At 69.2% G+C, this 57,671-nt stretch carries 45 protein-coding genes (2 of these 45 running past the window's edge); 27 read left to right on the forward strand and 18 right to left on the reverse strand.

From position 1 onward, the window contains the following. The 5 genes in view from CHC09_RS22230 to CHC09_RS22245 are tightly spaced (at most 16 nt apart) and all read left to right on the forward strand, a layout consistent with a single transcriptional unit that may run on beyond the window. Window positions 1-2,307 carry the 3' portion of a GTPase-associated protein 1-related protein gene (locus CHC09_RS22230; protein WP_089295102.1) on the forward strand. It extends 57 nt beyond the left edge of the window, so only the last 2,307 of its 2,364 coding nucleotides appear in the window; its start codon lies beyond the left edge, outside the window; it ends in the stop codon at window positions 2,305-2,307. Between the two features lie 16 nt (window positions 2,308-2,323). Next, window positions 2,324-3,835 (forward strand): TRAFAC clade GTPase domain-containing protein, encoded by a 1,512-nt coding sequence (locus tag CHC09_RS22235; protein ID WP_089295103.1) that lies wholly within the window; start codon window positions 2,324-2,326, stop codon window positions 3,833-3,835. Between the two features lies 1 nt (window position 3,836). After that, on the forward strand, window positions 3,837-3,989 hold the full coding sequence (locus CHC09_RS46430; RefSeq protein WP_179277220.1) for a hypothetical protein: 153 nt from the start codon (window positions 3,837-3,839) through the stop codon (window positions 3,987-3,989). Beyond that, window positions 3,986-6,646 (forward strand): CHAT domain-containing protein, encoded by a 2,661-nt coding sequence (locus CHC09_RS22240; RefSeq protein ID WP_089295104.1) that lies wholly within the window; start codon window positions 3,986-3,988, stop codon window positions 6,644-6,646. Before CHC09_RS46430 ends, CHC09_RS22240 begins: the two co-directional genes overlap by 4 nt. A gap of 9 nt (window positions 6,647-6,655) precedes the next feature. Continuing rightward, window positions 6,656-8,500, forward strand: a complete 1,845-nt coding sequence (locus CHC09_RS22245; protein ID WP_089295105.1) for a hypothetical protein — start codon at window positions 6,656-6,658, stop codon at window positions 8,498-8,500. Here CHC09_RS22245 and CHC09_RS22250 read toward each other — a convergent pair. Together CHC09_RS22250 and CHC09_RS22255 are read right to left on the reverse strand one after the other, a co-directional pair. Next, window positions 8,437-10,272 (reverse strand): caspase family protein, encoded by a 1,836-nt coding sequence (locus tag CHC09_RS22250; RefSeq protein WP_179277221.1) that lies wholly within the window; start codon window positions 10,270-10,272, stop codon window positions 8,437-8,439. The genes CHC09_RS22245 and CHC09_RS22250 overlap by 64 nt on opposite strands. A 91-nt stretch (window positions 10,273-10,363) precedes the next feature. Beyond that, window positions 10,364-11,326: a YncE family protein gene (locus tag CHC09_RS22255; protein WP_089295107.1), complete on the reverse strand. Its 963-nt coding sequence runs from the start codon at window positions 11,324-11,326 to the stop codon at window positions 10,364-10,366. 364 nt (window positions 11,327-11,690) lie between these two features. On the opposite strand from CHC09_RS22255, the gene CHC09_RS46435 reads away from it, so the two are divergent. Further along, the gene (locus tag CHC09_RS46435; RefSeq protein WP_179277222.1) at window positions 11,691-12,188 is read left to right on the forward strand and encodes a hypothetical protein; all 498 of its coding nucleotides are present in this window, start codon (window positions 11,691-11,693) and stop codon (window positions 12,186-12,188) included. A gap of 52 nt (window positions 12,189-12,240) precedes the next feature. Here CHC09_RS46435 and CHC09_RS22265 read toward each other — a convergent pair whose 3' ends face one another. Continuing rightward, window positions 12,241-12,561, reverse strand: a complete 321-nt coding sequence (locus tag CHC09_RS22265; protein WP_089295109.1) for a helix-turn-helix domain-containing protein — start codon at window positions 12,559-12,561, stop codon at window positions 12,241-12,243. 430 nt (window positions 12,562-12,991) lie between these two features. On the opposite strand from CHC09_RS22265, the gene CHC09_RS22270 reads away from it, so the two are divergent. From CHC09_RS22270 to CHC09_RS22300, 7 genes are all read left to right on the forward strand, one after another. After that, on the forward strand, window positions 12,992-15,418 hold the full coding sequence (locus CHC09_RS22270; protein ID WP_089295110.1) for a phosphoketolase family protein: 2,427 nt from the start codon (window positions 12,992-12,994) through the stop codon (window positions 15,416-15,418). A gap of 104 nt (window positions 15,419-15,522) precedes the next feature. Next, a complete protein-coding gene (locus CHC09_RS22275) occupies window positions 15,523-17,469 on the forward strand; it encodes an ABC transporter ATP-binding protein (protein WP_089295111.1) in 1,947 nt (648 codons plus the stop codon). Window positions 17,470-17,594: 125 nt separating this feature from the next. Continuing rightward, complete coding sequence (locus tag CHC09_RS22280) at window positions 17,595-18,578, forward strand: NBR1-Ig-like domain-containing protein (RefSeq protein WP_089295112.1); 984 nt, start codon at window positions 17,595-17,597, stop codon at window positions 18,576-18,578. Window positions 18,579-18,774: 196 nt separating this feature from the next. Then, on the forward strand, window positions 18,775-19,548 hold the full coding sequence (locus tag CHC09_RS22285) for a peptidase inhibitor family I36 protein (RefSeq protein WP_089295113.1): 774 nt from the start codon (window positions 18,775-18,777) through the stop codon (window positions 19,546-19,548). A gap of 65 nt (window positions 19,549-19,613) precedes the next feature. Further along, window positions 19,614-20,546, forward strand: coding sequence for a SpoIID/LytB domain-containing protein (locus CHC09_RS46440; protein WP_179277223.1), 933 nt, complete (start codon window positions 19,614-19,616; stop codon window positions 20,544-20,546). 237 nt (window positions 20,547-20,783) lie between these two features. Beyond that, window positions 20,784-23,360, forward strand: a complete 2,577-nt coding sequence (locus CHC09_RS22295; protein ID WP_143232461.1) for an Ig-like domain-containing protein — start codon at window positions 20,784-20,786, stop codon at window positions 23,358-23,360. Between the two features lie 225 nt (window positions 23,361-23,585). Next, complete coding sequence (locus CHC09_RS22300; protein ID WP_089295115.1) at window positions 23,586-24,152, forward strand: hemerythrin domain-containing protein; 567 nt, start codon at window positions 23,586-23,588, stop codon at window positions 24,150-24,152. A 51-nt stretch (window positions 24,153-24,203) separates the two neighbouring features. On the opposite strand, the gene CHC09_RS22305 is transcribed toward CHC09_RS22300, so the two are convergent. Beyond that, window positions 24,204-24,545, reverse strand: a complete 342-nt coding sequence (locus CHC09_RS22305) for an ABC transporter permease (RefSeq protein WP_373871926.1) — start codon at window positions 24,543-24,545, stop codon at window positions 24,204-24,206. A 246-nt stretch (window positions 24,546-24,791) separates the two neighbouring features. Between CHC09_RS22305 and CHC09_RS22310 the strand changes: the two genes are divergently transcribed. The 4 genes from CHC09_RS22310 (at window position 24,792) to CHC09_RS22325 (ending at window position 28,224) form a co-directional block, all read left to right on the forward strand. Continuing rightward, complete coding sequence (locus CHC09_RS22310; RefSeq protein ID WP_089295116.1) at window positions 24,792-25,616, forward strand: peptidoglycan-binding domain-containing protein; 825 nt, start codon at window positions 24,792-24,794, stop codon at window positions 25,614-25,616. Window positions 25,617-25,669: 53 nt separating this feature from the next. Further along, window positions 25,670-26,554 (forward strand): peptidase inhibitor family I36 protein, encoded by an 885-nt coding sequence (locus CHC09_RS22315; protein WP_089295259.1) that lies wholly within the window; start codon window positions 25,670-25,672, stop codon window positions 26,552-26,554. Window positions 26,555-26,800: 246 nt separating this feature from the next. After that, window positions 26,801-27,961, forward strand: a complete 1,161-nt coding sequence (locus CHC09_RS22320; RefSeq protein ID WP_179277224.1) for a glycosyltransferase family 2 protein — start codon at window positions 26,801-26,803, stop codon at window positions 27,959-27,961. Between the two features lie 80 nt (window positions 27,962-28,041). Then, on the forward strand, window positions 28,042-28,224 hold the full coding sequence (locus CHC09_RS22325; RefSeq protein ID WP_143232462.1) for a hypothetical protein: 183 nt from the start codon (window positions 28,042-28,044) through the stop codon (window positions 28,222-28,224). Window positions 28,225-28,290: 66 nt separating this feature from the next. Here CHC09_RS22325 and CHC09_RS22330 read toward each other — a convergent pair whose 3' ends face one another. After that, complete coding sequence (locus CHC09_RS22330) at window positions 28,291-30,576, reverse strand: Ig-like domain-containing protein (protein ID WP_089295119.1); 2,286 nt, start codon at window positions 30,574-30,576, stop codon at window positions 28,291-28,293. Window positions 30,577-30,861: 285 nt separating this feature from the next. Between CHC09_RS22330 and CHC09_RS22335 the strand changes: the two genes are divergently transcribed. The 4 genes from CHC09_RS22335 to CHC09_RS46445 all read left to right on the forward strand — a co-directional run bounded on the left by CHC09_RS22335 (window position 30,862) and on the right by CHC09_RS46445 (window position 33,158). After that, a complete protein-coding gene (locus CHC09_RS22335) occupies window positions 30,862-31,074 on the forward strand; it encodes a hypothetical protein (RefSeq protein ID WP_089295120.1) in 213 nt (70 codons plus the stop codon). A gap of 8 nt (window positions 31,075-31,082) precedes the next feature. Continuing rightward, window positions 31,083-31,676, forward strand: coding sequence for a hypothetical protein (locus CHC09_RS22340; RefSeq protein WP_089295121.1), 594 nt, complete (start codon window positions 31,083-31,085; stop codon window positions 31,674-31,676). A gap of 169 nt (window positions 31,677-31,845) precedes the next feature. After that, a complete protein-coding gene (locus CHC09_RS22345; protein ID WP_089295122.1) occupies window positions 31,846-32,406 on the forward strand; it encodes an RNA polymerase sigma factor in 561 nt (186 codons plus the stop codon). Beyond that, entirely contained in the window at window positions 32,391-33,158 is a 768-nt protein-coding gene (locus CHC09_RS46445; protein ID WP_089295123.1) for a hypothetical protein, read from the forward strand. Before CHC09_RS22345 ends, CHC09_RS46445 begins: the two co-directional genes overlap by 16 nt. 9 nt (window positions 33,159-33,167) lie before the next feature. Here the strand turns inward: CHC09_RS46445 and CHC09_RS22355 are convergent, their stop codons facing one another. Beyond that, a complete protein-coding gene (locus tag CHC09_RS22355; RefSeq protein ID WP_089295124.1) occupies window positions 33,168-33,629 on the reverse strand; it encodes a phage tail protein in 462 nt (153 codons plus the stop codon). A 235-nt stretch (window positions 33,630-33,864) separates the two neighbouring features. Here CHC09_RS22355 and CHC09_RS22360 point away from each other — a divergent pair, with 235 nt between their 5' ends. Beyond that, a complete protein-coding gene (locus tag CHC09_RS22360) occupies window positions 33,865-35,067 on the forward strand; it encodes a calcium-binding protein (protein WP_089295125.1) in 1,203 nt (400 codons plus the stop codon). A gap of 58 nt (window positions 35,068-35,125) precedes the next feature. Here the strand turns inward: CHC09_RS22360 and CHC09_RS22365 are convergent, their stop codons facing one another. Together CHC09_RS22365 and CHC09_RS22370 are read right to left on the reverse strand one after the other, a co-directional pair. Beyond that, window positions 35,126-37,432 carry an Ig-like domain-containing protein gene (locus CHC09_RS22365; protein ID WP_089295126.1) on the reverse strand — a complete coding sequence of 769 codons (2,307 nt, stop codon included), beginning with the start codon at window positions 37,430-37,432 and terminating at the stop codon, window positions 35,126-35,128. A gap of 211 nt (window positions 37,433-37,643) precedes the next feature. After that, a complete protein-coding gene (locus tag CHC09_RS22370; RefSeq protein ID WP_089295127.1) occupies window positions 37,644-38,735 on the reverse strand; it encodes a calcium-binding protein in 1,092 nt (363 codons plus the stop codon). A 180-nt stretch (window positions 38,736-38,915) separates the two neighbouring features. On the opposite strand from CHC09_RS22370, the gene CHC09_RS22375 reads away from it, so the two are divergent. Both CHC09_RS22375 and CHC09_RS46450 read left to right on the forward strand, forming a co-directional pair. Next, on the forward strand, window positions 38,916-40,100 hold the full coding sequence (locus CHC09_RS22375; protein WP_143232464.1) for an Ig-like domain-containing protein: 1,185 nt from the start codon (window positions 38,916-38,918) through the stop codon (window positions 40,098-40,100). Between the two features lie 27 nt (window positions 40,101-40,127). Continuing rightward, window positions 40,128-40,289: a hypothetical protein gene (locus CHC09_RS46450; protein ID WP_179277225.1), complete on the forward strand. Its 162-nt coding sequence runs from the start codon at window positions 40,128-40,130 to the stop codon at window positions 40,287-40,289. Window positions 40,290-40,474: 185 nt separating this feature from the next. Here the strand turns inward: CHC09_RS46450 and CHC09_RS22380 are convergent, their stop codons facing one another. From CHC09_RS22380 to CHC09_RS22390, 3 genes are read right to left on the reverse strand one after another with little or no spacing between them, the layout of a single operon-like run. After that, the gene (locus CHC09_RS22380; protein ID WP_089295129.1) at window positions 40,475-41,194 is read right to left on the reverse strand and encodes a hypothetical protein; all 720 of its coding nucleotides are present in this window, start codon (window positions 41,192-41,194) and stop codon (window positions 40,475-40,477) included. Then, a complete protein-coding gene (locus tag CHC09_RS22385) occupies window positions 41,187-41,699 on the reverse strand; it encodes a SigE family RNA polymerase sigma factor (protein WP_089295130.1) in 513 nt (170 codons plus the stop codon). The genes CHC09_RS22380 and CHC09_RS22385 overlap by 8 nt, the downstream gene beginning before the upstream one ends. A gap of 13 nt (window positions 41,700-41,712) precedes the next feature. Further along, on the reverse strand, window positions 41,713-42,327 hold the full coding sequence (locus tag CHC09_RS22390; RefSeq protein ID WP_089295131.1) for a hypothetical protein: 615 nt from the start codon (window positions 42,325-42,327) through the stop codon (window positions 41,713-41,715). Between the two features lie 323 nt (window positions 42,328-42,650). Between CHC09_RS22390 and CHC09_RS22395 the strand changes: the two genes are divergently transcribed. Then, window positions 42,651-44,927: a S8 family serine peptidase gene (locus tag CHC09_RS22395; RefSeq protein ID WP_089295132.1), complete on the forward strand. Its 2,277-nt coding sequence runs from the start codon at window positions 42,651-42,653 to the stop codon at window positions 44,925-44,927. A gap of 197 nt (window positions 44,928-45,124) precedes the next feature. Here CHC09_RS22395 and CHC09_RS22400 read toward each other — a convergent pair whose 3' ends face one another. Continuing rightward, a complete protein-coding gene (locus tag CHC09_RS22400; RefSeq protein ID WP_089295133.1) occupies window positions 45,125-45,343 on the reverse strand; it encodes a hypothetical protein in 219 nt (72 codons plus the stop codon). A 286-nt stretch (window positions 45,344-45,629) separates the two neighbouring features. Continuing rightward, complete coding sequence (locus CHC09_RS22405) at window positions 45,630-47,096, reverse strand: calcium-binding protein (RefSeq protein ID WP_179277226.1); 1,467 nt, start codon at window positions 47,094-47,096, stop codon at window positions 45,630-45,632. Between the two features lie 318 nt (window positions 47,097-47,414). Between CHC09_RS22405 and CHC09_RS22410 the strand changes: the two genes are divergently transcribed. Next, window positions 47,415-48,062 carry a hypothetical protein gene (locus tag CHC09_RS22410; protein WP_143232466.1) on the forward strand — a complete coding sequence of 216 codons (648 nt, stop codon included), beginning with the start codon at window positions 47,415-47,417 and terminating at the stop codon, window positions 48,060-48,062. Window positions 48,063-48,394: 332 nt separating this feature from the next. Here CHC09_RS22410 and CHC09_RS22415 read toward each other — a convergent pair whose 3' ends face one another. The 5 genes from CHC09_RS22415 to CHC09_RS22430 form a co-directional block, all read right to left on the reverse strand. Continuing rightward, window positions 48,395-49,900: an Ig-like domain-containing protein gene (locus CHC09_RS22415; protein WP_179277227.1), complete on the reverse strand. Its 1,506-nt coding sequence runs from the start codon at window positions 49,898-49,900 to the stop codon at window positions 48,395-48,397. Window positions 49,901-50,304: 404 nt separating this feature from the next. Continuing rightward, window positions 50,305-53,604: a S8 family serine peptidase gene (locus CHC09_RS22425; protein WP_373871925.1), complete on the reverse strand. Its 3,300-nt coding sequence runs from the start codon at window positions 53,602-53,604 to the stop codon at window positions 50,305-50,307. Between the two features lie 149 nt (window positions 53,605-53,753). Further along, window positions 53,754-53,894: an alkaline phosphatase PhoX gene (locus CHC09_RS45330; RefSeq protein WP_239138426.1), complete on the reverse strand. Its 141-nt coding sequence runs from the start codon at window positions 53,892-53,894 to the stop codon at window positions 53,754-53,756. A gap of 213 nt (window positions 53,895-54,107) precedes the next feature. Beyond that, on the reverse strand, window positions 54,108-54,272 hold the full coding sequence (locus tag CHC09_RS46455; RefSeq protein ID WP_203833161.1) for a hypothetical protein: 165 nt from the start codon (window positions 54,270-54,272) through the stop codon (window positions 54,108-54,110). A 147-nt stretch (window positions 54,273-54,419) separates the two neighbouring features. After that, entirely contained in the window at window positions 54,420-55,811 is a 1,392-nt protein-coding gene (locus CHC09_RS22430) for an Ig-like domain-containing protein (RefSeq protein ID WP_143232467.1), read from the reverse strand. Window positions 55,812-56,227: 416 nt separating this feature from the next. Between CHC09_RS22430 and CHC09_RS22435 the strand changes: the two genes are divergently transcribed. Beyond that, a protein-coding gene (locus CHC09_RS22435; RefSeq protein ID WP_143232468.1) for a hypothetical protein crosses the window boundary here: on the forward strand, window positions 56,228-57,671 show its 5' portion. It continues 1,286 nt past the right edge of the window; 1,444 of the gene's 2,730 nt are visible here — the first part of the coding sequence; its start codon is at window positions 56,228-56,230; its stop codon lies off the right edge, out of view.

Raw genomic sequence — 57,671 nt, forward strand, 5'->3', positions numbered from 1 at the left:
GGCTTCCAGTTCAACGCGGCCACCCCGGGCGTCGACGGAGCGGTGCTGCGCCGGGTCGAGCGGGCGACGTCGTACGAGCCGCCCGGCTCGCTGGGGTATGAGCCGACCGCCGAGCAGATCACCGCCACCCCGGTGAACCTCTGCTACCTGCCCGGCACCGACGGCGAGCCGGCGATCCTGGCCAACACCGTCTTCGTCGGCAACGACTACTCGCAGCGCTTCGGCAACTACTTCGTGCACGCGCTGGCCCTCGGCCCGGCCGGCCACGACCTCGGTGGCGTCCGGCCGATCGACTTCTGGCAGGCGCCGTTCTGGGCGCGTACCGAGGTGACCGGCACCGACCTGCCGGAGCTGACGCCCGTGCCGGCCGGCACCTTCGACCCGGCGTGGGCCGACGCCTTCCTGCAAGCCGGGCGCAGCGGCGTGGTGCCCGGGATGCTCACCGCGGTCGAGCGGGCGATCGTCGCCGGCGACCGGCCGGTGATCCTGGTGGCCGAGGAGAGCGCGGAGGTGGCCCGCTGGATCGCCGCCCTCTGCGAACTGCTCCCGCCGGTACTGATCGGGCGGTTCGCGTTCGCCACCTACCAGTACCGTCCCGGCCGTGGCCGGGAACACCTGGTCGGCACGGTGCCGACCAGCGATTTCACGGTGACCGAGTCGACGCTGCGGAGTTTCGCCGTCTTCGACCTGGTCGGCGGGGTCGAGTCGGAGGGCTCGACGCATCCGCTGGCCGAGCTGCTCACCGCGACCGGCCCGCAGGACGCGCGACTGCTCTGGGAGCAGGCCGAGCAGCTCGCCGCCGGCGCCGAGGACGACTTCGACGGCTGGTACCCGGTGGCCGTGGCCGCCGCGCTCTGCGCCCGGCTGCCGGTGAACGCCGGTGACCTGGCCACGGTCCTGGGCTGGCTGCCCGGCAACGCCGGCCGGCTGGAGCCGGAGACGGTCACTCAGATCACCGAGGAGTGCCTCGACCACGAGGCGCTCACCCTGCCGCAGTGCCTGGTCCTGGTCGGTGTCGCGGCCGGGACACGGGACGGCCACCTGCACGCGGACGCCGAGGTCCGCGCGTTCCAGATGCTCCTGCGCGACCCGGCCGCGGCACCCGCGGACGTTCCGCGCCTGGCCACCCGGGACGGTGCCCGGTACGCCCGGCAGCAGGTCACCACCCGGCTGGACGGGGCCGCCCCGGACTCGGACACGGTCGACGTGCTCGGCCTCGCGCTGCGCACCCGGGTGGAGCTCTCCGACAGTGAGCTGGAGACGTACGGCCACGACCTGATCGCCCCGCTGCTGCTGGCCGGCCCGGAGCGGCAGCCGCCCGCCCTGCTGCGCAGCGTGCCGGCCCTGCGGCGGGGCGTGCTCCGCGGGCTCGACGAGGCACTGTCCACCCGGGAGCGCGAGGTGCTCACGGTCGCCGGCCGGCTGGCCGGTGGCACCGTGCCGGAGGAGGAGTTCGCCGCGCACCGCCCGCTGCAACGGCTGATGGAGGTGTCCCGGGCCGCCGGCGACCCGCGACGGCGGATCCCGGCCCTGAAACGGCTCAGCGGCTCCGGCCTGCCGGACCGGGCGATGCTGAACACGCTCTGGCCACACGGCTGGCAGCTGGACGAAGCCGCCGAGGTCGCCCGGGAGGTGCCGGAACGGTTCTGGGCCTCGGCGGCCATGGTGAGCCTCCTCGACGACGTCCTGTCCCGCTCGGAACTGCCGAGAGGCGCGATGCCGCACTACCTCGCGGTGACCGGGTTCGCGGCCAAACTCAAACTCACCGATCGCCTCTCGGCTCTGTCACGGGCCCGGGTCCTCGACCTGCAGGGTGCCGTGAAGATGGTGCGGCTGGCCGAGCAGACCGGCGACGGCAAGCTGCCGAAACTGGCCCGGGACATCATCGAGGACCTCCGGGCGCTCGAGCCGCCGGCCGGCCCCTGGCTCGCCGGCCAGCTGCCGGCCATCCTGCTCCGGCTGGACGGCACGACCCTGTCCGAGCTGCTGCTGAAGGTGTCCTCGGAGACCCGCCGGCGCTACCGCGAGCGGCTCACCGAACGGCTGCAAGGGCGCACCGCCGACCTGGGCCTCGCGACCCACACGTTCGAGGCTTTCCACCTGCTCACGGGCCCCCAGCCGGACCACGCCCGGAAGCTCGACGACGTGCTGACCGCGACCGTGGCCCGGTGGAGGTCACGCGATCTGGACTCGCTGGAGCAGCTGCTCTCCCACAGCAAGGTCAAGGGACTGGCCGACCACGTCGCGGAGTGGCGCGAGGCCCGGGTGCCGCGGGGCATCGGGCGCTTCCTGCCGCGGCGACGCTGAGCATCGAGGAGCACGCATGTTCTACCTGGCCTTCCTCCTCGTCTGGTACACGCTGATCGGCACGCTCTTCCTCATCGTCAGCGTCCCGCTGGTGGTCGTCGCCAGCAGCGTCTTCCTGGTGCTCTGCACCGTCGTCTTCGTGCGGACCAGCGGGCAGGCCCTGAACCTGCGGACGCCGTACGAGGCGGTGCCGGTCCCGGAACCCGGCGACGTCCCGGCGTACGTGCACTACCTCTCCGGCCCGGCCGGGCGGGACCTGCGGCAGATCGCCCGGCTGACCTGGCGGGACATGCGCCGGCAGGCCGAGAAGGCGCAGTCCTGGCTCAAGAGCAGGTTCTTCGGGTACGGCATGAACAACTACCGGCGGGCCGTCGGCGCGGCCCTCGGTGCCGGGGTGGTCGCCGGTGCGCTGATCACGGCCGTGGTGATGGCGTTCGTGGTGCTCGGCGCGCTGCTCGTCTGGGGCCTGCTCTTCGTGCTCGCCAAGGGGCTGCTCTACCTGCTGCGCGGGCTGGACTCCGGGCTGTCGCAGCTGCGCGGAATCAAGCTGACCTGCCCGGCGTGCCATCACCGGGTGGTCTATCCGGCGTACGACTGCCCCAACGACGGCTGCTCGCACCGGCACGAGGACGTCCGGCCCGGCCGGTACGGCCTGCTGCGCCGGACCTGCGCCTGTGGCTATCGGATGCCGACGTTGCTGCTGCTCGGCAGCCACCGGATGACCGCGTACTGCCCGCACTGCCAGGCGCCGATGGCCGAGGGCGCCGGCACCGCGCCGGAGATCGTGATTCCGATGCTCGGCGCGACCACCGCGGGCAAGACCCGGATGATGCTGGCGCTGGCCGCGACCATGACCGGCGGGCAGGACCGGATCTCCGCGACGGCCGCCGACGAGCCGACGGGGAACGCCCTCGCGCAGCTGCAGCGGGTGCTGGACGCTCGGGGTGACACCCGTAAGACGATCGCCGAGGACGCGGTCCGGGCGTACTCGTTCAACCTGAACGGCGGCCGGGTGCGGCGCCTCGTGCACATCTACGACCCACCGGGTGAGGACTTCAGCGACTCGGCACGGCTGCAGGCACGGCGTTTCCTGCGCGGCGCGCACGCCTTCGTCTTCGTGGTCGACCCGTTCGCGATCCCGGACGTGTGGAACTCGCTCGACCCGCGGGAACAGCGCGAATACCAGTCGATCCGGTCGACGCAGGCGCCGAGCTACATCTTCGAACAGGTGCTGGAGAACCTGAACGGGATGGGGGTGAAGGCCCGCGACAAGGCGCTGGCGGTGGCGGTCACCAAGAGCGACCTGACCACCGGCCTGCCGATCTGCGACGGGCTCAGCGACGACAGCGACGCGGTGCGTGGCTGGCTCAGCGATCGGGTCGGTATGGCGAACATGGTCCGCTCGATCGAGAAGTCGTTCGGTGAGGTGCGGTACTTCCACACCACCGCGTCCTACACGCCGGCGGGGACCGAGCAGAGCGTGCAGGACCTGCTCCACTGGACGCTCAGCCGGTACGGGGTGAACTGAGATGGTCGTTGCTGATCCGTACCGGCGCTGGCGTAGGGCGGTCTACTACGCCGGGGTGGCGGTGGTCTGTCTGCTCACCGCCGCGGTCCTGATCTTCCTGCTGTCCTGCCTGGTCGGGATGCTCCCGGGCGTCGGTTCCGGGCGGTCCGGATGACCGACCCGGCGCAGGAGCGACTGCGGCGGTACGCCGAGATCGCGCTGGCCGCCTCCGGCAACGGTGACCTCGACGCGGCGATCGCCGCCCTGGAACGGCTGCCCGCCGGCTCCCCCGGCCGGGGCACCCTGGCCGCCGCCCTGCTCTGGCCGCTGCTGCGCGACCTGCGGATGGAGCTTCCCCAGCTGCACCGGGTGGAGCGGGTGTTCGCCATCGCCGAGGCCGACCCGCCGGACGCCCCGAAGTGGCCCGGCATGCGCGCCGGGGGCCGGGTGATCTCGCTGATGCTGGCCACCCTGGAGGACCGGGTCGACGACCCGCACGCCGCGCTGGCCGAGGTGGAGAAGCTCGCCGCCGAGGCCGGCCCCGGATCCCCGGCCGCACCGATCATCGAGGCGGCGCGTCAGGGTCTCGCCTTCATGACCGCCATGCACGACGGCGACGAGTCGGCGATCCGCCAGTTGCCGGAGCGGTTCCGGCTCCTGCGCGACGCCGCCGGGCCCGGCAACGCGCAGGTCGATCTGCTCGGCGACGTGCTCGCCGCGGCCGCCGAGGTGATGGCGGCGAACCAGCGCGGCGAGGATCTGGCGGAGCCGCTGCGCCGGATGCGCGAGGCGGCCGAGCGCCTGCCCGAGGACGATCCGCTGCGGATCTCCGCCCTGGAGCAGGTCGCGAAGATGGAGTCACTGATCGGTGGCGCCCCGCGCGGCTTCGCACCCGGCAGCGAGGATCCGCTGCGCACCGACGCGGACCGGGCGCTGGACCGTGCGCACGCCGCGATGCTGCTGCTCGACCGGGGTGAGGAGACCGACCTCGGCAAGATCGAAACAGCGATCGGCCACCTGCGCGAGGCGCTCGCCCTGGCCGGCGCGGACGACCTGCGCCGCCCCTTCCATCTGGCCGGGCTGGCGCTGGCCCTGTACCGGCGGACCGAGGTCACCAATTCGACCGCCGGGCTCGACGAGGCGCTGACCCTGCTCGCCGAGGCCCGTGAGCTGGCCGGCGGGCCGGACCATCCACAGTGGTCGTGGATCAACGACATGCTCTCCGGCGTGCAGCAACGGCTCGGCACCGCGACGGCGCCGCACCACACCTCGATGGACGGGATGCGCGGCCACGCGTTCCGGGTGATGACGCAGTCCGACCTCGCCGCGGCGACCGTGGCGGCCGCCGACGCGGCCCGCGAGGGGCTCGACACCGCGCGCCTGTTCCTGCAGGCCGGGGACCCTGCCGGGGCGATCACCGCGCTGGACGCGGGCCGGGGTCTGGCCCTGTTCGCCGCGACCGAGGTGGGCCGGGTCGGCGCCCGGCTGCGCGCGGCCGGGCGCGGCGACCTCGCCGCGCGATGGGACGACGCGGTCGCCTCCGGCAAGCCCGACCGGCTGCCCACCGTGCTGCGCCGCGAGGCGCTCCAGGTGCTCACCGGCCAGGGCACGCTCGGGCTGCTCGACCCGCCGGGCCTGCCCGAGATCCGCGCCGCGCTTCGCGCCCTCGACGCCGACGTGCTCGTCTATCTGATGCCCGGGCGCCAGGGACTTCCCGGGTACGCGCTGGTCGCGCCGGCGGACGGGCCGCCCGGCTATCTCACCCTGCCCAACCTGCATCCGGACCGGGACCTGGAGGTCGAGCACTACCTGCGCACCGCCGCGCGGCGGGACATGGGCCCGGCCGACGCCGGTCCCGGGCCGGACACGGCCTTCACCGGCAGCCTTGACGCGCTGTGCCGCTGGGCCTGGCGCGCCGCGATCGGCCCGATCGTCGACCAGTACCTGCCCCGGCTACGGAGCCGGCCGAGCGGCCGCCCACCCCGGATCGTGCTGGTCCCGACCGACCGTCTGGCCCTCATCCCGTGGCAGGCGGCCCGCCGCCCGGACGGCCGGTACGCCATCGAGTCGGTGGCCGTCTCGCAGGTCGTCTCGGCTCGGATGCTCTGCCACGCGGCCGCCCTGCCTCCGGTGCCGATCGCGCCGACCGGCCTGTTCGTCGGTGACCCGGACACCGCCCGGCGGGCCGCCGACCTGCCGGCCGCACGGCTCGAGGCGTACAGCATCCGCCGCGCGTTCTACCGGGGCGCCCGCTACGTCGGCCGCCGCCCGGACGACAGCGTCAGTCCCAGCGGCCCGGGCACCGCCGACGAGGTCAGGAACTGGCTCGTCTCGTCCTCACCGGGCGCCGGCTCGATGCTGCACCTGGCCTGCCACGGCTTCGCCTCGACGGGGAAGGGCACGGCGTACCTGCTGCTCGCCGACGGGGCGCGGCTGACCGCCGAGACGATCGGTCCGCTGCTGGCCCGGGCCCCGGAACGGGCGATCTCGCTGGTCGTGCTGGCCGGCTGCCGCACCGGGCGGGCGATCAGCGGGTACGACGAGGCGTACAGCCTCGGCACCGCCTTCCTGGCCGCCGGCGTGCGCTCGGTGCTCGCGACCCTGTGGCCGATCCCGGACGCCGCCACCTCGGTACTGATGTTCATGTTCCACCACTTCCTGATCACCGGCGGCCGACCGGTCTGGGACGCCCTGCACCAGGCGCAGCTGTGGATGCTCGACCCGCGCCGGCGGGTGCCCGAGCAGATGCCGCGGGACCTGCGGAGAGAGCTGGCGAACACGGATCCGGCCGAGGTCGCGGCGTGGGCCGGCTTCATCCACTGGGGACGGTAGGGGGCCGGGATGGTCGACGACGTCGAGGAGCTGCGCCGCGAGCTGGCCCGGCTCACCGGGCCGGCCCGCACGAGCACGCTCTACGACCTGGCCCGGGTGCTGACCGACCGCTACTGGCGGACCGGGCCGGGGCGATCCGGGGCGATTCGGGACCTGACCGGGGCGATCGAGGCGCTGACCGAGGCGCTCGGGTACTTCGCCGCGGACGACACCCTTCGGGCCCCGTTCGCGGTTCAGCTGGGGTCGCTGCTGGCGGCGCGATACATGGCGCACGGCAGTCAGGACAGCGATCGGCAGACCGGCATCGAGCTGCTCACCGGCTCCCTCGGCAGTCCCCGGCTGTCGCCCGGGCAGGTCGCGCTGGGCCGGCTCATGCTCGGTCAGCTCCACCTGAGCCGGGCGGTGGGCAGACTGCGTACCGGCGGAATCCTGCCGGCGCTGCGGCCCGGCGGCGGATCGCAGGTCGAGGCCGCGCGTACGGCGGCCGGGTGTTTCCGCCAGGTGCTCGCCGAGCCTGAGCTGTCGCCGCAGATCACGACGACCGTGCGAACCCTGCTGACGGTGGCCGACGGGATAGTCGAGGCGTTCAGCGGTGTCGGCGTCAACCCCGCCGCGCTGACCCGGGCCATGCAGACCATGCAGCGGTTGCACAAGGAGGGACGCGGGCTCGGGATGGGCTCGTTCTTCACCGCCGGCAGCCGGTTGGCGCGGACGGATCCGCTGGACCGCCCGGTCATCCTGATCGAGGCGAACGAACCGGTCGCACACCGCGCGGAGCCGGCCCCGGTCGACGCGAGACCGGCCGCGACGGTCGACGAGCTGCGTCACGTCATGCGGAAACAGCTGGGTGACGACCCGTATCAGGCCGCCCCGGCGCTGCTGGCCGAACCGGACGTGGCCGTGGCCGACGAGCTCGTCGCCCTGGCCACCACCGTGGTGCACACCGGATCTGCCGAGGCCGCCGACCATCTGCTGCTGGCCCTGGCCTTGACGCTGCGCAGCCGGGCCGACGACGGTCCCGGCGCGGAGGAGGACGCCGACGACGCCCGGGCGAGCCTGCGCACGGCCGCCTCCGGCGAACTGCCGCCCGAGGCGTTTCCGCTGCTCCTACGCCTGGCACACCGGCTCGACGAGCACGCTGCCACCGGCGTCGCCGCGGCGCTGCGCACGGTCGGCGCGGACGCCCTGGCCGTCCCCCAGCCGGACGGGGTGCTGCTGGTGCATGCCGGCACCGGGCAGGTCTCGCCGGGCACCGAACGCACGCTGCCGCGCCGCACCCTGCTCGTGGCCGATCGGCCGCCGGCGGCCGGGGTGGCCATCGTCTCCACCCTCGCCGGCCACACGCAGCTGCTCGACCTGGCCCGCCGCAAGCGCAGGGCGATCATCGAGGAGCCGGTCCTGCTGGCCGGCGCGGACGGTGTGGACCTGCGGCGCCGCTACGGGCGGGGCGAGTTGCTGCACGAGGCGACCGCGACCGACGTGCTGGCCCGGCTCAGCGCGACCCTGCTGCACCTGGACTGCCCGACCGGCCCGGCCGGCACACTGCTGCTGGCGAAGCGGACCGAACTGACCGCGGAGGCGGTCGTGGCCGCGCAGATCCGGCGCGCGGGCGGGCTGGTCGTGCTTCCGCCCGGGGCCGCCTTCCCTGCCATGGCCGACGCGTTCCTGACCGCCGGTTTCACCGGGGCGGTCGGCTGGCTCGGCCCGGTGGAGCCGGAGGCGGCCGCGGAGGTCTACCGGGAGCTGCACCGGCTGCTCGGCGAGGAACGCCGGTCGCCGGCGGCCGCCGTTCACGCCGTCCGCCGCCAACTGCGCAACATCGCCAGCGGGCTGGTCCATCGCGGCGTCTTCTGAGGAACCGTGGTGAGCACCGGAACGGTCAGGGCGGCCCAGTCGTGGACACCGTCCCCGGCGTGCTCCGCGTCGCGCAGTCCGTGCAGCACCATCGGCCCGCGACCGGCCGTGTGGGCCCGGTCCAGCGCGGGCAGGTCGAACGGTGTCGAGCTGAACTGTTCCTCGGCGACCAGCAGTTTCAGCCACTCACGGACCGAGCTGCCGGGCCGCACCGGCCGGCCGGGAGGGAGGGAGACTCTCACCGGGCGCCGGTTCAGCGCCCAGCCGTCCGATCGGGCGTCGATGAAGGCGCCCTCGAAGAGTTCGGCGTGCACCCGGTATCCGCTGGTCAGATCGAGAAGCACGCAGTAGAGGCGGCGGCCGGTACGGTTGCGGAGACGGATGAGGATCTCCGGCGGAGCCCCCTCCTCGTACCACAGATGAATCTCGCCACCCTCGGCCACGATCGGCGTGGCACCCTCCCCGGCCGGAATGATCTCCAGGCTTACCGCCCCGGCCAGGCGGGACAGCGGGTTGTTCAGATCCCGGATCTGCCGCCAGCGGGCGACATGCTCCAGGCGCGGCAGCAGCGGCCCGGAACCGTCGATCACCTTGCCGTCCGGCCCCTCGATCCGGACGCCGTCGACCACCCGCAGCTCAGGTGCCTCGGACGGACCCGCGAGACGCACGAAGGGCGACCTGCCGATCGTCTCCGCCGGGACGCCGGCGACGGTGGTGGCCGGCAGCGGCACCCGGGAGAAGACCACCGGGTACTGCCGCTCCGGATCGGGTCGCCAGCCGAGCGGGGTGACCAGGCTGCGTTCGGTCAGCACCCGCGTCACCCGGGCCTCCTTCGGAGCGCCGCTTCCCGGCAGCGCGACCCGCAGGTCGTCGTCGCCGGCCGGCGGCAGCCCGTGGCACGAACCGGCGTCCAGCTCCCAGCCCTGCCGGCCGGACCGGATCAGCATGCCGGCCTCGGGCCGCACCGTCGCACCGCCGAGGAACGGCTGGTCGGGCAGGCCCGGCACCTCCGGGTACAGCCTCGGGACCTGGTTGAACGAGCGCGCCTCGACGTCGACCCGGGCCGCGACCAGCAGCTCGCGGTAGGTCTCCGGACCGAGCCGGTTGAGGGCCCGGAGCAGCGCCCAGCTGAAGACGCCGCGCCACTGCCCGTCCAGCTCCATCTCGAGGGCGAACTCGAACCGCCGGGCCGCGGCGAGCGCCACGTGCCGCGCCGTCGAACGGCCCACCGTCTCGTAGGGGCGTCCACCCAACTCCGGCAGCAGGGCCGGGCGCACCGGCTTCGCGCGCAGGCTGGGCACCGCGCGCACCAGCGCGGTGTCCCGGCTCGCGCCTTCGCTGTGACAGCTGTCGAGCACGACCGCGACATGGGCGCCACGCCCGGCGATCTCGTCGAGCAGCAGCGAGAGCTCCTTGTCGAGCAGGTCCGGGACGCCCGGGGTGCGACTGTCGGCGCAGACCAGGGTCTGCATCATCGGCCCGGACTCCAGGTGCTGGAGGCCCTCCGGTACGCGTAGCTCCGAGCCGTGGCCGCTGAACCAGAAGAGGGCGGTGTCGCCGCGACGGGCCCGGCCGAGGTGCCGGTGGATCCCGTCGATGACGGCGGCGCGGGTGGCGGCCGCGTCGTGCAGCTCCTCGATCTTCGCCGCGGGACACCTGCTGCGCAGGAACGCCGCGGCGGCGACGACATCGTTCCGGCAGCCGCGCAGGTCGGTCACCGATTTCGCGTCGTACGCATCGATACCGGCCAGGAGTACGAAGACGTCGCCCATCGAACCAGTATCCGCGCCCATCGATGGCGGCCTGAACGCGCGAAGAGGCCCGGCCCGCGACCAGGCGAGCCGAGCCTCCTCAATCGACGGATCAGCTTCGGACAGCCGGCAGGCCGAACGGCGGGATCCCCGTCACCCCCGGAAACGGGCCGATGAAGTTGTCGAGGTCATCGAGCATGGCGTCGACGAGACACAGAGCGCCGGCGGGATTCAGGTCGATGAGGCCCGGAATCTGGAACGGCAGGTTCATCAACGGCCAGCCGGCGGCGACGTTGCCGGCCAGCAGGGACCGGGTGGTCGCCCCGTTCAGATAGGAGATGCCGGCGTCACGGATGGCCCAGGCCTCGATGTGGTCGTCACCGTTCAACGGGTCGAGGTCGCTGTCGAGGGCCACCATCAGGGTCGAGCCGTTCGGGGTGATCGCCAGGTCCCGTACCACCGAACCGCTGCCGACCTCGGCGATGACATACGGCAGGGCGATCTGATCGGCGGTCCTGACCGGCATGATGACGCCGTTGGACCCGGCGACGAAGACCCGGCTTCCGTCGGGGCTCGCGGTCACCGCGATCGGTTCGAAGGTGGCCGGCGTCCAGCGGCCCACCGGGATGCCGTCCGCCCGGTAGGCCGTGATCGCGCCGACGGCGCTGTTCACGACATAGATGACGTCGCTGCCGCCGACATTGGCGACCGCGATGCCGTTGGGACTGCCGAACGTGCCGATCTCGCCTCTTCCGGTCGGCGCTCCGGTGCCGGCGTCCAGGACAAGGATCTTGTTGCTGGCCGGGGCGGTGACATACATGGTGTCGCTGTCGGTGCTGAAGGCGATGTCTCCGGGTTCGACGCAGTCGTCGGGCAGGGGTACCGATACCCATGCGGGAATACTGTTGATTTTGACCATTTTGAGGATGCTCGTGGACGCGGGTGTGGCGTTGATCGCCCACACGTGCGTCCCGTCCCGAGAGATGCGGATCTTTCCCGGAATCAGCGTTCCGACGGTCTGGGCCATGGCCTCCTTCGTGACGATCGGGGCGGCCTGGGCCGGTGTGCCGGCCATTACCGCTGCTGTCACTCCGATGAGCAGGCCCGCCGCGGCGGACCTTCCGATGGCGGTGGCATCGCGGAGGCGTCGTCGCCTCACCTCCGAAGCCGCGCCAATCACGCTAAGTGGCATACCGATCACCCTAGGTGGCAGCAACGATCGCCGGGCCGGAGTTTCCGGAGCTCCCGGAAAGCACTTGATGGGCCGCAAAGATCCCCCTGACCACATTGGTGTCAACGACCGCGATGTGACCGATGGGGCGCCCGTGGCCACTCGCGGCAGCCATCGGTGCTGGCACGAACACGTGATCCACTTCGGTCAGCGGCTCCATAGAGTTCTGCCATCGCCTGAACACGAACTTTCACGGGGAGATATAACGATGTCCGCTCGCACCTTCGCCGCCCTCGCCCTCGGTGCCGGTTTCCTGGCCAGCCTCGCCGCCTGTGGCAGCACCGCCACCCCGACGACCGCCGCCACGGCCGCTCCGGTCGCCAGCTCCGCGCCCGCCCCGGTGGCCTCCACCGCCGCGCCCGCCCCGGCGAAGACCGCTCCGGCCTCGACGAAGACCGTCGCCTCAAATGACTCCGTGTGCCCGGCGACGGAAGCGACCCTGATGGATGCGCTCGAGCGCAAGATCGGCAAGAAGCCGCGGAAGGACCTCCGCATGAACTCGATCGTGTGCCACAACGGCGGTTGGGCGATCACGAACGTGGACTCCCCCGGCCAGGAAGGCACGGTCCAGACCTATCGGTACGCGTCCGGCGAGTGGAAGTACTTCGTCGGTGGCAGTGCCGGTTACTGCAGTGGCGTCCCGTCCGAGATCCAGAAGTACTTCGGGGAGCACGGGCGCGGTTGCGACACTTTCTCCAACTCGTGACGCCGCGGACGGCCCTTCTCCCGCCAGCGGGGAAGGGCCGTCGATCGTTCGTTCAGGCGGCGCCGCCCTCTTGCTGGCGCCGGTATTGCTGGTTCTGCCGAAGGGCCTCTTCGAGCTGGTCCTCGAGGGTGATGATCCGGCAGGCGGCTTCCAGAGCCGTGCCCTGATCGACCAACTCTCGGGCCCGTGCGGCGAGGCGCAACTGGTGACGGGAGTAGCGGCGGTGTCCGCCGGCGGATCGGAACGGGGTGATCAGTTTCGCGTCGTCGAGCCGGCGCAGGAAGTCCTGCGTGGCGCCGGTGATCTCCGCGGCGCGGCCCATCGTGTAAGCGGGGTAGTCGTCGTCACCGAACATGTCGTCGGGTCCTGCCATTCCTGCCTTCCATGACGAGGGCCCCGGTGCAGAAGCACCGGGGCCCAGGGTAGTGGGTCGAAAACGATCCAACAGTGTCCTGACCTCCTTTTCCTCTGCCTCTACATGCTGTAGTGCTCTCGTGCTGTTCGCCGCATGGGTGCGGTGAACTGTCCAACTCGTCGGCGTCTTTAAAAGATCTTCGCTCTCGATGAGAGGAAGACTACCCATTCACGGCGAGAATGTCTAGCTCGCTGATCATAGGTTTTCTTGCCGCACCGCCGGGGCCTCCCGCACCTCGAGCGTCACCTGATCGTCCCGACTCATCCGTTATGGGTGATGTGCGGGCCGGGCGGAGAACCGAGGGTTGTTCCGGCGCCCATCGTCCTCAGCAGCGGAAATCGTGTCCCGAGGTTTGCAGGAGCCCGATCCGACAGAAGGGCCGACCGGCATGTACACGTTCGACACCACCCTCTCCAGCGCGGTGAGCACCGGTGACGGCCGCCAGGCGGCACCCGGTCCACTCGACCCGGAAACGCTCGACCGCATGCTGCGCTACTGGCACGCGGCGAACTACCTGACCGTCGCGCAGATCTACCTGCAGGAGAACCCGCTGCTGCGGGAGCCGCTGCGGGCCGAACACGTCAAGCCCCGGCTGCTCGGCCACTGGGGCACCTCCCCCGGACTCAGCCTGATCTACACCCACCTCAACCGGCTGATCTCGGAACGCGACGCCGACGTCATCTACCTGGCCGGGCCGGGGCACGGCGGGCCGGCGCTGGTGGGGCACGCGTACCTGGAGGGCACCTACTCGGAGGTCTACCCGGAGGTGTCGCAGGACGTGGCGGGGCTGCGGCTGCTGTGCCGGCGGTTCTCCACCCCCGGCGGGATCCCCAGCCATGTGAGCGTGCAGACGCCCGGCTCCGTCCACGAGGGCGGCGAACTGGGCTACGTGCTGTCGCACGCCTTCGGCGCGGCTTTCGACAACCCGGACCTGATCGTCGCTGCGGTGGTCGGCGACGGCGAGGCGGAATCCGGGCCACTGGCCGGCGCGTGGCGCGGCACCGCCTTCCTCAATCCGGCACGCGACGGTGCCGTACTGCCGATCCTGCACCTCAACGGCTACAAGATCAGCGGGCCGACGGTGCTGGGCCGGGAGACCGACGACAACCTCCGCGCGTTCCTGCAGGGCAACGGCTACGAGGCGCTCTTCGTCGAGGGCGACGACCCGGCCCGCGTGCACCAGGCGTTCGCCGCGGCCCTGGACATCTCCCACAACCGGATCCGTGCGATCCAGGAGGCGGCACGCGACCACGGGCTGTTCGAGCGTCCGCGCTGGCCGGCCATCGTGCTGCGGACACCGAAGGGCTGGACCGGGCCGAAGGAGGTGGACGGGCGGCCCGCCGAAGGCACGTTCCGGTCACACCAGGTGCCGATGACCGACACCCGGACCAACCCGGCTCACCTGGCGCAACTGGAGGAGTGGCTGCGGTCGTACCGGCCGGAGGAGCTCTTCGACAACAACGGGCGGCTGATTCCCGAACTGGCCGGCCTGGCACCGCGTGGCACCCGCCGGATCAGCGCGAATCCGCACGCCAACGGCGGGAGCATCCTCGTCGACCTGGATCTCCCGGACTTCCGTGACTACGCGGTGGAGGTGGACCCGAAGCAACCGGCCGTGATCCGGCAGGAGTCCACCCGCCGGCTCGGCATGATGCTCCGCGACATCTACACCCGCAACGCGGAGCAGGCGAACTTCCGGCTGTTCTGCCCGGACGAGACGAACTCGAACCGGCTGGGCAACGTCTTCGAGGTGGAGAACCGCTGCTTCGTCGGGCCCACCCTCGACATCGACGACCACCTTTCCCCGGACGGCCGGGTGATGGAGGTGCTCAGCGAGCACCTCTGCGAAGGCTGGCTGGAGGGGTACACCCTGACCGGGCGGCACGGGATCTTCGCCACCTACGAGGCGTTCGCGATGGTGTCCGCGTCGATGACGGTGCAGCACACCAAGTGGTTGCAGGAGGCGATGAACCTGCCCTGGCGGGCGCCGGTGGCGTCGCTGAACATCCTGCTCACCTCGACCTGCTGGCGTAACGACCACAACGGCTTCAGCCACCAGGGCCCCGGGCTGATCGACGTGATGCTGTCCAAGCGCGGCACGGTCACCCGGATCTACCTGCCCCCGGACGCCAACTGCCTGCTCTCGGTCGCCGACCACTGCCTGCGCAGCCGTAACTACGTGAACCTGATCGTGCAGGACAAGCAGCCGCAACTGCAGTTCCTGGACATGGACCAGGCCATCGAGCACTGCGACCGGGGTGCCTCCATCTGGCATCGGGCGAGCAACGACGACGGCGGCGACCCGGACGTGGTGCTGGGCTGCGCCGGCGACATCTCCACCCAGGAGACCGTGGCCGCCGCCTGGTTCCTCCGCCAGATCGCGCCGGACCTGCGCGTACGGGTGGTCAACGTGGTGGACCTGATGCGGCTCTTCCCGGCCGGCCACCACCCGCACGGCACCACCCCGGACGAGTTCGTCGAACTGTTCACCGCGGACAAACCGGTGATCTTCGCCTTCCACGGCTACCAGCGGGCCATCCACGAGATCGTGCACGGCCAGCCCGACGTGGACCGCATCCACGTGCGCGGCTTCAACGAGCAGGGAACCACGACCACCCCGTTCCAGATGACCGTGCTCAACGAGATGAGCCGCTTCCACCTGGCGGCCGAGGCGATCCGGCGCACGCCGCACCTCGGCGACCGGGCAGCGGGCCTGCTGGCCGAATGCGAGGCGCGGATCGCCGCGGCCAACGCGTACGCCCACGAGCACTTCGAGGACCAACCGGAGATCCGCGACTGGGTCTGGACCGACTGAGACGAGGCTCGAGATGACCGGGTGCGTGACTGTCTGTGCCGGATAGGCGTAGACAGTCGCGCACCCGACACCTCGCCGAGCCCGCTGTCAGGTACCCGTAGGACATGACTGACCACCAGCATGTAGAAGTACACGCTAACGGCAGAATCCCAGGTCAGACCGCTGCAGGGACCGCACCCGCGGTGCTGCCCGAGTTCCGTCCGAGTTGGTGGGAGACGGGGCTGCGGGCCCGGGCCGACGCGGGCATCGCCGGAGTCTTCGCGGAGCTGCCCGGCTTGATCCGCAAAGCGGTGCGGGTGGCTTGGGGCGCCGACCGGCTGCGCACCGGCGTTGTCACAGCGACGACGGCGTGCTCGGGTGTCCTCGCCGCCTTCGGGCTGCTGGCCACCCAACGCGTGCTGATCGAGTTGTTCGCCGGTGGCCCGACCCCGGATCGGGTCCGGGCCGCGCTGCCGGCGCTGGCGTGGCTGGCCGGCGCGACCGCGCTCCGCGGTGCTCTGGGGATGGCGGTCGGATACGCGTTGAACGGGTTGACGCCACGGGTGCATCTGGTTGTCGAGCGGGAACTGTTCGAGCACACCACCGCGGTCGAGCTGCGGGCGTTCGACGACGACGGTTTCGCCGAGGGGATGGAACGCGCGACCCGCGGCACCGAGGCGGCGATCGAGCTGGTGCAGAACACCATGAACCTCTTCGCCGGGTTGGTCAGCCTGCTCGCGGTCGCGATCGCGGTGGTGACGATCCACCCGCTGCTGCTGGTCGCGCTGCTCGTCGCGACCGTGCCGACCGGGTACGCGGCGCTGCGCGCCGGGCATGTCCGGTTCCGCAGCTATCTGGCCAGCTCGACGCGGCGTCGCCGGCAGTGGGTACTGCAGCGGTTGATGGCCGAGCGCAAGTCGGCTGCCGAGCTGCGCTCGTACGGACTGCGCGGTTTTCTGCTGCGCCTCTACGACCAGGTGATGGGTGCCCAGATCGGCGAAGAACTCCGGGTCGCGCAGCGGGTCACCGCCACCACCAGCGTCGGCGCCGCGATCGGCGGTTTCGCGCTGGCCGGTGTGTACGCGCTGCTGGGGCTGCTCCTGCTGGACGGGCAGATTCCGCTCGCGGCCGCGGCCACCTGTGTGATCGCGGTGCAGGCCGCGCAGCGGGCGTTGGCCCTGGTGACGTTCCAGGTGGACCGGGTCTACGCGTCCGGGCAGTTCTTCAACGAGTACGTCCGCTTCCTCGAGAACGCGACCGGCTATCTACCGTCGCCCAGCGACGAGGGCGGCGCCGACCGCCCGGGTCCGGGGGAGCTGAGCGAGCTGACGGTGCGTGGGGTGAGCTTTCGGTATCCCGACCGGGACCGGCCGGCGGTCGACGAGCTGACCTTGACGATCCGGGCGGGCCAGACGATCGCGCTGGTCGGGGAGAACGGCTCCGGGAAGTCGACGCTGGCCGCGATCATCGCCGGCCTGCGCGCGCCGACCGGCGGCGAACTGCTCTGGAACAGCCGGCCGTACGCCGCCTGGGGGACCGACGAGGTCCGCCGGCACATCGCCGTGGCCCTGCAGGACCATCACCAGTGGCCGTTCAGCGCCGCGACGAACATCGCGATGGGCGACATCGACGCGACCGCCGACCAGGATCTGATCGAGTCGGCGGCGCGGAAGGCCGCCGCCCACGACATGATCCTCGAGCTTCCGCACGGCTACGACACGCTGCTCGACCGCACTTTCAAGGAAGGGCAGGACCTGTCCGGTGGACAGTGGCAGCGGATCACCGCCGCCCGGGCGTTCCTGCGCGACGCCCCGCTGCTGATCATGGACGAGCCGTCGTCAGCGCTCGACCCCCGCGCCGAGGACGCCCTCTTCCAGGCCCTGCGCGGCCGGCAGGGCACCCGGACGACGATCCTGATCACGCACCGGCTGGCCAACATCACGCACGCCGACCAGATCTTCGTCCTCGAACACGGCGCTCTGATCCAGGCCGGCACCCACCGTGAGTTGATGGCCGCTGACGGCACCTATCGACAACTGTTCACCCTGCAGGCCGCCGGCTACCAGTCGTGACGCCGACCTGTCCAACATCACATTGATGATCTCCGCGTCCGGTTCGGTACCCTCCTACCCGTTCTTACACGCGCTCTTACACGCCCTGACAGCGCCTGACAGCGACGTCTGACAATGGAGGACGAATGGGAGACCAACCCGTCGGCGCCGAGTCGGCTCAGGACGGCACCGCCGCTGAGAGGTTCGCCGAACAGTTGCGGACCCTGCGCGCCGGCGTGGGAAACCCGTCGTTCCGGAAGATGGCCGGGCGATCGGGCCGGATCTCCCACACGACATTGCACGAGGCCGCCGCCGGGACCAGGTTCCCCTCGTGGGAGACCACGCGGGAGTTCGTCCGGGTCTGCGGGGCCGACGAGGCCCAGTGGCGACGCCGGTGGGAGAACGCTCAGCACCCCGGGGCGGTCCACGCCGCGGCACCGGTCCTCGACGCCCCGACCGCCGTGAGCGCCATGGCGACCGGCGTCAGGACCTTCGGGAGCACGCCGGTGGTCGACAAGACCGGCATATCCGGCGTCGCCGCGCGCTCGGACCTCGTACCGATGGACCGGAGCGCCCCGCGGGACGAGGACGACCCGGAGGAGGTCGCGGAGGACGAGGGCACGGGTTCGAGACGGCACCGGTCGCCGTGGCTCGCCACGGCGGCGGCGGTGGTGGCGCTGGTCGCCGTCCTCGGCATCGTCGTCCGCGGCCGGTCGTTCTTCGATCACAAAGCCACGCCGTCACCCTCCTCGGACGGGTTCTCGGACTCGCTGATCCCCGGCGACTCGAGCCAGTTCGTCGGCGACATCACCTACCCCGACGGCTCGCCGGTGAAGGTGAACGAGACGTTCAAGAAGGTGTGGGCGCTCTCGAACGCGGGCAAGGTCACCTGGCACAACCGCTTCCTGGCGCGGATCGACGCGACCGGTGAGGACAACGGCTGCCAGGTGCCGGACCGGGTGCCGATCGGCGACACCGCGCCCGGCGAAACGGTCATGATCAGCGTGATGGTCACCGCACCGAGCAAGCCCGGAAAGTGCTGGGTCGGCTGGAAGATGGTCGACGAGAACGGAAAGCCCTACTTCCCCAGCCGGCGGCCGGTGTACTTCCTGGTCACCGTCAACGCCTGAGCACGGTGTCAGTCCTGAGCCTCGGCCAAAGCTGACAACACCGTATCCGTCGAGGTCAGTGACCGTCTGACGGATCTGACTAGTCAGCGGGGGTACCGAACAGCAGATCTCCTCTCGCAGTGTGGTGTCCGTTCCGAACACGACTCCCAACCTGCGAGGCGGATCGATCCTCGCTGTCCGGAAAGGACACCCCCTCATGAACCTCCGCACGAGCCTCGCTGTCGTCGGCACCGCGCTCGCCATGACCACTTCCGTCCTGAGCGTCGCCTCGCCAGCGATGGCCGCGGCCCGGGACGGGGTCTGCGACAGCGGTGAGTTCTGCTACTACTACAACAGCGACGAGGCCGGCTCCGTCTCGGACTTCACCGAGTCGATCGAGGACTACGGCACGACCCAGCCGTCCTGCTACGAGTTCAAGAGCGCGGGCAACGGCCAGGACCTGTGCGTGAAGAACAACGCCGCGTCGGTCTGGAACCGCACCAGCAAGACCGTGCGGGTCTACTACAACAGCAACTTCGGCGGGGCGAGTCAGTCCTTCGCGGCCGGGGCGAAGGGCAACCTCAACGCCACGCTGAAGAACAACAACGCCTCGCACGACATCGGCGGCACCGCCTTCCCGGACGACGCGCGTGCGGACGACGCCATCGCGTTCGCGAGGGCGCGCCTCGGGCACACCGACTGGAACAACCAGTGCGAGCTCTTCGTCGAGCGGGCGTTCGGCACCAGCGGCCGGTTCGCCACGGCGATGACGCACTACCGCTGGCAGCGGGACAACGGGCGCATCCACACCGGCTCGGTGCCGCCCGCCGGAACGGCGGTGTTCTTCACGTCCACCACGTCGGCCGGCCACATCATGCTCTCCATCGGCGGCAACAGCGCCATCAGCACCGGAACGACCGTCTACCAGACCAACAACTTCCGGGACCGCGCCGACTACCTGGGCTGGGCCTACGTCCCGAGCAGCTGGTGAACCGTGATGCGTTCGCACCCCTCCCGTACCCGCAGCTTCCCAGCCCTTCCGATCGGCGGCCGTAGATGACCATTCTGAAAAAAGCTCCGGGCCTTCTGACCGCCCTGGTGGCAGCGCTCGTCGGCGTCGCGGTGGCGCCGAGCGCGGCATCCGCCGCCGACCGCGACGGAACCTGCGACAACGGCGAGTTCTGCTACTACTACAACAGCAACCAGGCCGGCTCGCTCTCCGACTTCACCGACTCCGAGGACGACTACGGCACGGCCCAGCCGTCCTGCTACGAGTTCAAGAGCGCCGGCACCGGCCAGGGCGTGTGCGTGAAGAACAACGCCGCGTCGGTCTGGAACCGGACCGGCAAGACCGTGCGGGTCTTCTTCAACAGCAACTTCGGCGGCGCGAGCCAGGACTTCGCGGCCGGGGCGAAGGGCAACCTCAACGCCACGCTGAAGAACAACAACGCCTCGCACGAACTGGTGTCCACGGACACTCCGACGGGCTGCAAGACCGACGGCACCAACAGCACTCTGCCGACCACGATCCTGGTCTACCGGGTCAGCCTCGGGCGGGTCGACCGGGTCGACTTCAAGACGTACGTCAAGAACGTCCTCCCGAACGAGTGGATCACGAGCTGGCCGGACGCCTCACTGGAGGCCGGCGCCATGGCCGTCAAGAGCTACGCCTGGTACTGGGCGCTGCACTCGAGCCGGAAGACCTCCGGCGGGGTCTGCTACGACGTCCGTGACGACACCGGCGACCAGGTCTACAAGCCGTCGTCGGCGCAGGCCTCGACGTCCGCCGCGGTGGACCGGACCTGGTCGACCCGGATGACCCGCAGCGGAAACATCCTGCAGGCGCACTACTGCGCGACCACGACCGCGTGCGGCGCCTGGGTGGACGGGAACTGGATGTCGCAGTACGGCTCGCGCGACCTCGCCAACTCGGGCAGCGGCTACCAGTCGATTCTCCGTCACTACTACAGCGACGTGACCGTCTCCTGACGTCCCGCGCGAACCACGCCGCCCACCGCGGATCCGCGGTGGGCGGCGCGTGCGTTCCGCCGCATTTCCGGACCCCTTTTGTCCGCGTACCCACTGATGATCGTAAAATCGCCCGGCATCGTATCGATGCCCGGCGCTGGGAGTCGCTCACGACGATCCCGCCGATACCGAGCAGTCACGCCCCGCGGTGCGGCGGGTGCTGTGACGCCGCACCGTGTTGCGTGGATAGGAGCGGGAATGGTTCGTGTGGGGATGTCGCGCCGCAGGCGCCGGCTGGTGGCGGGAGCCACGATCGCGGCCGTCGTGGCGGGAGGAATGGCGGTGTCGGTCGGCACCGCCCTGTCCGCGGAACAGGACGCCGCGCCCGAACACAACCACGCGGGGCAACACGCCCTCGCCGCCGGCGCCGGCCAGGTGACCGTCGGGTCCAGCCGGATCGCCCTGAACCAGCCCGCCGAGCCCTACCTCGGCAAGTTCGTCCCGCCGGCGAACGCCCACGTCACCGGCGTGTATTCGGCCCTCGCGGCATGGCCGCTGGTCGGCATCCACATGGCGCTGCTGCCCAACGGCCACGTGGTCAGCTACGGGACGCCGCCCGGTGAGGCGAAGCAGGGCGGATTCTCCTACGACGACTGGGATCCGGCCGCGGGTGTCGGTACCGGTGCGCACCGCCAGGCGGCGTCCATGCACCAGTACGACGCGTTCTGCAACTCGCTGGAGCGGCTGCCCGACGGCCGGCTGCTGATGGTCGGCGGCAACTCCACCACAGCGACCATGGTCTACGACCCGGCGAACGGCCAGCAGACGATGGGCGCCCAGCTGAACCGGCAACGCTGGTACACCTCGGTGCTGCGCCTGCCCGACGACCGGATGCTGGTCCTCGGCGGCGGCGACTCCTACAACGTCGACGCGTTCCAGAAGCCGGACGACAACACCACCGTCGCCACCACCCCGGAGATCGGCACCGGCACCGGCGCGTGGACCCGGCTCACCGGCGCGGACAGCACGGTGGCGTTCGGCGCGCGGGACAACCGCTGGTGGTACCCGCGGGCGTACGTCGCACCCGACGGCAAGGTCTTCGGCGTCTCCTACGACCAGCTGTGGAAGCTCGACCCGGCCGGCACCGGCAAGGTCACCGCGCTGGGCAAGCTGCCCGTGCCGATCGGCGTCTCCGGCTCCTCGGTGATGTACGCGCCCGGCAAGCTCCTGTTCGCCGGCGGCGGCCAGTACAACAACGGGAGCAACCAGGTCGCCACCGACCAGGCCACCCTCGTCGACATCAACGGCGCGAACCCGGTGGTCGCCGCGACCAACCCGATGCGGCTCGCCCGCAACTGGCTCAACCTGACGGTGCTGCCCAACGGTGAGGTGCTGGCCAACGGGGGCACCCGGGTCGGCACCCAGTCGGGCGCGGCCAACTCCGCGTACGACTCGGAGATCTGGAATCCCGCCACGCGCAAGTGGCGCGACGCCGCCAAGGCGCAGCGGATCCGCAGCTACCACTCCACCGCGGTGCTGCTGCCCGGCGGCTCGGTGCTGACCGCGGCCGGTGGGGTTCCGGGGCCGGAGGACAACTTCAACGCCGAGATCTTCTACCCGCCGTACCTGTTCACCAAGGGCACCGACGGCCGGGTGCGCTGGGCCAACCGGTCGCAGATCACCGCGATCAGCGGCGCGCTGACCTACGGCGGAACGGTGTCGCTCGAGCTCTCGGACAGCCGCAAGCTGGCCTCGGTGTCGCTGATCCGGGCCACCAGCGTCACCCACTCGTACAACACCGACCAGCGGCGCATACCGCTGGCGTTCAGCCAGAACGGCAAGACCATGTCGGTCTCGATGCCGTCCAGCGCGAACCAGCTGCCGCCCGGCTCGTACCTGCTGTCCGGAGTGGACACGAACGGCGTGCCGACCCCGGCCCAGATGGTCACGATCAAGCGGTCCGGCGCGGGCACGGTGACCGTCTACGCCAAGGACCAGACCGCCGCGGACTTCGCCGGCCCGAGCACCAAGGTGCGGTTCCCGGTCACCGACGGCTACCTCCGGGCGGGCGAGAAGATCCGCGTCGAGGCGAGCGACCCCAGCGGAGTGACCGACGTCCAGCTGCTGATCAACGGCACTCTGACCGACAGCGTCAAGGGTCTCGCGAGCGACGGCAGCGCCTCGCTGCGCTGGTCCGCCACCGCCCCGGAGGGCACGGCCACGATGACCGTCCGGGTCTACGACTCGCTGAACAACGTCACGGAGACGACCCGGAAGGTGCTCGTCGACAACCAGGCGCCGGCCCTGACGACCAGCCCCGCGGCCGGCGCGTACGCCCGCGGCACCACGCTCACCGCCGGAGTCACCAAGGTCGTGGACGCCTCCGGCCTCGCCCAGCTGCGGGTCCAGATCGACAACGGCCGGGCCGTCGCGGTCACCGCCGCGCCGTGGACCGCACAGCTCGCCATCGGAAACCTCGCCGACGGGCGGCACACGATCACATTCCAGGGGCAGGACAAAGCGGGCAACCCCGCGGTGGTGCGCAAGACGGTGAACATCGACAACCACAAGCCGACACTCCGGATCACCAGCGCGCCGAAGAACAACAGCACGCTGCGCGCCAAGGTGACGATCTCCGCCTCCGCCGCGGACAATCTCGGCGTCGACCGGGTCGAACTGCTGATCGACGGCAAGGTCGTGATGACCGACAGGACGGCCGCCTACCAGCTGGCCCTGGACCCGAAGAAGTACGGCAAGACCTTCACCATGCAACTTCGGGCGTACGACCGGGCCAGGAACGTCGTGTACAGCGAGAAGCGCACGTACCGGCGCTGAACCTCGGCGCCGTTCGACGGACGGCCCGGCATCCCGAATACGCCGTTGCACTCCCGCACAGCACACGGCCGGGCCTCCACACCAGGAGGCCCGGCCGTTCACTTTCCAGGGGGCTGGGCTCCGCTTCCCGGAACAGTGGCCTCCACCTGCTGTTTTTCAGGAATATGCGGACTTTCGCCGGGATAATTTAGCCGGGTCTCGTCGACCAGAACGTGGAGGTTCGCCATGACGACGACGCAGCAGGACCAAGACGTGATCGAGCTGCTCTGCGACCAGCACAACGAGATCAAGTCTTTGTTCGCCGAGGTGAGGAGCACCACGGGTGAGGATCGCAAGCACGCCTTCCATCAGCTCGTACGTCTGCTCGCCGTGCACGAGAGCGCGGAGGAGCTGATCGTGCACCCCGCCTCCCGGCACGACGCCAGCGACGCCGTGGTCGACGCGTGCCTGCACGAGGAGAACGAGGCGAAACGGGAGCTGACGAACCTGTACGCACTCGGCACCGACGCGCACGACTTCGACGAGGTGTTCGCCGCTTTCGAGCGGAAGGTGATCGCCCACGCCACACACGAGGAGCAGCAGGAGTTCCCCGTGTTGCGGCGCAATACCGACCCGGCGAAGCTGCGCCGAATGGCGGGCGCCGTGCGCGCCGCCGAGGCCGTCGCGCCGACCCGGCCGCACGCCGGAATGGGTGAGAGCGCGAAGACGATGGTGCTGGTCGGACCGCCGATGGCGATCTTCGACCGGACGCGCGACGCCGTCCGGGACTGGCACAGGAAAGCGAACCGGTAGAGCGGAACGGCGGCCCGGATCCCCCGGGCCGCCGTGCCCAGGTGCTCCCGCCTATCCGGTGCGCAGCGCCACGGTGGGCGGCATCCGGGATGCGCGCACGGCCGGCATCAGGCCGACGAAAGCACCGATCAGGACGGCAGAGACGATTCCGCCCGACCACGCCGCAACCGGGATCACGACGGTCCAATTCTTCGAGCCGGCGTAGACGACCGTCGCCGCGGCCCCGGCCAGCACGCCGAGGACGGCGAGCAGGATCGACTCGGCGAGGAACTGTGTCCGGATCCGGCTCCGCGTCGCACCGAGGGCACGGCGCAGGCCGATCTCGGAGCGGCGCTCCAGCACCGAGATGATCATGATGTTGGCGACGCCGACCGCTCCGACAATCAGCGCCACCGCCTGAGCCCGAGGAAGAGGCTGCCGAAGGCCCCCGCAGCAGCGGCGCGGGCGGTGAGCGCGTCGCTGACAGGTGGACAACTGACGGTGGCCCGTCCGACATTGATTTCCTTACACCCACGTTTTCCGAGGTCAGCGCCGGTCAGATCGATCTGACACGATCAACGGGGTACCGAACAGCAGGTCTCTTCTCGCAAGGTGATGGCCGTCCCGAACGGCAATCCAACTCTGCAAGGAGGACCGGCCATGCACCGTTCCTGGCTTACCGCGGGCTTGGCCACGCTCTGCCTCACGGTCGGCGTTCCGAACCCGGCGAACGCGACGTCCTCGGTCTCCGTAGACATGGAGGCCACCGTCCTGGCGGCCCAGATCGACCCCCGGCGCGCCGACAGCACCCTGACCCCGGGCGCGAAGACCTCGGTCCTCGCCGTCGAGCAGGCCCTCGACGCCAAGGATCTGCTCGACCCGCGCTGGGTCGACGGCTACTTCGGCACCGAGACCGTCGCGGCGTACGCGGCCTACCAGCGCTCGCTCGGCTACACCGGCCTGGACGCCAACGGGCTGCCCGGCACGGCATCGCTGACCAAACTCGGACAGGACCGGTACACGGTCACCCACACGATCAGCGTCGGCACGACGGTGCAGCGCGACGGGTACGTCGTCAACGCCCGTACCCAGGCGATGCTCGCCGAGGCCCAGCGGCTGCTCGGTTACCAGCTGGTCCTCGAGCAGGGTTCCTACAACCCCGGCGGCGACCCGACCTCGGCCGGCACGCACGACGGCGGCGGCGTCGTCGACATCTCGGTCACCGGGATGAACGCCACCAAGCGCACCGCGGTCGCCAGAGCGCTACGCCGGGTCGGCTTCGCCGCTTGGGTCCGTGACCCGAGCCAGGGTGACTGGCCGTGGCACATCCACGCCGCGGCGATCAACGACACCGACCTGTCCAGCCAGGCACAACACCAGATCGGCGACTACTACCTCGGCCTCAACGGCCTGGCCGGCCGCGGCCCGGACGACGGGCCGAAGGTCTCGATCCAGACCTGGGAGCAGTACCAGCGCGGGCAGTGACCCGCACCCCGAACCACCCCTCGATCACCGACCGGTCTTCACGAGAGGACACCATGAACATCCGTAAGAGCCTGGCCGTCGCCGGCGCCGCTCTCGCCGTCGCCACCTCCGCCCTGAGCTTCGCCGCGCCGGCGTCGGCCGCGGCCCGGGACGGGGTCTGCGACAGCGGCGAGTTCTGCCTCTACTACAACAGCGACAACGAGGGATCGATCTCGGACTTCACCGGCTCGATCGATGACTACGGCGCCGAGCAGCCGTCGTGCTACGACTTCAAGGGAGCCGGCAGCGGCAAGGGCCTGTGCGTCAAGAACGAGGCGGCCTCGGTCTGGAACCGGAGCGACGAGACCGTCCGGGTCTACTTCAACAGCAACTTCGCCGGTTCGTACCAGGACTTCGCGGCCGGCGCGAAGGGCAACCTGAACTCCACGCTGAAGAACAACAACGCCTCGCACCAGTTCTCGCCGTCCTCGCGCACGAATCTTTCGTACGCGCTGTACCAGACCAGCGGCGGCTCGGTCACCTGCGGTTTCGACGGTTACACGACCACGCCCGGCCGGCACGAGGGCATCGACATCGCCCGCAGCGTCGGCTCGGACGTGCACGCCCTGGTGGCCGGAACGGTCACCTACGTCGCGCAGGGGAGCACCGGTAGCGGTGGGCTGTCCACCATCGCCGTCTACAACTCCTCGCTGAACAAGACGGTGATCTACCTGCACACCGCGCCGAGGTCCGGCGTGAGCGTGGGCGACTCCATCAGCCGGGGCCAGATCATCGCCGACGAGTCGTGGCACGGGGTCTCCTCCAGCTCCGCCGCGCACACCCACGTCGAGGTCCGCAACGGTCGCCAGACCCACGCGTCCCTCAGTGTCAACGACCCCACCCTGGACAACCCGGACCCGACCTCGTTCTGGAACTCCCAGGGCTACAACGAGAAGTAGAACGTTTCCGGCTGTCGGGCATGATCGGCTCTCCAAGAGCCGATCATGCCCGCTCCGCTGTGCCCGGATTTCGACAGCGAATCAACCGAACGGCATGTGAACGGGTTTTCGGATGACCCCTGGCGAGCGATTTCAGAAAGAGCCGAATCCACATACGGTTCTTTCCTATCCAACGAGACACGTCCCCCGGCGGACTCGCTCACAAGGAGCTTCGTCATCGCTACCACAGGTGAACATCCCCCGTTCATGGAGTGGGCGTTCACGGACAGCGGCACGATCCCCGCGCAGCGCCTGCCAGGCGACGGAACGCGACGGATCGGCGCCGTCCACTACGGCATCCGGATCATCGCCCTGGTTCCGGCCTACAACGAGGGCGACGCCATCACCGCCACCATCCGGTCGCTCCGGATGCAGACCCGCCGCCCCGACCACATCGTCGTCGTGCCGAACAACTGCACCGACCACACCGCCGAGGCCGCCCACGCCGCCGGCGCCCACGTCATGCCGTACCCCGGCCGCAACCCCGACAAGAAGGCCGGGGCCATCAACTTCGCGCTCGACCAGCTCGAACCGCATCTGGGCAACCCGTGGCACTGGGCCGTCCTCATCATGGACGCGGACACCACCCTCGACCCTGACTTCCTCGCCATCGCCGAGCGCAACCTGATCTCCGGGGTGGGCGGGGTCGGTGGCACCTTCGCCGGCCGCGAGTGCACGAGCGTGCTGGGCTACCTCCAGCGGATGGAGTACCACCGCTACGCCCAGGTCTCCGGCCGGATGGCCCACCGGGCGTTCGTGCTCACCGGCACCGGCACCCTGTTCTCCTACGGTGCGCTGCTCGACGTGCGACGCCAGCGCCGGTCCGGCACGCTGCTGCCGGCGGGGCGGTCGTTCTACGACACGCACAGCCTCACCGAGGACAACGAGCTGACCTTCGCCCTCCAGTCCTGCGGCTACCGGGTGCTGTCCCCGCCCGGCATGTGGGCCACCACCGACGTGATGGAGGCGGTGCCCAAGCTGGTGGCCCAGCGCGAGCGGTGGTATCTGGGCGCGCTGCGCAACATCGCCCAGTACGGCCGCCAGATGCCGTTCCACATGCGCTGGACGTACTGGCGGCAGCAGACCGGCCTGTTCCTCTCCGCGGTGGTCGCCGTCGCCTACCTGATCGGGCTGACGACGTCCCTGCTGTGGCTGGGCGACCTGACCTTCCGCTGGTACTGGACCCTGCCGTCGGTGCTCCTGCTGGGCGAGCGGGTGTGGAGCGTTTGGGCCATGGGCTGGCGGGCCCGCCTCTACGCCGCCCTGTTCGTGCCCGAGCAGGCGTACACCCTCCTGCTGACTTTCATCTACGTCAAGGCGCTGCTCAAGTTCGTACGCGGCGACAAAGGGTCCTGGGTCGAAAGCTGACCACACCAGAGCGAAAAGGAATTGAACTCGTGTACCAGGGAATGCTGCCCAAGACGGGCATCAGCTTGACGATGGCCGGCATGACGCTGTCCGTCCTGAACGTGATCTGGGTCGGCGTGGCGCTCGCCGTCATCGGCGGCATGCTGATCACACTGTCGAAATTCGGCCCGCGGATCGCCCTCGAGCCGCTTCCGGTGGGTGTCCGGGGCAGCCGCTTCCGCCTGACGGTCAACGGCGAGCCGGCCTTCAAACGCTCCCGCTAGGAACACCACACACGACGACGGCCCGGCCCCCGCCGTGCGGAAGCCGGGCCGATCTCGCGGTTCAGGTCAGCGGCGGTAGGTCCGCTTGGTCGTCAGCCTGCTGTTGCCCGCCCGGTCGTAGACGCGGAGCTGGACGGTGAACGACTTGCCGTACTTCTTCGGGTCGATGGTGAAGCCCCAGCCGGCCCGGTAGTCGATGGCGACGTTCTTACCGTTGATCAGCAGCTCGACGCGACCGATGCCGTTCTTGTCACTCGCGTTGGCTGTGACGCCGAACGGCCTGGTCAGCTTCGCGTTGTTCGCCGGAGCGCTCTTGAGCGACGCCGCCGGAGCGGTGTTGTCGACGATCACGGTGCGCTTGAGGTACGCAGAGTTGCCGAGCTTGTCGATGACCTGCCAGGTCACCGTCCGCGCGCCGTCCCTGCCGGACTTCAGCCGCGCCGTCGTACGCGAGCCGGGGATGTAGTCCGGCCCTTCGATGCCGGTGTAGGCGACCCCGTTGCGGTCCGTGGCCCGGATCGAGGTGACGAACGTGGTGCCGCGGACGAGCGACTTCTCGGCCGGGGAGATCACCGCCGTCGGTGCCGCCTTGTCGATATTGACCGGGAAGGACTTCGACGTGGCATTGCCGGCGGCGTCCCAGACGCGGAGCTCCAGGGTCGCGGTGGGCGCCGTGATCGCCCGGGCGTCCCACTGGAAATCCTCCGGCGAGGTCCAGGCGAGGACGCCGTTCACCCACCATTCGGTACGGACGATCGGCGTCTGGTCGATGACGGTGGCCCGCACCAGGCTGACCCCGCCGACCCAACCGTCACCGTTGTCCAGCCGGTTCCATGAGTACGAGCCGACGTAGTCCACCTCCGTGATGTCCGGGTTCCGTCCATCGACGACGTACTCGGTGCACTCGGGCCACCTGTTGCCGGCCTTGTCGGTGGCCTGGAAGCACGGAGACTTGGCCCCTGACACGGCGTTCCAGGTCCAGGACCAGGGCGCCTCGGTGAGCGTGGCCAGCTCATCGCCGCTACCGCCGGCGAGCACCTTGACAGTCACCACGTCGTCGGGCACATCGGTCAACTCGATCGTGACCGGGCCCGGGCGCATCGCCGTCTGAGCCTTCGGCGAGAAGGTCACCTTGGGCATCTTGTTGTCGATGTGCACCTTGGTGGTGACCGGCTCGCTGCCGTTACCGGCCGCGTCGAACGCTTGCAGGGTGATCTCGGTGTCGAACTCGTTGCCGGCCCGGGAGGTGGTGTTCGCCTTGCAGGCCCAGAACGTGGGCGCCACCGGCGAGTACGGTTTGCAGCTGGCCCAGGTGGTGGACTCGCCCGGCGTACGAACGGTCACGTCCAGCCGGATGGCCCGGACGTTGTCGGTCACCATCGGGCGGAAGTCGAACAGCGCCCTGTGCGGCAGGTCCGCGGTGAGTCCGCTGCTCACGATCACCGGCGCGGTCGTGTCCGGGGAGCCGCTCGCGGTCACCGTCACCGGCGCCTTGTTGTTCGACTTGTCCAGATCGTCGAGGAAGCGCTGGCACTGGCAGTCCGGGTTCACCTCGATCGACCCGGCGCCATCGGTGACGACCTCCTCGATCCGCAGGGAGAACTTCCAGGTCTCGGTCGCGCCCACCTTGAATCTCGTCGCGGTCTGGCACGCGTACTGGCGCGCCTGCTCGGGCCAGACGTCACAGCCGGGCGCGCTGACCACCGAGGTTCCAGCCGGAATGGTAACGACGACCAGGCCTGGCGACTCGCCGCCCGGCGACCAGTCCAGCGTTGCCGGGCCGTTGTTGTGGACACCGATCTCGGCGTCCACGACCTCACCTACCGTCCCGGTGACCGCGTCGCCGACAGCGACCAGATCCGCGCCGTTCTGGCCGGTCACCGTGACCGAGACATGCTGCCAGGCGCCGGCCGAGCTCTCGCCGAGTTTGCCGCCCTCCTGCAGTTGCAGGTTCGTGCCGGTGCCGGCGATGCCGGTCGGCCTGTATTCGTTCTTGGTCTGCCACTGGAACTGGCCGTACAGACCGCCCGGCGCGTACGTGTCCGCGCCAGACCGGAAAGGTACGACTACCCGGTACGACTTGCCCGGCTCCAGCGTCTGGTCGAAGGTGCAGCCCCGCGGCCGCCCGGATTCATAGGTGCAGTTGGCGAACTGCTCGGTGGCCTCGAAGCCATTGGCGCTCGCGAAGTTGACGGCGACGCCGTCGATCGCTGTGGTGCCGGTGTTGGTGACCGACAGGGTGGCGGCGAAGCCCTCGCCGACCGCAGCGCTGAGCTCCTGCTCTGCGCCGGCGAGCAGCGGCGGTTCAGCAGCGGCGTACGCCGGCACGGTCAGGCCCGCGACCGAGACCATCGAGGCGGTCAGAGTAGTGAGGATTCGGCGGGAAAAGGTTCGGTGCACGGTTCCCCCGTAGAAGATCAGTTACCGCACATATTAAAGATCATCAAGCTGGTGCGCAGTCCCTGATGAAACGGATCTCACCTCGCACCCCGGACGGTGCCGGGCATCGACTGATTGTCGTGAGCGCACAGCTGACCGTGAGCGGGATGCCACCGCAGCTCTGCTACCGCCGGCCCTGACAAAACCCTTACAAAGTACGAGCGGTTCGCTGACCCACGATCGGCAGAATCTCTCGCCATGAGACGAACCCTGGCTGTCGCGCTCGTGCTCGGCGCCCTGATCGCCGGCGGCTGCGACCGCGGCGCCGCGCCGAAGGAGACGACACCACCGGCCCCCGCGACGCCGACGGCGAGCCAGAACGCTCGATCCGCCGACGGCGTCGACTCACTTCTCAACGAGGCCGACGAGCAGCTCGACCACGACGACCAGCCCGCTGAAGAAGAGGATTGAGGTCCCCCATGAAACGCGTTCTCGCCGCCTCCCTGGCCGCCACCCTCGGCGTACTGCTCGCCGCCTCCCCGGTGGCAGCCGCAGGCAAGCCGCTCGATGTCGTCAAGAAGGCCGTGATCACCCGGATCGACAAGCGGCTCGACGCCCTCAAGAAGGACTCCGCCGCGCTCGACAAGGCCAAGCACCTCCAGGCCGCGCACAAGCAGACGCTGCAGCAGCTCATCGACGGCCAGTCCGCCGAGCTGACCAAGTTGCGCGCCAAGACCGAGGCCGAGACGACCGCCGAGGCGCTGAAGGCGGACGCCCGCAGCATGGTGGTCGATTACCGGGTATTCATCCTGACCGGCCCGAAGGTGCGACTCTCGATCGTGATCGACACCGAACTGGCCGCCGCCGGCAAACTGCACGACCGGGAGAACGCCGACGACGCCAAGCTCGACGCCGTCGAGAAGTCGCTGGACGGCAAGGTCGACGCGCTGCTCGCAATCCAGCCGGGTCCGGACGGCGACGCCATCCGCGCCCAGGTCAAGACGATCCGTACGACCGCCAAGGACGCTCGCGCCACCCTGAAGGCCCTCAACAAGAGCACCAGGGGCAAGTAACAGCCCAGGAAGCGATCCCGAATGCCGGCGCGGTGAACCAACCGCGCCGGCATCGGCGCGTTCCGGCCGGTTCTGCCGATGGGGTCGGGTGGAGAAAGTCCGGGACGGGGTGTGACAGTGTCCGTCGCCCCGGACAGGTGTGGGGCATGGACTACCGAGGAGTACGTACATGAGGGGGCCCGTCACCCCGGAGGCGGAAGAACGGTTCCGGGCGCTGCACCGGGACACGTTCGCCGATCTCCTGCGGTTCGTCGAGCGGCGGGTCCCGGCCGACGAGGCCGAGGACATCGTGTCGACGGTCTTCATGACCGCCTGGCGGCGTCTCGGCGAACTTCCCGACGACACGCGGCCCTGGCTGTTCGCCGTGGCTCGCCGGACCATGGCCAACCAGACCCGGGGCTGGCTGCGGCGTCGTGCTCTCGACGTCCGGCTCATGCGGGTCGAGATCCCGCACGAGCCGGACGGCGCCGGTGCGGCCGCGGCCCGCGTCGACCTGGACAAGGCCTGGCGGTCGCTGAGCCCCGCCGACCGGGAGGTGCTCGCGCTGGTCGCCTTCGACGGCCTGACGTCCGAGCAGGCGGCCACCGTGCTGAACTGCCGGCGATCGGCGTTCGCGATGCGGCTGGCCCGCGCCCGCAAGCGGCTGCAGGCGGCCCTGGAACCGGCTGTCAACCCCGCCGCTCTCCCCTCGTACACCGTCAAGGAGCAGCAGTCATGGACGAACGCATGAACGACCTGCGGAATCTCGCCGTACTCGACCCGGCCCGGGACCGTGAGCCCACCGCCATGGAGTGGACGCGCTCGCAGGCCTTCGTCGAGCGGGTGATGGCAGGCGAGGTCACCAGGCGCCCCGCTCACCAGGTGCGCCGTCGATGGATGCTCGCCGGCGCCGCGGCGGTGGCGGCCGGCGTGGTCGGCGCCGTCGCGGTACCGGCCCTGTTCCCCGGTGCGGCGCAGGAGGCGGTGGCCTCCTGGACGGCCGCGCCGACGTCCCGCACCGGCGAGCAGGTGCTCCCGCAGGCCCGGCAGTGCGCCGGCAACGGGGTCGGCGGGACGACCACGGCCACTCCGGACGACGTGGTGCTCGCCGAACAGCGTGGCAAGGCGACCCTGCTGGTCATGCGCAAGGGCGGATCCGTGATCGAGTGCCTCAGCACCGGCGCCGACCAGTTCGCCGCGATGGGCCTGACCGACGCGACGACCAAGCCCCCGGCTCCGGCCCATGACGGCGTGACCCTGGAGACGATGAGCTCGTTCGGTGAGGGCCGGAGCATGTGGTCCAACATCATCGGCTTCGCCGGCCCCGACGTCACGGGGGTCGAGATCCGTACGAACGGCGGCCGGGTCTTCCAGGCCAGCGTCAAGGCCGGCTGGTGGGCGGCGTGGTGGCCGGGCGCCGAGGGCGGCGAGGTCGACACGCTCACGGTCACCGTGCACACCGCCGCCGGAACGACCAGCCACCGCCCGTCCGAACTGCCCTGACCCGCGGGACTAGTGCTCTTTCTTGATCACGAAGAAGGAGCCGCGGATGGTTCCGGCCAGCTTCGACTTCTGCCGGGCGAACTTGAACGACCCGAGCTCGGCCGGAACCTCCATCCCGTCGGACAGCTTGAATCCGACCGCCCGCTTCCCGCCGTCGTCGAGCGTGTACATCACGTTGATCGACAGGCCGCTCTCGTAGAAGACGTACGCCATCCGGATGTTCTCGACCTGGAACCCGGTCGCTTCCAGCGGGCGGGAGGCGATGACGAGCCCGCGCTCCTCCTCGAGGATCCGGCTCACCCAGTCGACGGTCGCCGCGGCATCGCTCGCGGGCTCGACCGTGAAGACGTGGTCGTACTTGTTCTTGAAGTACCGGGCCTCGTTCGCCCGCAGGCCGGCCAGTGCCGCCGCCACCGGCGACGACTCCAGGCCGACCGTCGACACCGTCTCGAAGTCCACGACATAGGACATGACGACTTCCTCCACATATGCGCCCGCTTGTACGTGACGTTACAAGCCCGCACCCCGACCCGCGGAGCGATCCAGAATTGCCGATACCGCTCCGGTCGCGCCTTCCGGGTCCAGCCCGCACGAATTGAAGGAAGAGATTTGCCGGATCGAGCCTTGGCCGCTTCCAGCTCGGTCACCGCAATGGCACGAAACCAGGAGCAACCGCTTGGCAAGCCTGTCTATCGTATCGCGCATCATGATCTATCGATTCCGTTCGCAGCTCTCCTGGACCGTCTCGGCCTTCGCCGCCACGGCTGCCGTGCTCACGCTGAGCACGCCCGCGCAGGCGGCCACCACCGGGACCGCATCGGTGACCAGTGCCACCCGGGTGGCCTTCACCGCAGGTTCCGGCAACGCCAACGCGATCACGGTGACCCGCTCCGGCCGGGTCGTCGTCATCGACGACAAGGTGACCATCAAGCCCGGCAAGGGCTGCAAGCGGGTCGGCAGCGACAAGACCCGCGTGCAGTGCACGACCACGTCGAACCCGGCGCTCGTCACCGTCAGCACCGGTGACAGGAACGACGTCATCACCAACAAGACCGGCATCCCGATGAACGCCTACGGCGGCAGCGGCAACGACAGCATCGTCGGCGGCAGCGCCCGCGACGCCGTGCTCAACGGCGGCGCCGGCGACGACAAGGTCTACGGCGGGGCCGGCAACGACGACCTCTACGGCGGCACCGGGAACGACAAGCTCTACGGGCAGGCCGGCGCCGACGAGCTCGACGGCCAGGCCGGCGCCGACTACCTGGGCGGTGGCGCCGGCAGCGACCACGCCATCTACTGGAACCGCACCAGGTCCGTGACCGCCAACCTCGACGGCAAGGCCAACGACGGCGAGAAGGGCGAGAAGGACACCATCGCCACCGACGTCGAGAACATCTGGGGTGGCTCCGGCAACGACATCCTCACCGGCAACGCCGGGGCCAACATGATCGAGGGCCACGGTGGCAAGGACGTCATCCGCGGCGGTGCGGGCAACGACTCACTCTCCGCGTGGGGCAACCTGGGCAACACGATCTACGGCGACGCCGGCAGCGATTTCATCCACTCCGGCAGCGGCAACGACCTCGTGTACGGCGGCGACGGCAAAGACTTCGTGTACGGCGAGTCCGGCAACGACACGGTCTACGCCGGTCCCGGCGACGACTGGGTCGAAGGTGAGCTCGGCAACGACCTGATCTACGCCGGCGACGGCAACGACTGGCTGATCGGCGGCGACGGCAACGACCGGCTCTTCGGCGAGGCCGGGGACGACAACCTCCGCGGCACCGGCAGCTCCATCGACGGCGAGTCCGACACCGAGACCAACACACTCGACGGCGGCACCCAGGTCGGCGAGTACGGCGACAGCTGCTACGCCGGCGCCGCCAGCACGAAGATCAACTGCGAGTAGGCAAAAGGGGCGCCCCCTTCACAGGGGCGCCCCTTTCCAAAAAACGTGACTCAACGGATCAGCGGCGGTAGGTCCGCTTGGTCGTCAGCCTGCTGTTGCCCGCCCGGTCGTAGACGCGGAGCTGGACGGTGAACGACTTGCCGTACTTCTTCGGGTCGATGGTGAAGCCCCAGCCTGCGCGGTAGTCGACGGCGACCTTCTTACCGTTGATCAGCAGCTCGACGCGACCGATGCCGTTCTTGTCACTCGCGTTGACTGTGACCCCGAACGTCCTGGTCAGCTTCGCGTTGTTCGCCGGAGCGCTCTTGAGCGACGCCGCCGGAGCGGTGTTGTCGACGATCACGGTCCGCTTGAACTGTGCGACGTTGCCGAGCCGGTCGGCGACCTCCCAGGTGATCGTCTTCGTGCCGTCCTTGCCGGACGTGACCTTCGCCGACGACCGTGAGCCCGGGACATACACCGGCGACAGGATCGTGCTGTACGCCTTGCCGTGCGGGTCACCGACCGTGACGGAGGTGACGAACGAGGTGCCCCGGATCAGCGTGTTCTGCGCCGGCGCGACGACCGTCGCCGAAACGGTCTTGTCGATGTTCACCGTGAAGGACTTCGACGCGGCGTGGCCCGCGGCATCCCAGACGCGGAGTTCCACCTGAGCGGTCGGGGCGTTGATGGTGTGCACGTCCCAGCGGAAAAGCCGCTCGGTCGAGGCCAAGACCCCATTGACCCACCATTCGGTACGAGCGATCGGCGACTCGTCGCTGGCGCTGTACTCCAGGTACGCCATGGAGCCGACCCAGCCCGTGCCGGTGTCCACCCGGTTCGGCAGGTACTGGCTGACGGTGTCCACGTGGTCGATGACCGGCGGCTCGTCGTCGACGATGTAGTCGGTGCTCACGTGCCAGACGTTCTCCACCCGGTCCACGGCCAGGAACGCGGGCGGCGTCGCGTCGTTCGTCGCGTCCCAGGTGTAGGTCCAGGGCCCTGCGGTGAGCGTGGTGATGAGCGCATCGGTCTTGCTGTCGAGGACCCTCACCTCCTTCACGTCGGCCGGCACGTCGTTGAGCGTGACGGTCACCGTGCCGGAGCGCAGCGACGACTTGGGAGCCGGCGACACCGAGAACCGGGGGAACTCCCGGTCCACGTGCACCGGGACGCTGACCGGCTCGCTGATGTTGCCGGCCGCGTCGTACGCCTTGATGGTGAGCACGTTGTCGGCTTCGGTGTTGTAGCCCACCTGCTGGGTCACCTTGCACAGCCAGCGGTCCGACGAGGTCTGCGGCGTGCAGGTGGAGAGTGTGGTGGCGGGCGCGCCCGTGACCTCCACCTTGGTGACCTTGTTGTTGTCCGTCACCCGCGGCTGGAAGGAGGCCACGTAGGGAAGCGCCTGGTTCGCGACGAGGCCGGCGTCCTCGATCGCCGGCTTCGTCTCGTCGACCGACGCGTCGACGGTCAGCGGCGCCCTGTTGTTCGACTTGTCGATGTCGCCGAAGAAGCGATCGCACGCGCAGTCCGGATTCACGTCGACCGACCCCGCGGCACCCGGGACGGACTTGTCGATCCGCAAGGCGAGTTTCCAGGTCTTGGCCTCGCCCACCTTGAACACGTAGGCGGTGTGGCACACGGCCTGCGTCGAGGTCACCTTGAAGCACCCGGGCGCGCTGACGATGGAAGTCCCGGCCGGGGGCTCGATGATGACCACGGCGGCCGGGTTGCCGATCCGGCTGAGGTCCAGCGTCGCCGGGCCGCTGTTGCGCACGCCGACCTCGGCCTCCACCACGTCACCGACCCAGCCGATGGCCGTGCCGCCGACGGCGGCCAGGTCAACGCCGTTGTCGCCGGTCACGGTAAGGGTGAGCCGCTGCCAGCCGTCGTCCACGCCCTCGCCGATCCGGTCACCCTCCTGCAACCGCAGGGCGGGACCGGTACCAGGGGTCCCCGCACTGGCATGCGTGGAAGCCGGCTGCCAGTTGAAGAAGCTGTCGTGGGATTTCGGTGCGCGCGAGTCCTCGCGAACCCGGAACGGCACGACGAGCCGGTACGACTTACCCGGCTCCAAGGTCTGATCGAAGACGCACGCGCGCACCAGACCGCCGTCGTACTCACAGTTCGAGAACTGCTCCAGGTCCTCGAAGGCCCAGACGGTGTCGAAGGTGACGGCGGCGCCGTCGACAGCGGTGTCACTGGTGTTGGTCACCGAGAGCGTGACATCGAAACGTTCGCCCAGCGCGGCGGTGAGCTGCTGCGGAGCGCCGGCGATCAGGGCCGGGGTGTCTGCTGCGTAGGCCGGGGCGCTCAGGCCGGTGACCGACAACGCGGTCGCGGTCAGCCCGCCGAGGGCCCAGCGAAGAATGGAATGGTGGAGCAAAGGGGTCCTCCCCCACAGGAAGATCTATCGCGCGACATATTAGAGATCCCCGAGCTGAACCGGCGTCTCGTTCGGATCACGTCGTGATCTTGACCATTCGACGTCGCCCAGCCCGATGGCATGAACCCCGCGTGAGGGGCTTCACCAGGACAAAGCAAGGCCGGCGCACGACGGAGCCGGGCCAGCCTCGCTCTGCTCGTCTACCTGGTCACTACTTGAAGATGTGCTCGCATCCGACCGTGGTGTCGGCTGCCGTGGGGTAGCAGTAGTCGCCGTTGGCGCCATTGGTGCCGGCGTCTAGCAGGTCCTTGCGGTTGTAGCCCCAGTCGTCGCCGGAGAGGGCATCGTCGCCGCTTCCGCCGTACACCTTGTCGATGCCGTCGTCGCCGGCGAGGTTGTCGTTACCGCCGAAGCCGTAGATGACGTCGTTGCCGCCCATGCCTTGGATGACGTCGTCGCGTCCGGTGCCATAGATGTGGTCGTCGTGCAGGCTGCCCCAGAGCACCTCGATGTCGGCGGCGAGGGTGTCATGCTCGCCCTTGACGCCGTCGTCGCCCTTGACGCCGTCCGCGTCGATCGTGACGCCCTTGTCGTAGAAGGCGTAGTCGCCGTAGTCGGTGCCGGCGCCTCCGGAGAAGTAGTCGGCGTCGGCCTTCTCCTGCTTGTAGGGGTAGAAAATCTGGAAGTGATCGTCCCCGGCGCCCCCGTAGAACCGGTCGTTGCCGGGCTCGGCCCAGAAGACGTCATTTCCGTTGTCGCCGTAGACGATGTCGTTGCCGAAGCCGTCGGAGATCTTGTCGTTACCGTCGCCGCCGTAGACCCGGTCGTTGTCGTAGCTGGAGTCGATGGTGTCGCTGCCGCCCAGGCCCCAGATCGTGTCGGCTCCCCGATCTCCGCGCAGGACGTCGCCGCGGGAACCGCCGGTGATCCGGTCGTTGCCGGTGCCGCCGTCGGCGGTCATGGCCAGGTCGGACGTGTTGACGATCGAGTCGTTACGGTCGTACGTGTAGATCCCGACCCGGGTCGGCGTCTTCGTCGTGGTGCAGCGAACCTTGGACGAGTCGACCTTCTTGCATCCCTTGCCGGGCTTGACCGCGACCACGTCATCGATCGTGATGGTCTTGCCGGAGCGAGTGACGACGACCTTGTTCTGCTTACTACTCGCCGCCTTGTAGATCACTTTGGTGCCGTCGACGGACGCGACGCCGACGGAGGCCGCCTGCGCCGGCGCGGCCAACGCGCCGACCGAGATGGTGGTGAGCAGCGTCAATCCGACTCGGGACAGCCACAGGGACCGGGACACGATGATTCCTCCCACCGCGCATGCATGTTCATCAGCGCGTGGACGGCAGCATAGAACGCTACGGCAACGTTCCGCCGCCCGATAACCATCGGCGCCGAGTCGCGCCCGCATCGTCGTTACGCACTAGTCACGACGAACGTCTCTATATAGGCTGCCATCGCAGCGACCATGGGGGATGTCTTGACTCACACGCTCCGGCACACCGGAATCATCACCGCGGCCGCGCTGGCCGCCTCATTCTTCACCGCTTCACCCGCCTTCGCCGCCGGCGCGGTGCCGAAGGTCTACGCGCGCACCGCGCAGCACTGGGTCGGGGGCGTCACGCCGGTGACCTTCTTTCCGGGGCAGGGCGAGGATCTGTCCGCCATCACCAGCCTGACGCTGTTCGCTGACGGCAAGGCGGTCGGGAAGGACACCGCCGCGCCCTGGGGCATCGACTGGGACACCGCGGGCTTCGACGGCCTGGTGCAGCTGAGCACTCGTGCCACCACAGCGAACGGCGCACTGACGACGGACGGCTACCAGGTCTTCGTCGACAACAAGGCGCCGACCGGGTTGAGCGTCCGCTTCCCGCGCAAGGACGGTTACATCGGCCAGGGCGGCGAGCTCGCCGTGGACGCGGAGGACAACGTCTACGTCATCGGCTCCGAGCTACTCGTCGGCGACCAGGTGGTCTCGTCGAAGGACCTCACCGGTGGCGGCAACCTCGACCTGCCCTGGAACATCACGCTGCCCAACGGCAAAACCACCATGACCGTCCGGGTACGCGACCAGGCCGGCAACGTGACGGCGCTGACCAGGACGGTCACCGTCGACAACGACCGCCCGGTGATCACCGGAACCACCACTGCGGGCAGCGCGGTCCGGGGCCCCTTCAAGGTTTCCCTCGGCGGTTACCAGGACGCCAGCCCGTTCATCACCTTCGAGGCATCCCTGGACACCCCGACGCACCTGCGCTCGTACGCCCAGGAGAGCTCCCGCACGGTCACCATCGACAGCCGCGAGGTGCCGGACGGTAAGTACACGCTCGGCTGGCACGCCTGGGACGCGGCCGGCAACGAGGGAATCATCAAACGGTCCCTGATCGTGGACAACCAGGCCCCCACCGTGTCGATCACCAAGGCGCCGGCGAACGGCGCCAAGGTCAGGAACAAGTTCGCGATCACCGCCAAGGCGAGCGACACGTACGGGATCGCCAAGGTGCAGCTGCTGGTCAACGGCAAGCTGGTGGCGACCGACTACCGGGCCGGCTACGCGCTGGCGGTGAACCCGATGAAGTACGGCAAGACGTTCACCGTCCGGATCCGCGCCTACGACAAGGCCGGCAACGTCCGCTACACCTCAGCCCGGACCTACAAGCGCTGACGGTCGTCAACAGAACCGTCCGGTCCTATGATCTTGGCCGCCCCGCACCGCTCCGCCTTGCGGCACAGGGATCTCTCACGAGCTTCGGAGTTTCTCGCGTTCCAGATGCTGGTCAACGGCAATCTCGTCGCGACCGATTACCGGGCGGGCAATGTGACCGCCAGCGGCAAGCTCACCTACCGCCGCTGATCCGCACCCGCGATCGCTGAACGTCGAAGGCCGGTCGGCCACGGGCACAGCCCGAACCGACCGGCCTTCGGCGTCAGTTCATCGAGATGCGGGTTCGCGGGCTGGACGTCGCGGACCCCTACGGTGCCACCATCTCCTACGAGGTGGGCAGCCGTCTCACTGACGAGGTGACCAGTCCAGGCCCGTCAGCGGTCGAACCGTATGGTCTGAAGACCGGAGCGGCCGCTCTGATCGGCCGCGACCAGGCCGTTCTCGTCCACCCGCATCTCGCCGTCCGGGCCCTTGAGGTTGATCTGGCCGGAGTCGCCGGCCGGGATGACCTCCCAGGTCTGGGCGGCGTCGCCGTCGCGGCACGGTTGCAGGGCCAGCGGCACCCCGGCGGTGTCGGTCACGCACCAGCCCGGCCGGGCCACCGGCACGATGATCACCCGGTTCGGCGCGGCGACCGCCGCCGGAACCAGCGACATCTCGGTGGTGGCGTCGCGGACCGTGCCGGTGAAGTCGACCACGTCGTTCGCGCCGACGGCCAGCCACAGGTCGATGCCGTCGTCGGCCACGTCGATCAGGACCCCGGACTCCAGGTCGACACCGATCTGCCGGAGCTTGGTGACGTTCGAGGTCACCGTGTTGGTCCGCGACGGGGCGACGGACGGCCGCGACGCCGACGCCGACGGGGTCGATGTCGCGACCGGCGGGAGCGGGCGGTCGGGTTCCTGTCCTCGGGTGATGATGGCACCGATACCGGCTGCGGTGATCAGGACAGCGGCGAAGGCGGCACCGGTCGCCCGGTTCCGCCTGCGGCGGTCACCGCGGCGGCGGATCTCCTCGGAGGGCGCCAGGCCGGCGGTGCGCTGGAGGTGTTCGGCGTACGAGTCCAGGCCCTGCTGGATGCGATCGTCAGACATCGCGGTGCTCCCGGCCCGTTTCGAGGGTGTCGCTGTCGGTCAGGTGGGCGGCCAGCGCCCGACGGCCCCGGGCCAGCCAGGTGGTGACTGTCCCGGCCGGGATGCCGGTCTCCTGGTGGATCTCGGCCACACTGAGACCGGCGATGTGGTGCAGGACGATCACCCGGCGCTGGTCGGCGGGGATCTTACGTAGTGCCGCGACGATCGCGACGTGGTCCGGGTTGAGGGCTTCGATGCTCTGATCGGTCGTGTCGCGCCGGTGCGCCTGGAGCCGGTTGATGGCCTTTCGCCAGGCGCTGACGGCGTGACGGTAGGCGACCTGGCGTACCCAGGCTTCCGGGTTCTCGTATCTGCTGATCCGGTGCCACCGGTTCCAGGCGCGCAGGTATGCCTCGGAGACGGCGTCCTCGGCCTCGGCCCGGCTGTCCACCATCATGGCGACCTGGGCGAGGACACGACGCGAGGACATCGCGTAGAACGTGTCGAAGTCCTCGGTGTCGCGCAAGAATCGCTCCGGCTCAGTTGGCGTAGAGGATGGTCTGCAGGCCGGTGCGGCCTTCACCACTGGTCGTGATCTTGCCGTTGTTGACGCGGATCACACCGTACATCCCGTGAAGTTCGAATTGGCCGGAGTCACCGGCCGGGACGATCCTGAAGACCTGCTGCTTCCGCCCAGTCTGGCAACTCTCCAGCTTCAACGGCGCGCCCTTGGTATCCGCGACGCAGTAGCCCGAGCCCAGGTCCTCGTTGTAGAACGGCGGCTTGATAAGCACCCGGTTCTTGCCCGTTACCGGCGCGGCCGCGAGGAACATCATCGTGTCGTCGGTCCGCGACGTCCCGGTGAAGTCCACGCCGTTCTTCCCGACCTCCAGCCACCGGTCCTGTCCGTCGTCCGCGACATCGATCAGCACACTCTTCCCGACGTCGATCCCGAGCTTCTTGAGCTCACCAAGGTCCGAGGTCGGCACCTTGGCGACCGCCGGCTTCGCGGCGGCCTTCGGAGCCGCGGAGGCAGCGGCCGGCCCCACCGGCACCGGCGCCGATTCCCCGCCCGCGACCGGGACGTTGTCAGCGCAGGCCGAGAGGGTGACGGCACTCAGAACCGCGACGGCTCCGAAGACGAGGGAACGCATAGGGGTGCTCCTAACGAGGGCATGTCCGGCAATCACCATGGACACGCCCGCGACGAACCCCTGATTTCACGATCGAGATAACGAAGAGATAACTCGGGGAGCAACAGCGTCAGCGAGCTCTGGATCGGACGTCCACTGTCTACGGTCCGTACCGATGCCGCACCTTCCCCTCGTCGCCCCTGACCGCCTTCCGGCCGGAACCGCTCGCGCCCGTTTACGGCGTGACGGGACCGTACCGTTGTGACTAAGATGCGATTCGTCTTTATGGATCTGTGGTTCGGGGGCCATCGGTGCGCGTTGTCTCTTTCAGCCTGACTGCCGTGATGCTGGCCGTTCTCGGGGCGCCGCCGGCTGCTCGGGCCGCCGACACCACGGTGCGCCTCGACGTGGGCCTGGCCGCTGGCGCCGATGCGGCCGCTGTCGTCGATCGCCTTACCCGTCCACTGGTGGACTGGGATCCGGTCACCGGGCTCGACGCGATCACCGTCGACGTCGCCGCGTCCGAGCGCGACACCGTCCTGGCGCAACTTGCGGCTGATGCCGGTGTCCGCTACGCCGAACCGGGCTCGACCGTGCATGCCGATTCCCCGTCCGTCTCTATTCCGCAGTACGCCACCAACGACCCGTTCCTCTATGACCGCAACGGGCCCAACTATCGCTGGCTCGAGATGTCTCAGATTCCCCAGGCCTGGACGTGGACCCTGGGCAGCTCGTCGGTGACCGTGGCCGTGGTCGACACCGGAGTGAGCGGCAACCCCGACCTCGGACCGAACCGGCTGGCGGCGGGCTGGGACTTCGTCGACGGTGACGCCGACGCTTCCGACGATGACGATCACGGCACTCAGGTGGCGAACCTGATCGCTGGTGAACGCAACAACAGCGTCGGCGGTGCCGGGATCTGTCCGCAGTGCCGGATCCTTCCGGTCCGGGTTCTCGGCCACCGTGACGGACGCTCGGCCGAGGGCACCTCGGCGGATGTCGCCGCCGGCATCGTCTGGGCGGCCGACCACGGCGCGGACATCATCAACCTGTCGCTGAGCACCTCGACTCACAGCCGGCTGCTGGCCGAGGCCGTCGAGCACGCCGACAGCCGCGGCGCACTGGTCGTCGGATCCGCAGGGCAGACCGCGACGAGCGCCCGGCAGTTCCCGGCCGGCTTCGACCGGGTGCTGGCCGTCGGATCGATCAACGAGTACGGCGCCCCGTCGATCGGCTCCAACCGCAACTCGGCGACCGATCAGTGGATCGATGTGCTGGCCCCGGACCGGACCTGGGTCCTCGGCCGTGACGGCACTCGCCAGCTGGCCGGGGGCACGTCGGCGGCGACCGCGATCGTCTCCGGCACGGCGGCACTGGCACTCGCGGTCCGGCCGGAGGCGACCGCCGATCAGGTGCGCACGGCGATCGTCGGCTCGGCCCAGTCCGGCATCAGTCATGTCCCGGTCGAGCCGTACGACGCTCGGATCCTCAACGCGGCACGGCTGGTGCACAACTTCGGCGGCCTGCCGGACGGCGAAGATCCCCAGGTCACCGGCGTGGGCCTGGTCGACGGCCAGATGATCGGTGGGGACCCGGACATCGTGCGGTCGGTCGGCGTCGCCGACGACCACGGCATCGCCCGCCTGGAACTCGTGGTCGGCGGCAAGGTCGTCGATTCCACCCTCGCCGCCGGCTGGGCGGAAGACCTGGTGCTCGACCCGCCCGCCGGCTTCGACGGAGACCTGCCGATAACCGTCCGCGCCGTCGACTACGCGGGCCGCCGGGGCGAGAAGACGGTGACCGTACGCGTTGACAGCACCGGCCCCGCCGGAACCATCACCTCACCGCGCGAAGGCGAACACGTCGGCGCACGCTCCAAGGTCGTTTTTACCGCGGACGGCGACGACGTTGCCTACGCCATGGTCAGCGGCTACCCGATGACGCGGATCGCCGGAACAAACCAGTGGAGCGCTTACGCCACGCCTGAGCCCCTCGACGCTACGACGGTGGGCTTCGTCCTCCAAGCCGTCGATCGGCTGGGCAACCCCACCACGCTGCGACGCGTCGTGATCAGTGACGACTCCGGGCCCACCGCCACCTCCGTCAGCCCGGCCGCGAACACCCAGGTCCGGGGCACCTTCACCAGCACGATCAACGGTGTAAAGGACGGCGCCGGCGTCGCCAAGGCCGAACTCTGGGCTGGCAGCACCTACATCGGCCGGGACACCACCGCGCCGTACTCGCTGCAGGTGCCCACCCGCACCGCGAACGGCAACCTGGTCCTGACCTGGAACCTGACCGACAAGCTGGGCAACATGAGCACCTATCGGCGGACCGTCGTCGCCGACAACAAGGCGCCCACCGTCGCGTTCAGCAAGGCACCCGCCAACGGCGCCAAGCTCACCAAGACCACGACCATCACCGCGACCGCGAGCGACAGCAACGGCATCGCCCGCGTCCAACTCCTGGTCAACGGCAAGCAGGTCGCCAACGACGCCCGCGCCCCGTACACCTTCACCCTCGACCCGAAGAAGTACGGCAAGACCTTCACCGTGCAACTACGGTCCTACGACCGCGCCGGCAACATCCGATACACCAGCAAACGCACCTACCACCGCTGACCACAATGGAGCGGACCGGCCCTGTGCAGGGCCGGTCCGCTCCATTTCTGTAGACGACAACCGTCGCCTGCCGTGACTGAACAGCGGTTGCTCGCTCAGAAGCAAAGCCGGTATGTACCGGAGAACCGATAACACCACCGGGAATCACCCTGACCCGAAACGGCGCCGCGAAAGCGGTTCTACGTGGGGAGACCGAGTCAGCAGCCGCACGGCTGGCGGCTTGGCCTCGACCCGAATTCGGTACGGGTCACGGGCTGACCGCCACGCACGGTGAGGATCTCCGCCAGCGCCCAGCACATACCGGTGAACCCAAGCATCACAGCGACAGCGGCGGCGAAACGGGCAGGCAGCACGTCGGCACCGGCGGAGAAGCGCATCCCGGCGGCGACAGCAAGCACCGAGGCGAGCGCGGCCACCCGCCGTACGGCGGGGCGGACAGGGACGGATCTTAACAAGGCAGACTCCCGGACAGCGGCAATGATGGACGGGCCTCGGGCAGCCTGCCAGACATCGAACTGTCCCGGCAGCGACCTGCTCGCTGATCTCGCAGACCGTCCGGTTCGCCCGGTTCGGTCAGACGGCCTGCCGGTTCAACCGTTCGGGCACAAGCTGCCCGGCGGCGCGAGCGATGCCTCTTTTCGTACGTTCGAAAAGAAAGGCCGCCCCGCCGGAAACCGGTGGGACGGCCGTTCTTCGTCTCCGTCAGCGGATCCCTCCCGGCACCGGGCCGGGCCAGTACTGCTCGGAGTACTCGCAGTTCGCCGTGACGTCGGCCTCGCTCGCGTAGCAGTTGTCCCCCTTCTCGGTGGCGTTGTCGCCGCCGTCCAGGTGGTCCGTCTCCGTGCTGAGGCCGCCGCCGGTGTCCAGCCAGTCGTCGCCGGCCTCGCCGGACAGCGTGTCGTTGCCGTCGTCGCCGGAGAGCAGGTCGTTGCCGGCGCCACCGCGGAGCACGTCGTCGCCGCTCTCGCCGAACAGCCGGTTGGCGGACGCGTTACCGGTCAGGTGGTCCGAGCCCTGGCCACCGACGACCATCTCGACGTCCGAGCCGACCGTGTCGTGCTCGCCGGACTGGCCGTCATCCCGGGACACGCCGTCCAGGTCGACGGTGATCGGCCGGGTGTAGCCGAAGTAGTCGACGGTGTCCTGGCCGGCGCCCCCGAGCAGGACGTCCGCGACGGCGCTCGCCGAGTCGTAGTCGCCCACCAGCGTGTCGTTGCCATCGCCACCCTCGAGCCGGTCCTGGCCGTATCCGCCGTCGAGGTGGTCGTTGCCACCCAAGCCGCGCAGGGTGTCGTTGCCGGGGCCGCCGGTAAGCATGTCGTACCCGGCGTGGCCGGTCAGCCGGTCGTTGCCGTCGCCGCCCTCGAGCCCCTCGAGGTCGGCCAGCAGCGTGTCGTGCTCGCCCGCCTGCCCGTCGTCGCCCTTGGCACCGTCCAGATCTGCGGTGATCGCCCGGGTTCGGCCCTGGTAATAGACGAAGTCGACGCCACTACCCCCGCTGACCAGGTCGGCGCCGCTGGTGGCGTACGGAATGGGGTACTGATGGAGCCGGTCCTCGCCGGCCCCGCCGTACTCGCTGTCGTCCCCCGGCCCGCCGTCGATCGCGTCCTGGCCGGCCTCGCCGTAAAGGCGGTCGTTGCCGTAGGAGCCGTCAAGGGAGTCGTCGCCGGCCCCGCCGTGCAGTCGGTCGGCACCGAGCTCTCCGTAGAGATGATCGTTACCCGCGCCGGCCTCGATCTGATCGTTGCCGTCGCCGCCGGTCAGTGAGTCGGCGCGCGGACCGCCGTAGAGCTTGTCGTTGCCGTCACCGCCACTCGCGGAGAGCGGCAGGTCAGACTTGTTGACCACGGAGTCGTTCTTGGCGCCCAGCGAGACGCTGACCCGGGTCGGTGTCTTGCCGGTCGTGCAGCGGACCTTCGACGTGTCGACCTTCTTGCAACCCTTGCCAGGCTTGACGGCGACCACGTCGTCGATCGTGATGGTTCGCCCGGAGCGGGTGATCACAACGTTGTTCGTCTTGTTGGAGCCTGCCGTGAACACCACCTTGGTGCCACTGACCGACGCGACGCCGGTAGTGGCCGCTTGCGCTGGCGCGGCGAGCACGCCGACCGCGGCAGTGGAGGTGAGGAGGGCCAGACCGGCCCTGGAGAGCCAAAGTGAGCGGGACATCGAGAAACTCCCCCGAATCAGAAACTGACCAGGATCGTAGATGTCTTTCACGGTTTGGACGATCCCGTTTCGTCGTCCCTGGCATCGGCGGCATGTGAGTGAGGCGCCTTCCATGGAACAGCAGATCCCAGCTGCCAGTTAGCGGGTTCCGCATGGCTGCCGCGAGGCATCAGCTATCTGGCGCCGTATCGTGCCTGCATGCTGGGTTCCGTCCCTCGTCTTCGCCGCCTAACCTGCCCGCCATGATGATCAGCTTTTGCGCGTACTGAATGGGTTCCTGCGATTACCACTCGAACTGACCTTTTCATTCCGGTCAATATGGTGACGGTCCTGGATATTCCGCCACTAGCCGTCACCAATGCGTCATCCGACCCGGAATGGGGCGATGTGCCGATCGGCCAGGGAACCTATCGGCGCAGCCCGTCCCAGCGGCTGCCCCTGGATCCGCGAACCGCCAAGGCCATCCGACGCTACCGCCGCCTCGTGCCATGGGCTCTACCTGTCAACCTCACCGCACTGGTCGTTTTCTGCATCGCGATCTACAGAGACGACCTGCCGCTTGCCATCCAGTTGGCCGGGATCGGGATGTATATGACCACGACGCTCGGGTGGCACCGCGTGGTCGCCGGGCTGCCCCCGCAGCGACCGAGGCGCCTTCGATCCGGCGACCTGCGCATCCCGGAAGTCCCGATCGAAGTCGCGGAGCAATGGATCGCACGAAATCCCGGCGTGACTGCTACCGACGAGCCGATGCCTCACCCACACTCCCGCCGGTACTACGCCCGCTGGTCGATCGGCCTGGTGACGGCGGCGATCGTCCTGGTCGTGGTACTGGCGAACGACGGCCGTGAAGATCTCATCCTGTTCTGGCAGTTGGCGTCGGTGTTGTTCGTCGCTGGGCTTGTGATGGCGCTGAGAACGCTGCCGCCGGTCCACGGCAAACCGAAATACACATTGCTCGGCTGACCCGGTCACAACCAAGTTAGAAGAGAACGTCACCTCGGAACGCGGCCGTCCGCGCGCCTACGACCGCGCCGGCAACATCCGATACACCAGCCAGCGCACCTACCACCGCTGACCACAAGCGTGAAACGGATCGGCCCTGTGCAGGGTCGATCCGTTTCACGCTTGCATCAAAACAAGGCCCCCATGATCAAAGTCGGCTGAGGATAGTGACTCCCGCCGGACCTGATCAAGGTCTCGGGGAACACTGCACGCAGCATCTGGCGCCGGCGGTCGCCGTGAGAGCCGTTGAACCGAATGAGGCCGCGCTCCCGGCGCGGCCTCATTCGTCAAAATCATCGACGGTACGTGAGCTTCGTCGTGTACCTGGCGTTACCCGCCCTGTCGTAGGCACGCACCTGCACGGTGAAGGTCTTACCGTATTTCTTCGGGTTCAGGCTGAAGGTGTAGGCGGCCTTTGTGTCGGCCGCTACCACCTTGCCGTTGACCAGCAGTTGCACCCGGGCGATCCCGTACCGGTCACTCGCCGACGCGGTGAACGTCGTCGTCTTGGTCAGCTTCGCCTTGTTCTTCGGCGCCTTCGTGAGCTTGACCGACGGCGCGGTGTTGTCGATGTACACGACCCGACGGACGGTGGTCATGTTGCCGGCCTTGTCCATCGCGTCCCAGGCCAACGTGTGCCTTCCGTCGGCAACCGCCCGGCTGTTCACCTGAACGGTCCACGGCTGCTTGCGGGTGTGCGCGCCCACCTGCCAGTTATCGAGGTGGCTGGCCAGGTAGGTCAGGCCGGTGGTGTCCTGAACGTTTGTCACACCGGCCGTAAAGGTGCCCCGCAGGTAAGTGCCGGCCGGGGTGACCGTGACGACGGGGCGGTCGTTGTCGACGGTGACCGCACGGGTGTACTCGGCGATGTTGCCGAGGGTGTCGTAGGCGCGGACCGTCATTGTCGCCGGACCGTTGCCCGCAGCGGGATCCCAGGCGAGGTCGACGACTCCGAGGCCGTTGCAGCAGATCGTCCGGTCGGTGCGAACCAGTTCGCCGTTGACGAGCAGTTCCACCTTCTCCACGCTTGCCGGGTCGTACGCCTCGACGGCGATCGGCTCGTGAACGCTGACAAAGCCGGCGACTTCGGGGAACCGGACGGCAAGCGTTGGTGGCGTGCGGTCGACGAAGGCGTACTGGGCCACCGTCGTGACGTTGCCGAGATCGTCATAGGTGCGGGAGTGGAGGGTCACCTGGCCGCTATAGGCGCTGGTGTCCCACCTGACCGTCCATGGCGCGGCCGTCGCGGTGTCGATGACCTGATCACCGACGAGGAGTTCGATCTTGGCGACGGTGGCAGCGTCCTGTCGGGGGGTCAGGTTGAACTCCTGGATCCCGGTGAAGCTGTTCTGTTTGTTCTGGGGAAGGCCGCTGCTCCACGGGAAGTCGGAGATCGGTGCGTAGTTGTCGACCCGGACCGTGACCGGATCGGTCTTTGTCACGTTGCCCGCCGCGTCGCGGACCGCGAGGTAGACCAGTACGTCCTGATCCACGATGTAATGCGTGACGTCGAGGGTGTTCCACCGCAACGCCCACGGCGCCGCGCGATCGAACGCTACGGGCGCATTGTTGGCGTAGAGCACCAACTCGGCTGGGGCGGTGCCGTCCGCGAGTGTCGGCTCGACGGTGACCGTCTTGCTGATCCGGGCGCCGGCGGCGATCCCGAGGTCCAGCACCGGGGCATCCGCGGCATGGGCCGGCGAGGTCAGCGCGACGCCGGTCGCGAGCGTCGCAACGACGGTCGCGGCGGTCAGCGATGCCAGCCGTGGAACCCGGACGCGTCGAGAAGTATGTGGCACCCGATTCCTCCGAAGATCGATAAGGCGCGCAGCCTACCTCGGCCGCTACCGGCTCTGCGACCTCAACGGGCCCCTGCTGCGCGCGGTTTTCGCCGAGATCGCCCAGACCGCCAACAGCAAGGGCCAGCCGCAGTCAGCGCTCAACCATCTGCGCACCACCCTGCGCGCCGCGCTCAACCTGGCAGCCCGCGAAGAATTGATCGACAGCACCCCGGCGAGACACTCATGTGGGACCCACATGACACCCATCGTCCACACAGGCCGGACAACGAGAAGGGCCTGACCCGCGTTTCCGCAGTTCAGACCCATCTCAATCTTGTGCGCCCGAAGGGACTCGAACCCCTAACCTTCTGATCCGTAGCCCGCCCGGAAGAACCGGGCGGGCTACGTGGTGACTTCGCCGGTCAGTTCGTGACGGCGGTGATCGCGACCGAGCCGCGGCCGACGACCGCGCCTTCGTCCGTTAGCACGGTGACCTCACCGAACAGGCTGCGACCGGCCGGCGGCACGGAGGCAGCGGTGACCGATCCGGTGATCGTCGTCTGCGCGCCGCCGGCCAGCGGCACCGCCGTAGCCGGAATGGTGACGGCGCCCAGGGCGGGGCTGTAGTAGACGTCCAGGTAGTCGTAGGCGGTGGAGCCGCTGGGTACGGCGTAGCCGTCGATCACGACGGTGTACGTGCCGGCCGCCGGGTTGGCGATCGACACCGCTTCCTCGGCGTCACCGTCGGCCTGCTGCGCGACCTGCACCCCGTCCTTGAGCACGCTGAGATCCAGGTCGGCGCCGATGTCGCCGGGGTTGCCGATCGACACGTCGAGTCGCTGGGCGCCCTCGGGCACCTCGACCGTGTACTGCTGCTTCGCCCCTTCGGCGATCGTCGGACGCTGCCGGCTCGCGCTGCCGAGCGGGCCGCCCTGGGCGGTGACCGTCAGCGGCCCGAAGTTGTTGCGCACGGTCCAGGCGGCCGGGGTGGCCTGCCCGATAGTGACGCTGGGCAGCGTGACCGTCTCCGGCGACACCGTGACGCCCTGGATCTTCGCGGTGAGTTTGAACGGGTTGTTCAACGCCGGCGAGGTACGCCGCGACTCGACCTCGAGTTCCCAGACGCCCGGCAGCGGGTTCTCGTACGCCCGCTCCTGGGGCTTGCAGACCGAGGCGTCGGAGTAGTTGGTGTAGCAGTTCGCCGACGCGGTGCTGTCCACCGGGACGCCCCACGGGTTGATCGCGGTCCAGCGGGTCTGCGAGCCGGTCGCGATGCCGGACAGGTCCACCTGCAGCGCGGTCGTGCCCTGCGGCACGGTGACGAAGAACGAGGTCGTCGAGTTGCGGTCGACCGACCCGGCGAACGTCTGGGCGTACGACGGCTTCGTGGTGTCCACTCCGGCGATGACCGTGTTGAGCACCTCGAAGTCGACCACCGGGGTCGACGGGTCGTCGACCTTCAGGATCGCGCTGGCGTCACCCTCCTGAGCCCGGACGGTGACCGGCACGGAGACCGTCTTGTTCAGCGGCAGCACCACCGAGCCGGCCGAGGAGAACGCCTTACGGTCGCCCAGCCAGGTCAGCGTGTGCCGGATCGCCTTGGCCGGACCGCTCGTACGGGTCAGTTTGATGGTGTAGGTCTTGCGCTGACCGGCCTTCAGGCCACCCTGACCGGCCGCGCACCGGTTGTAGATGCCCTGCCCCTGGCCAGGGGTGGCCAGGAAGTCGCCGAGCGGGCTGCAGACCGGCGCCGATGAGGTGTAGTCGCGTACCGGCGAGTTCTTCGTCAGCAGCTTCCACGCGGCGGGCACGTTCATCTGGCCGTAGCCCTGAGCGTTGACCGACTCGCCGGGGATCAGGCCGGCGGTCGAGTAGATCGCCCGGCGCAGCTGGGCCGGGGTCACACCGAGGTCCTTCGCCTTGGCCGCGGACAGCAGCAGCGCCGCTGCGCCGGCGGCCTGCGGGGACGCCATCGACGTGCCGTTCTCCATCGCGTAGCCGACCGGCAGTGTGTAGCCGACGGTGGTCAGGCCGTCGACGACTTCCCAGGTCGGGGCGGCCGAGATGGCCGAGCCTGGGGCGGCGATGTTCGGCTTGAAGCCGCCGTCTTCACGCGGGCCGCGCGAGGAGAACGGGAACAGCTGCAGCTTGCGGCGGGTCACCGAGCCGTAGTTCGCCAGCCAGGTGTCCTTGCTGACGCTGGCCGCGACACTGACCACGTCGTTCGCGACCGACGGGTCGCCGATCGTGTTCACGCCCGGGCCGCTGTTGCCGGCCGAGATGAACATCTGCACGCCGTAATCGTTGATCAGCTTGTCGTAGAGCACGGCGCGCGCGTTGTTCGCGTCGTTGAGGGCAGGCAGACCGCCGATCGACATGTTGATCACGTCGACGTGCCGGTTGACGACCAGGTCGACCATGCCGGTGGTCAGTGCGGCCGCGGTGCAGCCGCCGCCCCACGAGCAGGCCCGCGCGGAGACGATCTTCGCGCCGGGCGCCTGCCCGTCCAGGTTCACGTTGCCCAGCAGGTCGTTGCCGGCCGCGATCCCCGCCACGTGGGTGGCGTGCAGGCCCTCGGTGATGCCGATGCTGACGAAGTCGGCGGTCTGCCCGGGCAGTCCGGCCGGGGTGAGGTCGACATCCTCGCGGTACTCGACGACGAACGGCATCCGCTCGGCGATGGCCGTGGCCGGGTTGTCCGTGCCGAAGTGACCGACGTCGAGCTTCTCGTTGTACGGCCGCATCACGGCGTCGTCGGTGAAGTCGAAGTTCTGGTTGGTGTCGACCCGGATGTCGTGGCTGACCGGGTCGTAGAGGATGCCCCACCAGTCGGTGGTGTCACCGTCGCGGTTCACGTCGCCTTCCGGCTCGCTGGCCGCGGTGATGTTCTCCGAGAACCGGTTGATCAGCCAGTTTCCGGCCGGGGCCGTCCACTGCACGCCCTGGTAGCCGAAGGCCGGGCCGGCCACCGGGGTGCGCATGGCCCGCCACGAGCCGTCGCTCTCCAGCAGCGGGTCGGTGGCGGTGACCCAGTCGACGATCTTCCGTTCACCGGTGGTGGTCTTCTGCAGCGCCGGGTGGTCGATGTCGACGCCGGAGTCCATGATGCCGATGGTCACGCCGCGACCGTCGTACCTGGGGTTCTTCTTCTTGAACGCCACCGAGCCGATCTCGTCGGTCGGCATGTACGGGTTCACCGCGGGCGTCGTCGCACCGGGGCCGGCCGGCGGCGCCGCCTGCCGGGTGGCCCGCTCGCCGGCCACGCCGAGGTCGGGATCGGGCAGCTTGATGGTCTCGTCCAGGTCGACGGCGGAGATGCCCGGCAGCTTCGCGGCGCTGAGGACCTTGCCGGTCGGTACCGAGGCGAGCACGTAGCCGACCTGGTCGACGCGGCGGGTCACCGTGCCGCCCAGGCTCTTGACCTTGGCCGCCACGTCGGACGCCTTGCCCTTGTCGGTAGCGATGATGACCGTGACGCTGGGCTTCTTCGCGGCTTCGGCCTCGGCCAGCAGGTCGGCGTCGTGTGAGCCGAGGGAGTCGGCGGGCGACTCCTTGGGGGCGGACGGGTCCTCGGGCGTCTTCTGCAGGGCCGCGGGCGCCGATTCCGCGCCGGGCTGCGCCGCGGCCGGGATCGACCCGCTCAGCGTGGCCACGCCGGCGATCATGCCGACCGCCAGCACCGAGGTGAACGTCCGCCGGCCCCAAGTGGATGTCTGTCTCACGTACGGGTCCTCCGGAAGGAAGGCGCCCAGCGGGGTTCACCGGGCGCAATCCTGGGATCTTCACCATCGAGGATCGTAAAAGTCACTACCGTCGATCAGGTCGTGACGGGGACGTGACATTCGGTTATAGGCATATATCGACGTGCAGCTCAGCCCGGATAACGCTCCCACGGCCCGGCGATGGCGAGAGTGACGCCGGGAACCTGGATGTTGCCGAACAGGACGCGACCGTCGGGCGAGAACGTCGGGCCGGTGAACTCGGAGTACGTCGGCGCGGGTTTGAGCCGGATGCCAGCACCTCACCGGCCGCACCATCCAGCCCGAACAGCAACAGGCAGGATCGGCCGCCCCGGTCAGAGCGGCCACCGAGCACTCCGGCGGAAGCAACCAGCCGACTGCCGCTGGCTGGATCGGGCCCGGCATCTGCCGTGGCCGCCGCAACCGAGCTGCCCTGGTCGCACCGGCGCCACCGTTGCACCCGCCACCGAGCCTGCGCTGTGCGGCTAGGAGTTCATCCGGACGATGACGCCGATGACCATGCCGAAGCCGATGGCTGCGACGGCCACACGCAGCGCGACGGCGGCCCATTGCTCACCGCGTTTCGTCACCACCGTCGCGAAGACGGCGGCAACGGCGCCGAACAGGATCGGCACGGCAGCCTGGCCCATCATCCCAGCGGGTAGTTGCCGTCTCTTCGGCCGCAGACTCACCGTAAAGCAAAGCCGGCTGGCCAGCGAGGCCCGCTCTGGACTGAGGCCCCATACGAAAGGCGCCGGGTCCGCTGTGGACCCGGCGCCGATTTCCGCAGTACGGCGTCAGCGGCGCCAGGAACGTGTCGACGTCGCGATCGAATTGCCGGCTCGGTCGTACGCGCGCAGCTGGATCTTGAGGTTCTTCCCGTACTTCGCGCTGTTGATCGAGAACGCGTAACCCGACCGGTAGTCAGTGGCGACGCGCTTGCCGTTGACCCAGAGCTCGACCCGGGCAACGCCGTTCTTGTCGCTGGCCTTGGCGCCGATCTTCACGGTTCCCTTGACCTTGGCGCCGTTCTTCGGGGCGGAGGTGATCGCCAGCGCCGGCCGCGTGTTGTCGACGACGACCGTCTGGTAGACGTAGCCACCCTGGTTGTAGTTGTCCGCGACCCACCACTTCAGGGTCAGCTTGCCGTCCCGGCCGAGCTTGAACTTGCCGACATAGGGCGAGGTGTAGTCGGTGACGCTGTAGCCGCTGACCGGCGTCGCGTACTGCACTCCGGACACGTCACCGAACCGCATCGTCGAGGTGACGCTGGTGCCGCGGACGAGCGTGCCGTTGGCCGGGCTCGCCGAGGTGACCACGGGCGCGTCGGCGTCCACGACCACCGGGAACGAGGTGGTCGAGCCGTGCCCGTTGACGTCCCAGGCCTTGACCGTCGCGTCGACGGTGCGGCTCTTGGTGCCCCAGTCGTATTCGGTGTTGAGATCGCCGACCAGGACCCCGTCGGCCCACCACTCGGAGCGCTGCACGCCGGACCGGTCGCTGAGGTACACGCCGAGCCGACCGCGCCTGGCCGGATAGATCTCCGGCTGGTCCTCGACGGTCGGGCCCTGGTTGTCGACCGTGTAGTAGTGGGTCTCCGGGGTGTCGTTGCCAGCCTTGTCGATCACGTGGAGCGTGACCGAGCTGTTGATCGGGAACCCGGAGGTATCCCAGGTCAGCTGCCATGGCGCCGTCGTCGCCCGGGCGATCTCGGTGCCGAACCGGGTGAGGGTCACGGCCGCGACGTCGTCGGGCAGATCGGTGGCGGTGATCGTGGTGGTGTCGTGCACCAGCCCGCCGATCGGCGAGAACTTCCCGGTCGGTGCGACGAAATCGGTGTGCACCCGGGTGGTCAGGTCGGTGTGCACACCTGGCGCGGTGTAGAACTCGACCGTGACGTCGGCGTCGGTGTTGTCGGCCACGTCATTGAGATGGGCCTGGACGCCGGGCTGTCGCGCCTTGGCGGCGTCGACGAAGTAGGGATTCTTGCCGTTGACCAGCGTTCGGATGGCGAGGACGTCGTCACCGAAAACGGGCTTGAAGTAGGTGGCACGGCCCAAGGGCTGCCCGTCGGTGAGACCGGTCGTCCTCGTGACCGGGTTGGTGTCGTCGGCCAGGGCCGGAGCGCCACCCATGAGAATCAAGGAACTGGACAGCGCCGCGACCGCGGCTGCGCGAAGCGTCTTCAACGCCGCATCCCCCATATTGTATTCAACCGCGGTCACTATATTCCTCATGATCAAGTGAGTCGATCAGCCTTTTATGTGGACAGCCCCCGGGATTCCCCTGCGTGGCGGCTGCCGAGGGCTGGATTGTCGGTAACGGAAGGGAACGATTTGCTCGCACCTAGCTATCCAGCAGTTTGATCAGCAGCCGCCGTTCGAACGTGCTTGAGCGGTCGGGGCGGTGACGGTCGTAATCTCGCCTACCGGGCTTGACCACGAGATTTGTCCCCCGCCGGTCGGTTCGTCGGCAAAGTCGACCCCGGATCGTTGCAACGATCCCGTACCGACCTCTCACGGCACGCAGGAACTGTCATACGTCTATGACATGCTTCCGCCATTCGGGCCTGAACGGGGCCCATCGATCTGCACGGGGGAAACGCATGCACAGGCGTGTGTATTCACTCATAGTCGCGTCAACACTCGGATGCGGAGCGGCAGGACTCGGCACTGCGCCGGTCTTCGCCGCCGACGGCGGCCCGACCGGGCTCACCACCGCCAACCAGGCCTGCGCCACCTCGTCGCCGGGGCCCTACCTGAGCCCTGATCGTCTCAACGACGCCCGGGCGGTCCTCCTGCGCGGCACCTACGACACGTCGGTCTGGGGCGCGAACCCGACCGCCGACTTCCAGGTCTGGGACACCGCCCACCCCGATCAGCCACAGGACTGGAGCGACCGGGCCGGGGCATCGGACGGCAAGGTCCTCGTCCAGCTCGAGGACCCGGCACGGCAGCTGGACGGAGTCACGTACGCCTGGAAGGTCCGGGTGGCCAACGCTTCTGGCACCTCGCCGTGGAGCGACACCTGCTATTACACGATCGACCGCAGCGGCGGCACGGAACCGGCCGTCTCCTCCGACGACTACCCGTCCGGCGACAAGCCCAACGGGGAGATCGGTGTCGCCGGCTCGTTCACCTTCATCTCGGCCTCCGACGACACGGTCAGCTACCAATACTCGTTCTGGGACAACGCCGGCTCGGGCTCCAGCACCGGCAACCAGACCGTTCCGGCCTCCCGGCTCGGTGGCCCGGCCACGATCACCTGGAAACCGCGGACTGCGGGCGACACATCATTGACGGTGTACGCGATCGACCGCGCCGGAAACTATTCGGAGCGGCAGTACTACACGTTCTCCGTACGTGAGACTCGGCCCAGCGTATTCTCGGCGGCCTACCAGAACTCCGCGGGCTTCGGCGATCTGAAGTACAACGTCGGCGTTCCGGGCCAGTTCGACTTCTCGTCGACCGTCGCGGACACGTCGTCGTTCGCCTGGCACATCGACCAGGACGGCCCCTCCGGCAGCGCCGACGCCGACGCCGACGGCAAAGCCAGCGTGATGATCGCGCCGACCAAAGCCGGGCACCAGACCCTTTACGTACGCGCCATCACCCGCGACGGGGCGCAACACCCGGAGCAGGACTACCCCTTCTACGTCGACAATGGGCCTCTCGTCACCGGCGACGTGTACCAGAGTGTGGTCAGGGGATCGTCGCTCCGCTTCCACCTCGCACCGCGGACCAGCGACGTGACGTCGTACATCTATTGGAATGTCGCCGGCGACTCGTCCGAGTCCGCCAAGACCACCATCCCGGCCGGCGCCGACGGGACAGCCGACCTGACCTGGACGGCGGACAACACCAACGAGCGCACGATCGGCGTCCAGGTCCAGGCTCGCAGCGCTGAGGGCACGCTGTCCGAGCCGCGCTGGCTGACGATGAATCTCTCGGGCGCCTCCCCTCTGGTCACCCGGACCGGTGGTGACGTGGCCGGCACGACCGCCACGATCAAGGCGCGCACCCTGTTGGTGAACCCCACGGAGTACGAAG

This window comes from Actinoplanes regularis (assembly GCF_900188005.1).
Classification (GTDB): Bacteria; Actinomycetota; Actinomycetes; order Mycobacteriales; family Micromonosporaceae; genus Actinoplanes; species Actinoplanes regularis.

Excerpts from the sequence above, each read along its gene's own strand:
- CHC09_RS22265 (WP_089295109.1), bottom strand. The coding sequence starts at position 12,561 with ATGGCAGGACCCGACGACATGTTCGGTGACGACGACTACCCCGCTTAC.
- CHC09_RS46430 (WP_179277220.1), top strand. The coding sequence starts at position 3,837 with ATGGTCGTTGCTGATCCGTACCGGCGCTGGCGTAGGGCGGTCTACTAC.
- CHC09_RS22255 (WP_089295107.1), bottom strand. The coding sequence starts at position 11,326 with ATGGCCGGCACACCGGCCCAGGCCGCCCCGATCGTCACGAAGGAGGCC.
- CHC09_RS22245 (WP_089295105.1), top strand. The coding sequence starts at position 6,656 with ATGGTCGACGACGTCGAGGAGCTGCGCCGCGAGCTGGCCCGGCTCACC.
- CHC09_RS22235 (WP_089295103.1), top strand. The coding sequence starts at position 2,324 with ATGTTCTACCTGGCCTTCCTCCTCGTCTGGTACACGCTGATCGGCACG.
- CHC09_RS22295 (WP_143232461.1), top strand. The coding sequence starts at position 20,784 with ATGGTTCGTGTGGGGATGTCGCGCCGCAGGCGCCGGCTGGTGGCGGGA.
- CHC09_RS22320 (WP_179277224.1), top strand. The coding sequence starts at position 26,801 with ATGGAGTGGGCGTTCACGGACAGCGGCACGATCCCCGCGCAGCGCCTG.
- CHC09_RS46450 (WP_179277225.1), top strand. The coding sequence starts at position 40,128 with ATGATCTTGGCCGCCCCGCACCGCTCCGCCTTGCGGCACAGGGATCTC.
- CHC09_RS22250 (WP_179277221.1), bottom strand. The coding sequence starts at position 10,272 with ATGGGCGACGTCTTCGTACTCCTGGCCGGTATCGATGCGTACGACGCG.
- CHC09_RS22315 (WP_089295259.1), top strand. The coding sequence starts at position 25,670 with ATGAACATCCGTAAGAGCCTGGCCGTCGCCGGCGCCGCTCTCGCCGTC.
- CHC09_RS22360 (WP_089295125.1), top strand. The coding sequence starts at position 33,865 with ATGATCTATCGATTCCGTTCGCAGCTCTCCTGGACCGTCTCGGCCTTC.
- CHC09_RS22300 (WP_089295115.1), top strand. The coding sequence starts at position 23,586 with ATGACGACGACGCAGCAGGACCAAGACGTGATCGAGCTGCTCTGCGAC.
- CHC09_RS22280 (WP_089295112.1), top strand. The coding sequence starts at position 17,595 with ATGGGAGACCAACCCGTCGGCGCCGAGTCGGCTCAGGACGGCACCGCC.
- CHC09_RS22310 (WP_089295116.1), top strand. The coding sequence starts at position 24,792 with ATGCACCGTTCCTGGCTTACCGCGGGCTTGGCCACGCTCTGCCTCACG.
- CHC09_RS46435 (WP_179277222.1), top strand. The coding sequence starts at position 11,691 with ATGTCCGCTCGCACCTTCGCCGCCCTCGCCCTCGGTGCCGGTTTCCTG.
- CHC09_RS22395 (WP_089295132.1), top strand. The coding sequence starts at position 42,651 with ATGCTGGCCGTTCTCGGGGCGCCGCCGGCTGCTCGGGCCGCCGACACC.
- CHC09_RS22390 (WP_089295131.1), bottom strand. The coding sequence starts at position 42,327 with ATGCGTTCCCTCGTCTTCGGAGCCGTCGCGGTTCTGAGTGCCGTCACC.
- CHC09_RS46440 (WP_179277223.1), top strand. The coding sequence starts at position 19,614 with ATGACCATTCTGAAAAAAGCTCCGGGCCTTCTGACCGCCCTGGTGGCA.
- CHC09_RS22335 (WP_089295120.1), top strand. The coding sequence starts at position 30,862 with ATGAGACGAACCCTGGCTGTCGCGCTCGTGCTCGGCGCCCTGATCGCC.
- CHC09_RS46455 (WP_203833161.1), bottom strand. The coding sequence starts at position 54,272 with ATGGGCCAGGCTGCCGTGCCGATCCTGTTCGGCGCCGTTGCCGCCGTC.
- CHC09_RS22275 (WP_089295111.1), top strand. The coding sequence starts at position 15,523 with ATGACTGACCACCAGCATGTAGAAGTACACGCTAACGGCAGAATCCCA.
- CHC09_RS22345 (WP_089295122.1), top strand. The coding sequence starts at position 31,846 with ATGAGGGGGCCCGTCACCCCGGAGGCGGAAGAACGGTTCCGGGCGCTG.
- CHC09_RS22285 (WP_089295113.1), top strand. The coding sequence starts at position 18,775 with ATGAACCTCCGCACGAGCCTCGCTGTCGTCGGCACCGCGCTCGCCATG.
- CHC09_RS46445 (WP_089295123.1), top strand. The coding sequence starts at position 32,391 with ATGGACGAACGCATGAACGACCTGCGGAATCTCGCCGTACTCGACCCG.
- CHC09_RS22380 (WP_089295129.1), bottom strand. The coding sequence starts at position 41,194 with ATGTCTGACGATCGCATCCAGCAGGGCCTGGACTCGTACGCCGAACAC.
- CHC09_RS22330 (WP_089295119.1), bottom strand. The coding sequence starts at position 30,576 with ATGGTCTCGGTCGCGGGCCTGACCGTGCCGGCGTACGCCGCTGCTGAA.
- CHC09_RS22270 (WP_089295110.1), top strand. The coding sequence starts at position 12,992 with ATGTACACGTTCGACACCACCCTCTCCAGCGCGGTGAGCACCGGTGAC.
- CHC09_RS22410 (WP_143232466.1), top strand. The coding sequence starts at position 47,415 with ATGGTGACGGTCCTGGATATTCCGCCACTAGCCGTCACCAATGCGTCA.
- CHC09_RS22355 (WP_089295124.1), bottom strand. The coding sequence starts at position 33,629 with ATGTCCTATGTCGTGGACTTCGAGACGGTGTCGACGGTCGGCCTGGAG.
- CHC09_RS22325 (WP_143232462.1), top strand. The coding sequence starts at position 28,042 with ATGACGCTGTCCGTCCTGAACGTGATCTGGGTCGGCGTGGCGCTCGCC.
- CHC09_RS22240 (WP_089295104.1), top strand. The coding sequence starts at position 3,986 with ATGACCGACCCGGCGCAGGAGCGACTGCGGCGGTACGCCGAGATCGCG.
- CHC09_RS22340 (WP_089295121.1), top strand. The coding sequence starts at position 31,083 with ATGAAACGCGTTCTCGCCGCCTCCCTGGCCGCCACCCTCGGCGTACTG.
- CHC09_RS22405 (WP_179277226.1), bottom strand. The coding sequence starts at position 47,096 with ATGTCCCGCTCACTTTGGCTCTCCAGGGCCGGTCTGGCCCTCCTCACC.